The 56,238-nt window shown below is 68.3% G+C and carries 52 protein-coding genes (2 of these 52 running past the window's edge); 21 read left to right on the top strand and 31 right to left on the bottom strand.

What is annotated here, in order from left to right; all coding sequences use genetic code 11:
* Window positions 1-551 carry the beginning of an acetate--CoA ligase family protein gene (locus BXA00_RS22870; protein WP_231952136.1) on the bottom strand. 1,525 nt of this gene lie to the left of the window's left edge, so the window shows 551 of its 2,076 coding nt (coding positions 1-551); its start codon is at window positions 549-551; its stop codon lies off the left edge, out of view.
* 40 nt (window positions 552-591) lie between these two features.
* Window positions 592-1,947 (bottom strand): MmgE/PrpD family protein, encoded by a 1,356-nt coding sequence (locus tag BXA00_RS22865; RefSeq protein ID WP_076520678.1) that lies wholly within the window; start codon window positions 1,945-1,947, stop codon window positions 592-594.
* 229 nt (window positions 1,948-2,176) lie between these two features.
* On the opposite strand from BXA00_RS22865, the gene BXA00_RS22860 reads away from it, so the two are divergent.
* The 7 genes from BXA00_RS22860 to BXA00_RS22830 all read left to right on the top strand — a co-directional run bounded on the left by BXA00_RS22860 (window position 2,177) and on the right by BXA00_RS22830 (window position 8,893).
* Window positions 2,177-3,070 (top strand): NAD(P)-dependent oxidoreductase, encoded by an 894-nt coding sequence (locus BXA00_RS22860; protein WP_076520677.1) that lies wholly within the window; start codon window positions 2,177-2,179, stop codon window positions 3,068-3,070.
* A 49-nt stretch (window positions 3,071-3,119) separates the two neighbouring features.
* Window positions 3,120-4,097, top strand: a complete 978-nt coding sequence (locus BXA00_RS22855; RefSeq protein ID WP_076520676.1) for a tripartite tricarboxylate transporter substrate binding protein — start codon at window positions 3,120-3,122, stop codon at window positions 4,095-4,097.
* Window positions 4,098-5,528 carry an NAD-dependent succinate-semialdehyde dehydrogenase gene (locus BXA00_RS22850; protein ID WP_076520675.1) on the top strand — a complete coding sequence of 477 codons (1,431 nt, stop codon included), beginning with the start codon at window positions 4,098-4,100 and terminating at the stop codon, window positions 5,526-5,528.
* 66 nt (window positions 5,529-5,594) lie between these two features.
* The gene (locus BXA00_RS22845) at window positions 5,595-6,815 is read left to right on the top strand and encodes an ABC transporter substrate-binding protein (RefSeq protein WP_076520674.1); all 1,221 of its coding nucleotides are present in this window, start codon (window positions 5,595-5,597) and stop codon (window positions 6,813-6,815) included.
* Complete coding sequence (locus tag BXA00_RS22840; RefSeq protein ID WP_076520673.1) at window positions 6,812-7,627, top strand: N-acyl homoserine lactonase family protein; 816 nt, start codon at window positions 6,812-6,814, stop codon at window positions 7,625-7,627. Before BXA00_RS22845 ends, BXA00_RS22840 begins: the two co-directional genes overlap by 4 nt.
* A gap of 13 nt (window positions 7,628-7,640) precedes the next feature.
* Window positions 7,641-8,027 carry a hypothetical protein gene (locus BXA00_RS22835; RefSeq protein WP_076520672.1) on the top strand — a complete coding sequence of 129 codons (387 nt, stop codon included), beginning with the start codon at window positions 7,641-7,643 and terminating at the stop codon, window positions 8,025-8,027.
* On the top strand, window positions 8,024-8,893 hold the full coding sequence (locus tag BXA00_RS22830; RefSeq protein ID WP_076520671.1) for an alpha/beta fold hydrolase: 870 nt from the start codon (window positions 8,024-8,026) through the stop codon (window positions 8,891-8,893). Before BXA00_RS22835 ends, BXA00_RS22830 begins: the two co-directional genes overlap by 4 nt.
* A gap of 81 nt (window positions 8,894-8,974) precedes the next feature.
* Here the strand turns inward: BXA00_RS22830 and BXA00_RS22825 are convergent, their stop codons facing one another.
* Window positions 8,975-9,877: a LysR family transcriptional regulator gene (locus BXA00_RS22825; protein WP_076520670.1), complete on the bottom strand. Its 903-nt coding sequence runs from the start codon at window positions 9,875-9,877 to the stop codon at window positions 8,975-8,977.
* A 66-nt stretch (window positions 9,878-9,943) separates the two neighbouring features.
* Entirely contained in the window at window positions 9,944-10,846 is a 903-nt protein-coding gene (locus tag BXA00_RS22820) for a LysR family transcriptional regulator (protein ID WP_076520669.1), read from the bottom strand.
* 156 nt (window positions 10,847-11,002) lie between these two features.
* Here BXA00_RS22820 and BXA00_RS22815 point away from each other — a divergent pair, with 156 nt between their 5' ends.
* The gene (locus tag BXA00_RS22815) at window positions 11,003-11,989 is read left to right on the top strand and encodes a tripartite tricarboxylate transporter substrate binding protein (protein ID WP_076520668.1); all 987 of its coding nucleotides are present in this window, start codon (window positions 11,003-11,005) and stop codon (window positions 11,987-11,989) included.
* Window positions 11,990-12,069: 80 nt separating this feature from the next.
* Complete coding sequence (locus tag BXA00_RS22810) at window positions 12,070-12,402, top strand: cupin domain-containing protein (RefSeq protein WP_076520667.1); 333 nt, start codon at window positions 12,070-12,072, stop codon at window positions 12,400-12,402.
* A gap of 49 nt (window positions 12,403-12,451) precedes the next feature.
* On the opposite strand, the gene BXA00_RS22805 is transcribed toward BXA00_RS22810, so the two are convergent.
* The 4 genes from BXA00_RS22805 to BXA00_RS22790 form a co-directional block, all read right to left on the bottom strand.
* The gene (locus BXA00_RS22805; RefSeq protein ID WP_076520666.1) at window positions 12,452-13,018 is read right to left on the bottom strand and encodes a type 1 glutamine amidotransferase domain-containing protein; all 567 of its coding nucleotides are present in this window, start codon (window positions 13,016-13,018) and stop codon (window positions 12,452-12,454) included.
* A gap of 145 nt (window positions 13,019-13,163) precedes the next feature.
* Window positions 13,164-14,489 (bottom strand): sorbosone dehydrogenase family protein, encoded by a 1,326-nt coding sequence (locus tag BXA00_RS22800; protein ID WP_083714318.1) that lies wholly within the window; start codon window positions 14,487-14,489, stop codon window positions 13,164-13,166.
* Window positions 14,486-14,914, bottom strand: a complete 429-nt coding sequence (locus BXA00_RS22795; protein ID WP_083714317.1) for a DUF2231 domain-containing protein — start codon at window positions 14,912-14,914, stop codon at window positions 14,486-14,488. The genes BXA00_RS22800 and BXA00_RS22795 overlap by 4 nt, the downstream gene beginning before the upstream one ends.
* Before the next feature lie 99 nt (window positions 14,915-15,013).
* Entirely contained in the window at window positions 15,014-16,504 is a 1,491-nt protein-coding gene (locus tag BXA00_RS22790) for an efflux transporter outer membrane subunit (RefSeq protein WP_076520665.1), read from the bottom strand.
* 112 nt (window positions 16,505-16,616) lie between these two features.
* Here BXA00_RS22790 and BXA00_RS22785 point away from each other — a divergent pair, with 112 nt between their 5' ends.
* The 7 genes from BXA00_RS22785 to BXA00_RS22755 all read left to right on the top strand — a co-directional run bounded on the left by BXA00_RS22785 (window position 16,617) and on the right by BXA00_RS22755 (window position 26,475).
* Window positions 16,617-17,234, top strand: a complete 618-nt coding sequence (locus tag BXA00_RS22785) for a TetR/AcrR family transcriptional regulator (RefSeq protein ID WP_076520664.1) — start codon at window positions 16,617-16,619, stop codon at window positions 17,232-17,234.
* Window positions 17,235-17,361: 127 nt separating this feature from the next.
* A complete protein-coding gene (locus BXA00_RS22780; protein ID WP_076520663.1) occupies window positions 17,362-18,468 on the top strand; it encodes an efflux RND transporter periplasmic adaptor subunit in 1,107 nt (368 codons plus the stop codon).
* On the top strand, window positions 18,465-21,560 hold the full coding sequence (locus BXA00_RS22775; RefSeq protein WP_076520662.1) for an efflux RND transporter permease subunit: 3,096 nt from the start codon (window positions 18,465-18,467) through the stop codon (window positions 21,558-21,560). The genes BXA00_RS22780 and BXA00_RS22775 overlap by 4 nt, the downstream gene beginning before the upstream one ends.
* Window positions 21,561-21,635: 75 nt before the next feature.
* On the top strand, window positions 21,636-22,175 hold the full coding sequence (locus BXA00_RS22770) for a PaaI family thioesterase (RefSeq protein ID WP_076520661.1): 540 nt from the start codon (window positions 21,636-21,638) through the stop codon (window positions 22,173-22,175).
* Between the two features lie 114 nt (window positions 22,176-22,289).
* Window positions 22,290-22,694 (top strand): DUF2946 family protein, encoded by a 405-nt coding sequence (locus BXA00_RS22765; protein ID WP_156902851.1) that lies wholly within the window; start codon window positions 22,290-22,292, stop codon window positions 22,692-22,694.
* A 188-nt stretch (window positions 22,695-22,882) separates the two neighbouring features.
* Complete coding sequence (locus BXA00_RS22760; protein WP_076520659.1) at window positions 22,883-24,994, top strand: TonB-dependent siderophore receptor; 2,112 nt, start codon at window positions 22,883-22,885, stop codon at window positions 24,992-24,994.
* Window positions 24,995-25,008: 14 nt separating this feature from the next.
* Window positions 25,009-26,475, top strand: a complete 1,467-nt coding sequence (locus BXA00_RS22755; protein ID WP_076520658.1) for a PepSY domain-containing protein — start codon at window positions 25,009-25,011, stop codon at window positions 26,473-26,475.
* A gap of 55 nt (window positions 26,476-26,530) precedes the next feature.
* Here the strand turns inward: BXA00_RS22755 and BXA00_RS22750 are convergent, their stop codons facing one another.
* The 3 genes from BXA00_RS22750 to BXA00_RS22740 are packed head-to-tail and all read right to left on the bottom strand — an operon-like array spanning window position 26,531 to window position 28,050.
* Window positions 26,531-26,728 (bottom strand): hypothetical protein, encoded by a 198-nt coding sequence (locus BXA00_RS22750; protein WP_076520657.1) that lies wholly within the window; start codon window positions 26,726-26,728, stop codon window positions 26,531-26,533.
* A gap of 51 nt (window positions 26,729-26,779) precedes the next feature.
* Entirely contained in the window at window positions 26,780-27,628 is an 849-nt protein-coding gene (locus BXA00_RS22745) for a c-type cytochrome (RefSeq protein ID WP_076520656.1), read from the bottom strand.
* Entirely contained in the window at window positions 27,625-28,050 is a 426-nt protein-coding gene (locus BXA00_RS22740) for a cytochrome c family protein (RefSeq protein ID WP_083714315.1), read from the bottom strand. The genes BXA00_RS22745 and BXA00_RS22740 overlap by 4 nt, the downstream gene beginning before the upstream one ends.
* 141 nt (window positions 28,051-28,191) lie before the next feature.
* Here BXA00_RS22740 and BXA00_RS22735 point away from each other — a divergent pair, with 141 nt between their 5' ends.
* Genes BXA00_RS22735 through BXA00_RS22725 form a run of 3 tightly spaced genes read left to right on the top strand, consistent with a single transcriptional unit; the run spans window position 28,192 to window position 32,030 of the window.
* Window positions 28,192-29,154: a c-type cytochrome gene (locus BXA00_RS22735; protein ID WP_076520655.1), complete on the top strand. Its 963-nt coding sequence runs from the start codon at window positions 28,192-28,194 to the stop codon at window positions 29,152-29,154.
* Window positions 29,151-31,685 (top strand): cbb3-type cytochrome c oxidase subunit I, encoded by a 2,535-nt coding sequence (locus BXA00_RS22730; RefSeq protein WP_076520654.1) that lies wholly within the window; start codon window positions 29,151-29,153, stop codon window positions 31,683-31,685. The genes BXA00_RS22735 and BXA00_RS22730 overlap by 4 nt, the downstream gene beginning before the upstream one ends.
* 3 nt (window positions 31,686-31,688) lie before the next feature.
* On the top strand, window positions 31,689-32,030 hold the full coding sequence (locus BXA00_RS22725; RefSeq protein WP_076520653.1) for a hypothetical protein: 342 nt from the start codon (window positions 31,689-31,691) through the stop codon (window positions 32,028-32,030).
* Window positions 32,031-32,116: 86 nt separating this feature from the next.
* Here the strand turns inward: BXA00_RS22725 and BXA00_RS22720 are convergent, their stop codons facing one another.
* From BXA00_RS22720 to araD, 4 genes are all read right to left on the bottom strand, one after another.
* Window positions 32,117-32,809, bottom strand: a complete 693-nt coding sequence (locus BXA00_RS22720; protein ID WP_076522078.1) for an HAD-IA family hydrolase — start codon at window positions 32,807-32,809, stop codon at window positions 32,117-32,119.
* 231 nt (window positions 32,810-33,040) lie between these two features.
* Window positions 33,041-34,030, bottom strand: a complete 990-nt coding sequence (locus BXA00_RS22715; RefSeq protein ID WP_076520652.1) for a tripartite tricarboxylate transporter substrate binding protein — start codon at window positions 34,028-34,030, stop codon at window positions 33,041-33,043.
* Window positions 34,031-34,091: 61 nt separating this feature from the next.
* Window positions 34,092-34,802: a ribonuclease activity regulator RraA gene (locus BXA00_RS22710; RefSeq protein WP_076520651.1), complete on the bottom strand. Its 711-nt coding sequence runs from the start codon at window positions 34,800-34,802 to the stop codon at window positions 34,092-34,094.
* A 53-nt stretch (window positions 34,803-34,855) separates the two neighbouring features.
* Window positions 34,856-36,586: an L-arabinonate dehydratase gene (araD, locus tag BXA00_RS22705; protein ID WP_076520650.1), complete on the bottom strand. Its 1,731-nt coding sequence runs from the start codon at window positions 36,584-36,586 to the stop codon at window positions 34,856-34,858.
* A 137-nt stretch (window positions 36,587-36,723) separates the two neighbouring features.
* On the opposite strand from araD, the gene BXA00_RS22700 reads away from it, so the two are divergent.
* Window positions 36,724-37,413: a GntR family transcriptional regulator gene (locus BXA00_RS22700; protein ID WP_076520649.1), complete on the top strand. Its 690-nt coding sequence runs from the start codon at window positions 36,724-36,726 to the stop codon at window positions 37,411-37,413.
* 5 nt (window positions 37,414-37,418) lie between these two features.
* Here the strand turns inward: BXA00_RS22700 and BXA00_RS22695 are convergent, their stop codons facing one another.
* A complete protein-coding gene (locus BXA00_RS22695; protein ID WP_076520648.1) occupies window positions 37,419-38,837 on the bottom strand; it encodes a hypothetical protein in 1,419 nt (472 codons plus the stop codon).
* 149 nt (window positions 38,838-38,986) lie between these two features.
* On the opposite strand from BXA00_RS22695, the gene BXA00_RS22690 reads away from it, so the two are divergent.
* On the top strand, window positions 38,987-39,445 hold the full coding sequence (locus BXA00_RS22690; protein ID WP_092578263.1) for a surface-adhesin E family protein: 459 nt from the start codon (window positions 38,987-38,989) through the stop codon (window positions 39,443-39,445).
* A gap of 41 nt (window positions 39,446-39,486) precedes the next feature.
* Here the strand turns inward: BXA00_RS22690 and BXA00_RS22685 are convergent, their stop codons facing one another.
* From BXA00_RS22685 to BXA00_RS22615, 15 genes are all read right to left on the bottom strand, one after another.
* A complete protein-coding gene (locus BXA00_RS22685; RefSeq protein WP_076520647.1) occupies window positions 39,487-40,782 on the bottom strand; it encodes an O-acetylhomoserine aminocarboxypropyltransferase/cysteine synthase family protein in 1,296 nt (431 codons plus the stop codon).
* Window positions 40,783-40,952: 170 nt separating this feature from the next.
* The gene (locus tag BXA00_RS22680; RefSeq protein WP_076520646.1) at window positions 40,953-41,423 is read right to left on the bottom strand and encodes an SCP2 domain-containing protein; all 471 of its coding nucleotides are present in this window, start codon (window positions 41,421-41,423) and stop codon (window positions 40,953-40,955) included.
* Complete coding sequence (locus BXA00_RS22675) at window positions 41,420-42,313, bottom strand: U32 family peptidase (RefSeq protein ID WP_076522077.1); 894 nt, start codon at window positions 42,311-42,313, stop codon at window positions 41,420-41,422. Before BXA00_RS22675 ends, BXA00_RS22680 begins: the two co-directional genes overlap by 4 nt.
* Window positions 42,310-43,326, bottom strand: coding sequence for a peptidase U32 family protein (locus BXA00_RS22670; RefSeq protein ID WP_076520645.1), 1,017 nt, complete (start codon window positions 43,324-43,326; stop codon window positions 42,310-42,312). The genes BXA00_RS22675 and BXA00_RS22670 overlap by 4 nt, the downstream gene beginning before the upstream one ends.
* A 102-nt stretch (window positions 43,327-43,428) precedes the next feature.
* On the bottom strand, window positions 43,429-44,091 hold the full coding sequence (locus tag BXA00_RS22665) for a response regulator transcription factor (protein WP_076520644.1): 663 nt from the start codon (window positions 44,089-44,091) through the stop codon (window positions 43,429-43,431).
* A gap of 14 nt (window positions 44,092-44,105) precedes the next feature.
* Window positions 44,106-46,043, bottom strand: a complete 1,938-nt coding sequence (locus BXA00_RS22660) for a type IV pili methyl-accepting chemotaxis transducer N-terminal domain-containing protein (protein ID WP_076520643.1) — start codon at window positions 46,041-46,043, stop codon at window positions 44,106-44,108.
* Between the two features lie 152 nt (window positions 46,044-46,195).
* Window positions 46,196-46,693, bottom strand: a complete 498-nt coding sequence (mobB, locus tag BXA00_RS22655; protein ID WP_076520642.1) for a molybdopterin-guanine dinucleotide biosynthesis protein B — start codon at window positions 46,691-46,693, stop codon at window positions 46,196-46,198.
* Window positions 46,690-47,355 (bottom strand): carbonic anhydrase, encoded by a 666-nt coding sequence (locus BXA00_RS22650; protein ID WP_076520641.1) that lies wholly within the window; start codon window positions 47,353-47,355, stop codon window positions 46,690-46,692. The genes mobB and BXA00_RS22650 overlap by 4 nt, the downstream gene beginning before the upstream one ends.
* A 1-nt stretch (window position 47,356) precedes the next feature.
* Complete coding sequence (gene moaA / locus BXA00_RS22645; protein ID WP_076520640.1) at window positions 47,357-48,355, bottom strand: GTP 3',8-cyclase MoaA; 999 nt, start codon at window positions 48,353-48,355, stop codon at window positions 47,357-47,359.
* Window positions 48,352-49,113 (bottom strand): peptidylprolyl isomerase, encoded by a 762-nt coding sequence (locus tag BXA00_RS22640; protein ID WP_076520639.1) that lies wholly within the window; start codon window positions 49,111-49,113, stop codon window positions 48,352-48,354. The genes moaA and BXA00_RS22640 overlap by 4 nt, the downstream gene beginning before the upstream one ends.
* Before the next feature lie 22 nt (window positions 49,114-49,135).
* Entirely contained in the window at window positions 49,136-49,819 is a 684-nt protein-coding gene (narI, locus tag BXA00_RS22635; RefSeq protein ID WP_076520638.1) for a respiratory nitrate reductase subunit gamma, read from the bottom strand.
* Window positions 49,820-49,837: 18 nt separating this feature from the next.
* Window positions 49,838-50,485, bottom strand: coding sequence for a nitrate reductase molybdenum cofactor assembly chaperone (narJ, locus tag BXA00_RS22630; RefSeq protein ID WP_076520637.1), 648 nt, complete (start codon window positions 50,483-50,485; stop codon window positions 49,838-49,840).
* Between the two features lie 15 nt (window positions 50,486-50,500).
* Window positions 50,501-52,066 carry a nitrate reductase subunit beta gene (gene narH / locus BXA00_RS22625; RefSeq protein ID WP_076520636.1) on the bottom strand — a complete coding sequence of 522 codons (1,566 nt, stop codon included), beginning with the start codon at window positions 52,064-52,066 and terminating at the stop codon, window positions 50,501-50,503.
* Window positions 52,063-55,806 carry a nitrate reductase subunit alpha gene (locus BXA00_RS22620; protein ID WP_076520635.1) on the bottom strand — a complete coding sequence of 1,248 codons (3,744 nt, stop codon included), beginning with the start codon at window positions 55,804-55,806 and terminating at the stop codon, window positions 52,063-52,065. Before BXA00_RS22620 ends, narH begins: the two co-directional genes overlap by 4 nt.
* A 180-nt stretch (window positions 55,807-55,986) precedes the next feature.
* On the bottom strand, window positions 55,987-56,238 hold the end of the coding sequence (locus tag BXA00_RS22615; RefSeq protein WP_076520634.1) for a NarK family nitrate/nitrite MFS transporter. Its footprint extends 1,134 nt past the window's final position; 252 of the gene's 1,386 nt are visible here — the last part of the coding sequence; the start codon falls outside the window, past its right edge — the gene reads right to left on this strand; its stop codon occupies window positions 55,987-55,989.

Here is a 56,238-nt window from a genome sequence, read left to right as displayed (position 1 = left end):
AAGCCGCGCGCGGCGGCGCGGGACAGCAGCGACCCCATCATGGAGCCACTTTGCGACACGAGGCTGATGCCGCCGGCCAGCAGGGTATCGGCCTCGAAGGCGGCGTTCACGGACAGGATGCCGCCGCCGTGCAGGTCGGCCAGGCCGATGCTGTTCGGCCCGAGCAGGCGCAGGCCCAGCGCGCGCGCCTGCCGCACCAGCTCGGCCTGCCGGGCCTGCCCTTGCGGTCCGGACTCGCCGAAGCCGTCGGAATAGACCGTCACCACGCGCGCGCCGGCCCGCGCGCAGTCGGGCAGCAAGGCGGCCACGCCGTCGCCGGGAATCATGATGAAGACGTGATCCACCGGCCCGGGCAGCTCGGCCAGCGACGGATAGGCGCGCTCGCCCAGGATCTCGGCGCGGCCCGCGTTGACGGGATAGATGGACCCGGCATAGCCGTGCTTGCGCATGAAGCGCAGCGGGCGCGCGGTGTTCTTGCGCGCGTCGCCCGAGGCGCCCACCAGGGCGACCGCACGGGGAGACAGCAGCGCGTCGGCGAAAGACGTGGACATGGAATTGGCAGTCGTCATAAGAACCATGAGAAGTGGGCGTTCAGAGCTTGGGCATGTCTGCCGCCAGGCGCAGGGCGCGCACCGGCATGGCTTCCAGGCGCCAGACGGCGTCGCGCAGCGCCTGCATGCGCGCGCCGCCCAGTACGGGGCCCGCCAACTCGGCGAATTTGTCGTTCAGGTCCGCGTCGGACAGCGGCGCTTCGGGGTCGCCCTTGCGGTACGGCGCGTGGTGTTCCAGCACGTCGCCGCCGTGCGTCGTGACGGACAGGCGCGCGGCGCGCATCGCCGGAAAGCCCGCCGACAGGTCCGGCGCCGCGCGCAGATCCAGGCATTGCATCAGCCCGCGCACGCGCGGATCGTGCAGCCGCGCCGCCCCAAAGGCGTCCAGCCGCACCGACCCATGCACCAGCGCATGCGCCACCACATACGGCAGGCTGAACTTCGCCTCGAACGCGGTGGCGGGCTGGAAGTTGCCCGTCACGTCCAGCGCGGTCTGGTAGGTCTCCACCCGCAACGCGGCGATATCGTCCGGCTGCAGGCCGCGTTCGCGCAAGGCCAGCGCCGCGTCGATGGCGGCGAAGGTATGGCCGCAGCAGCCGTGGTTCTTCTGGGTGATCGACAGGATGTTGTAGCGTTCGCCCAGGCCGGCCACGGCCAGCCGCCAGTCGGGGTCGCGCGCCAGCGCGGCGCCAAATCCCGCCTCGCCCTCCAGGATGTCCGCCACGCCGGTGATGCCGTGCGCGGCGCCCTGCCCGGCCCGCACGCCGACCTCGGCGGCATGGCCCGCATGCAGCGCCTTGCTCATGGCGTCCGACCGGAAAGCCTGTTGCAGACCGCTGGCCAGCGTACCGGCGGTGGCCAGCGCGTGCAGCATGACCTGCGCATCGCCCGGCGCGCACAGGGCCGCGGCGGCGGCAGCGCCGCCAAAACAGCCCACGGTGCCCGTCGTATGGAAATAGCGGTAGTGCGCGGGCTGCACCGCCGCGCCGATGCGCGTCGAAATCTCGTAGCCCACCACGATCGCCTGCAGCAGCGCCAGACCGCTGGCGTCGTGCTCTTCCGCCAGCGCAAGCGCCGCGGCGATGGTCGGGCAACCCGGGTGATAGACCGCGTCGCGGAAGATGTCGTCGAACTCCACCGCGTGCGACACGCTGCCGTTGATCCAGGCCGCCGTCGCGGCAAAAGCGGTGGTCGCGCAGCCGGGCAGGCTGGACGCGCCCGACCCCAGTTCGGCGCCATGCGCGCCCAGCAGTTGCTGGCACGGCGCGGTGCGGGTGCCGGGATACAGCGCCGACAGCCAATCCAGGAACGCGCGCTTGGCGTAATGGATGACCTCCTCGGGCAATCGGCCTACGGCGTCTTTCGCGCCATAAGCGGCGATGGTGTCCAGCAGCATTTGTCTCTCCGTGGTGAGTGCGGCGCAGCTTGCGCGCCGTTCGCTTCTGCCGATCACTCTAGGCGGCCGCGCCGCGCGAGGATTGATAAAAAGGAAAACGAGCCTTCTTGATCGGAAGGGGCCGGAATTGGTGAACGTTGCTTTGCCAATTTTTCATACCGCCGCGCCGGCGGCGTCCGTAAGCTGCATGGCAAGACGAGAAAAACAACGCATGACCAAGGAGGAAGTAATGAGCGAGACCAAGACCCCGCTGGGCTTCATCGGCCTGGGCGTGATGGGCGAACCCATGTGCGCCAATCTGGTCCGTCGATCCGGGCACCCGGTGTACGTGACCGATATCAGTCCCGACCCGGTGGCCCGCATCGGCGAATTGGGCGCGCATGCCTGCGCGTCGGTGGTGGAGGTGGCGCAAAGCGCCGAGATCGTGTTCCTGTCGCTGCCCAGCATCGTGCAGGTGGAGCAGGTCTGCACCGGGCCGGGCGGCCTGGTCGAAGCCGCGGGCCGGGTGCGCATCGTGGTGGACATGAGCACCAGCGACGTCACGCGCACCCGCCAGTTGGCCGAAGTGCTGCGCGGCCACGGCATCGTGCTGATCGACGCACCCGTGGCGCGCATGCGCGAGGCCGCCCGGCTGGGCACACTGATGATCACGGTGGGCGCCACCCGGGAAGACTACGACACGGTCCTGCCCTATCTGTCCTGCATGGGCTCCGACGTGCTGCTGTGCGGGGGCATTGGCAACGGCCAGGTGGTCAAGATCATGAACAACATGGTGGTCTTCATGACGGTGCACGCCCTGGCCGAAGCCGTCACGATCGGGCGCAGCGCCGGGGTGGACGGCACCCTGCTGCTGGACGCGCTGAGCAAGGGCTCGGCCGACAGTTTCGTGCTGCGCAATCCGGGCCAGAAGGCGCTGGCCCCGTCCCACTTCCCGGAAAAGACCTTTCCGACCGAATACGCGATCAAGGACATCCTGCTGGCCCTCGAACTGGCCAGCCAGGGCGACGTGGACGCCCGGGCGGCCAGGCTGACGCACGACCTGCTGGAGCGCACGCGCGCCGCCGGTTACGTCAAGGAGTACTACCCGGTGATGGTCAAGCTGATCGAGCGCGGCTACGCGTAAGCCGTCCATCCGGCGCCGCGCGCCGCCCCATTCCCTGTCCGAGATATTCATGACACCCCTGCTACGTCGATGGGCCCTGCCCCTGCTCGCCGCCACGATCGGCATGAACGCCGCCGCCGCGGACTATCCCACCCGCCCGATCACGCTGGTGATCGGCTTTACCGCCGGCGGCCCGACGGACGCCGTCGGCCGCTACCTCGCCCGCCAGCTCGAGACCGAGCTCGGCCAGACCGTCGTGGTCGAAAATCGCGCCGGCGCCAACGGCGTGGTCGCCGTGCAGGCGGTCAGGCGCGCGCCCGCCGACGGCTACACCCTGATGCTGGGCAGCAGCGGCACGCTGTCGATCGAACCCGTCTACAAGCAAAAGGTCGACTACCAGGTGCTCAAGGACTTCCAGCCCATCGCCCTGGTCGCCAGCTATCCCTACCTGCTGGTCGTGCCGACCGGCTCGCCCTTCGATTCCGTGCAGGCACTGATCGCCGGCGCGCGCGAAAAGCCCGGTGCGCTGACCTTCGCGTCGGCCGGCAGCGGCGCGGTGAACCACCTGGCGGGCGAATGGTTCAAGAGCGCCACCCAGGTCGACATCACCCATGTGCCCTACAAAGGCGATTCGGCGGCCATCGCCGACCTGGTGGCCGGGCGCGTGGACATGGCCTTCCTGAGCGCCATCGCCGCCATGCCGCAGGTGCAGGCCGGCAAGCTGCGGGCGCTGGGCATCGCCGCCGCGCAGCCGTCTTCGGTGGCGCCCGGCGTGCCGACGGTGGCGCAGGCCGCCGGAATTCCCGGCTTCACGGCCGAACCCTGGAACGGCGTGCTGGCGCCGGCCGGCGTGCCGCCCGCCGTCAAGCAGCGCCTGAACGCCGCCATCAACAAGGTCATGGGCACCGACGAAGCGCGCGACGCGCTGCTCAAGCTGGGCCAGTACCCGATGCGCGGCACCCCCGACGACTTCGCCCGCCACATCGGCTCGCAGACCGAACGCTGGGCGCAGGTCATGCAGACCAGCCACATCGCAAAGGCAGACTAGATGGACTATCCCGAACTGACCCTGCTCATCGGCGGCCGCGCGGTCGCGGCCGGCGCCCGCCCCGGCCTGGAGGTGATCGACCCCGCCACGCAGGCGGTGCTGGGCCGATTGCCGATGGCCTCGGCCGATGACGTCGACGAGGCCCTGGAGGCCGCGCGCCGCAGCTTTCCAGGCTGGCGCGACACGGCGCCACTGGACCGGGCCGCGATCCTGCGCCGCGCCGCCGCGCTGATGCACGAGCGCACGCCGCAACTGGCGTGGCTGATCACCCGCGAACTGGGCAAGCCCCTGGCCGAATCCGAAAAGGAAGTGGCCACCGCCGCCGAGATGTTCGAATGGGGCGCCGAGGAAGCGCGGCGCACCTATGGCCGGCTGATCCCCGGCCGCGTGGGCGGCATCCGCCAGATGGCGATCCCGGAACCCATCGGCCCGGTCGCGGCGTTCTCGGGCTGGAACGCGCCGGCGATCACGCCGTCGCGCAAGATCGCCGGGGCCCTGGCCGCGGGCTGCTCGGTCGTCATCAAGCCCTCCGAGGAAACACCGGCCATCGCGCTGGAAATCGGCCGCGCGCTGGCGGACGCGGGGCTGCCCGCGGGCGTGCTGAACATGGTGTTCGGCGATCCGGCCGAGATCTCCCGGCGTCTCATCGCCTCGCCAGTCATCCGCATGGTGACCTTTACCGGCTCCACGTCCATCGGCCGTGAACTGGCGATGATGGCGGCGGGCGGCCTGAAGCGGGCGACGCTGGAACTGGGCGGGCATGCGCCCGTGCTGGTGTTCGGCGACGCCGATCCCGTCGGCGCGGCCGATACCGTGCTGGCGGCCAAGCTGCGCAATTCCGGCCAGATCTGCACGTCGCCCACCCGCATGTACGTGCATGAGAGCGTGTACGAACCCTTCGTGGAGCGCCTGGCCGAACGGGCGCGCGGCTGGCGCGTGGGCAACGGCCTGGAAGCCGGCGTGCAGATGGGCCCCCTCGCCAATCCCCGGCGGCTTGCGGCAATGGAAACCATGGTGGCCGATGCGCTGAAACACGGCGCGCAACTGGCGGCCGGCGGAGAGCGGCTGGATCTTCCCGGGTGGTTCTGGGCCCCGACCGTGCTGCGCGACGCGGGCCCCGAATGCCTGGCCGCCAACACCGAACCCTTCGGCCCGCTGGCGCTGGTGCAGCCGTTTGCCGAGCTGGATGAGGCCCTGGCACAGGCCAACCGGCTGCCTTTCGGGCTTGCCTCGTATGTCTTCACGCGCGATGCCGCCACCGCGCGCATCGCGTCCGAGCGCATCGACAGCGGTGTGGTCTGCATCAACCATTGCCAGGCCTCGCTGCCCGAGACGCCGTTCGGCGGATTCAAGGACAGCGGGCTGGGCAAGGAAGGCGGCGTCGAGGGCCTGCAGGAATTCATGCAGGTCAAGTACGTGAGCCAGATGTAGCGCGCAGCCATCACCCGAGCGGCGCGGCGACCGACCGCGCCGCCGCACCATCCAAAGGAGAACACCATGCATAAGAAAATCACCGGAATCACCGCCGCGATCGCGGTTGCCGCCCTGGCCGGCGCCGCGCAGGCCCAGCCGTCCGAAGGCATATCCGATGGCGTCGTGCGCATCGGCGTGCTGACGGACATGTCCGGCGCGTATTCCGGCAACGTCGGCCCCGGCTCCGTCCTGGCCACGCAGCTGGCCATCGAGGAATTTGGCGGCAAGGTGCTGGGCAAGCCCATCGAAATGCTGTCCGCCGACCACCTGAACAAGACGGACGTGGCCGCCAGCCGCGCGCGCGAATGGATGGACCGCGACCAGGTCGACGTCGTGACCGAACTGGGCAACAGCGCCGTCGCGCTGGCCGTGATGAACATCGCCCGCGAAAAAGGCCGCATGACCATGGTGACCGGCGCCGGCGCCACCCGCATCACCGGCGAAGACTGCTCGCCCAACAACGTGCAGTGGGTCTATGACACGTACGCGCTCGCCAAGGTGGGCACGTTGCCGCTGGTGGAGGCCGGCGCGAAGAAATGGTTCTTCGTCACCGCCGACTATGCCTTTGGCCACTCGCTGGAAAACGACGGCATGCGTTTTGTGAAGGAAGGCGGCGGCACGGTGGCCGGGTCGGCGCGCTATCCGTTCCCGGGCAACGATTTCGCGTCGTTCCTGCTGTCGGCGCAGTCCAGCAAGGCCGATGCCGTCGCCTTCGCCAGCGCGGGCGCGGATCTGCAGAACGAGATCAAGCAGGCGCGCGAGTTCGGCCTGGCGGGCAAGCAAAAGCTGGTCGCCATGCTGATGAGCATTACCGACGTGCATGGCGTGGGCCTGGACGCCGGCCAGGGCATGACCTTTGCCGAGACCTTCTACTGGGACATGGACGACGAGACGCGCGCCTTCGCGCAGCGCTTTCACAAGGCGTCCGGCAAGATGCCCACCGCGCTGCAGGCGGGCCAGTATTCCGCTGTGCTGAACTACCTGCGGGCGGTCGAGAAGTCGGGGTCGGACAATGTGGACGTCGTGATGAAAACGCTGCGGGCCCAGCCCATCCACGATGCGTTCGCCCGCAACGCCCGCCTGCGCGAGGACGGCAAGCTCATCCACGACACCTACGTGGTGGAGGTCAAGTCGCCCAAGGAATCCAAGGCGCCCTGGGACTACTACAAGATCGTGCGCACGGTGCCGGGCGACCAGGCGTTCATGCCCTTGTCCGAAAGCCAGTGCAAGCTGGTCAAACCATGATCCCAACGCCGCAAGCGGCCGGCGACGCGCCGGCCTACGAGGTCTATGCGATCCGCTACGCCAGCGTCACGCGGCGCGCGGCCGACAACTTCCTGTCACGCGCCGACGTCCATGACGGGCCGATGCCGATGGACTTCTTTTGCTGGCTGCTGCGCGGTCCGCAAGGCAACGTAATGGTCGACACGGGCTTTAGCGCCTGCTCGGCGCGCGCCCGCAACCGCGCCTTCACGTTGCAGCCCGAGGCGGCGCTTGGCCGGCTGGGGCTGGCGCCCGCGGACATCGGCGATCTCATCCTGACCCACCTGCACTACGACCACGCCGGCAACGTCGAAGCCTATCCGAACGCGCGCGTGCATCTGCAGGACGCCGAGATGCAATACGCCACCGGCCGCTACATGTGCTTTGAATCGATGCGGCATTTCTTCTCGGTGGACGACGTGCAGGCGGTGGTGCGCCAGGTGTACGCGGGGCGCGTGTGCTTTCACGATGGCGATGCCCGGCTGGCGCCCGGGCTGGAGATCTACCGCATCGGCGGGCACACGCAGGGCCTGCAGGTCGTGCGCGTGCACACGGCGCGCGGCTGGGTCGTGCTGGCGTCCGACGCCCTGCACTACTACCGCAACTTCCAGGACAACAATCCCTTTCCCGCCATCTTCCACTTGGGCGATATGCTCGAGGGCTATGCGCGCATCCGGACCCTGGCGGATTCCGAGGCGCACATCGTGCCAGGCCACGACCCCGCCGTCACCCAGCGCTATCCGCGCGCCGTCGACGGCGACGGCATCTACCGCCTGGACGTTCCGCCCCTGTGACAAGGACAACGCAATGCAAGAAGACGACTTCATTCTTCACCGACTGGCGGACGCCGTGAACCGGCAGGAGCGGCTGGTGTGGCGAGGCCGGCACCTGAACACGGTGTTCCTGCTGGAGTGCGGCGACACCGCCTATCTCATCGCCGTGCAGGCCGGCCGCATCGAATCGGTGCGCCGCGGCCCCTTCGTCATGCCGCGTTGGCAATTCGCGCTGCGCGCGGCCGCGGCCGACTGGGCGCAGTTCTGGAGCCCCAAGCCCGCGCCCGGTTTCCATGACCTGATGGCGCTGGTGAAATTCCGCCGCCTGCGCGCCGAAGGCGACCTCCATCCCCTGATGTCCCACCTGCTTTACTTCAAGGACGTGCTGGCCTGCCCGCGCGCCAAAGGAGCGTCCCTGTGAACGCCAGCCCCGCCCGCTTCGAGCCCATCGTCGGCCGCTATCTGCACCTGCCGCTGGGTGGACGCCCGCAGCGCATTTACGTCGAAGAAGCCGGCAGCGGCACGCCGCTGCTGTGCCTGCACACGGCCGGCGCGGACTCGCGCCAGTACCGCGCGGTGATGAACGACCCGGCCATCCTGGAATCCTTCCGCGTCATCGCCTTCGACCTGCCGTGGCACGGCAAATCCTCACCGCCCGAAGGCTGGCAGGAAGAAACCTACCGGCTGACCTCGCAGGACTACGCCGAGGCGATCATCGCCGTGGCCGACGCGCTGGCGCTGGACCGTCCGCTGGTGATGGGCTGCTCCATCGGCGGCCGCATCGTGCTGCATCTGGCGCTTGAACACGCCGACCGCTTCGGCGGCGCCATCGGCCTGCAGTCCGGCGCGCACGTCGACCCGTACTACGACCTGGAATGGCTGAACCGGCCGGACGTGCACGGCGGCGAAGTCTGCGCCGGCATCGTATCGGGCCTGGTCGGCCCGGGCAGCCCCGAGAAGCATCGCTGGGAGACCTTGTGGCACTACATGCAGAGCGGTCCGGGGGTGTTCAAGGGGGACCTGCACTTCTATACCGCGGACGGCGACATCCGCGACCGCGTGGCCGGCATCGACACGCAGCGCTGCCCGCTGTGGCTGCTGACCGGCGAATACGACTATTCCTGCACGCCCGAGGACACGGAATTCCTGGCGGGCCGCATCGCCGGATCGCAATGGCAGATCATGGAAGGCATGGGCCACTTTCCCATGAGCGAGGACCCGGACCGGTTCCTCGGCTATCTGCGGCCGGTGCTGGCGCAGGCGGCGCGCAGGCGGCAGGGCGCATAGCGCGCGGCCGCGCGGACGCGGGTACGTCCGGTCTCCCGGGGCCGTGGCGCGGGCTGACTGCTGCGCCACCACCGCGCCGGGTCACTCCCCTTGCAACTGCGGCGCCGTCAGCGCCTTGAGCAGGTCGTCCACCGGCCGCGCAAGCTGGCTCGTATCGCGCACGCACACATAGAACTGGCGCTCGGCCCAGTCATCGCGCAGCCGCAGCAGCGCCAGCCCCATCGAAGACAGGTAGTGCCGCGCGATGCCTTCGGGCACCACGCCGATGCCCAGGCCCTCGCGGATCATGCGGCAGCGCGTCTCGAAATTGGACACCTGCAGCTTCACGTTCGGCGGCCGCGACAGCGACTGCCCCGCGTAGGCCAGGAACTGGTCGAGCGAATGGCGCGGAAAATAGCCGAGCAGGTCGTAGTCCAGCGCCTCTTCCAGGTACAACTCGGAACGGCCCGCCAGCGCATGGCCCACCGGCACCACCAGTCCCACGCGATCGCGCCGGAAGGGAAACGAGGCGACGCCAGGCACCGGGTGATCCGCGTGATAGATGCCGATGTCCACCGAGGCCTCGGCGACCATGCGCGGAATGTCGTAGCTGTGGCCTTCGAGCAGATCCACGCTGACGTCGCTGCGGCCGGCCAGAAAGCGCCCCATCACGCCGGGCAGGAATTGCAGGATGGTGGACGGGTTAGAAGCCAGGCGGATCTTCGCCTGGCCGTCCAGGGTATAGCCGTTGATGGCCTGCTCGGTGAGCTGCACGCTGCGCAGGATGGCCTTGGCCCGCTGGTACAGCAAAGCGCCCGCCGGCGTGGGCTCGACGCCGCGCCCGTGGCGGTGCAGCAGCGTGCGGCCCAGATGCCGCTCCAGTTCGGCCACGCGCTTGCTGGCCGCGGACGTCACCAGGTTTTCCCGCTCGGCCGCTTTGGACAGGCTCTTTTCCTCGACGGCCGCGACGAAGATTTCCAGCGCTGGGATGTCTAGCTTTTTCATGGAGGCAATATACCGTGGCGGACCGGCGCCTGGCCGCGCTGGCGCAGCATGGCCGCTGCGCTGGCGTCAGCGCGATCCGGATCCCTGCCTTGTCGCAAGGTCGCCCGCCAGTTCCAGCGCCTGCGCCAGAAACGCGGAGGCGTCGTCCTTGCGGTAGCTGACGATCACCGGCGACACGAAGGCGTCGGCGTCGATGCGCACGTGGGCGACGTCCTGGCGCTGCAGGCGCTGCACGGAGGCCGGCACCACGGTGACGCCCAGCCCCGCCGCGACCAGTCCGATGGCGGTCTGCAATTCGTTGGCTTCCTGCACCACCTGCACGGCGTGCCCGGCGGCGCGGAACAGGCCCAGCACGTGGTCCGCGTAGTTCGGGCGCGGCCGGGCCGGATAGAGCACGAAGGGTTCGCGCGCCAGCCGGTCCACCGAGACGCTGGCCTGTCCCGCAAGCGGGTGATGCAGCGGCACCGCGGCCATCAGCGGTTCGGTCATGAGCACGCGGCGTTCGATGGCCGGGTCGTCCAGCAGGATGCGGCCGATGCCCAGGTCGATGCGGCCGGCCTTCAGGGCTTCAAGCTGCGGCAAAGTGTTCATTTCCATCAGGCCGACCTCGACCCGTTCATCGGCGCTGCGCAGCAGCCGGATCAGCTCGGGCACGAACCCATAGAGCGTGGACGGCACGAAGCCGATGCCGAACCAGCGGCGCTCGGTCTGGCCCAGGCGGCGCGTGCCTTCCAGCACTTCTTCCAGGCGGGCGGTCAGCAGCCGCGATTGTTCGAGCAGGAAGCGGCCCGCCTCGGTCAGCCGCAGCGCGCGGGTCGTGCGCTCGAAGAGCTGCACGCCCAGCTCCTCTTCAAGCTGGCGGATCTGGCGGCTGAGAGGCGGCTGGGCGATGTGCAGGCGCGAGGCCGCCAGCGTGAAGCTGCCCGCCTCGGCCACCGCCTGGAAGTAACGCAGATGCCGGAGTTCCATCTTGATTCAGACCCTGAAGGTATCAATCGAAACCCATATAGTCTTGGACACCCTGGAAAAAGGCAAGCGATACTGCCGCTAAGCGTTCAGGCCCTGACATTCAAAGTATGAATGGAACAGGCGCCGCAGATAATTCGAGAAACACGGAGACAAACCATGCGCATGCGCCATGTATTCAAACCCTTTGCCCGCGCGTTGCTGGCCGCCACGCTGCTGGCCGGCGCCACCGCCGCGCACGCCGACGCGTATCCTGACCGGCCGGTGAAGTGGATCGTGCCCTTTCCGCCCGGCGGCGCCATGGACAGCATCGCACGCACCCTGAGCGAGTCCATGGGCAAGCAGCTCAACACGTCCTTCATCGTCGAAAACCGCGCCGGCGCGGGCGGCAATATCGGCGCGGCGGCCGTGGCGCGCGCCAAGCCCGACGGCTACACGATCCTGATCGTCGCCAACGGCATGGCGGTCAATCCCGCGCTTTACCAGAGCCTGAACTACGACCCCATCAAGGATTTCGCGCCGATCTCGCTGCTGGCCGTCGTGCCCAACGTGCTCGTGACCAATCCGGAGCGCACCGGCGCGACCAGCGTGCAGGACGTGATCGCCAAGGCCAAGGCCCAGCCCAAGCACTACACGTACGCGTCAGCCGGCGTGGGCACCTCGATCCACCTGGCCGGCGAGATGTTCGTGTCGATGACCGGCGTGGACATGCTGCACGTGCCCTACAAGGGCAGCGGCCCCGCCGTGGCCGACCTGCTGGGCGGTCAGGTCGACTACATGTTCGACAGCATCACGTCCGCCAAGCCGCACATCGACAGCGGAAAGCTGCGCGCGCTGGGCATCACCACCGCCAAGCGCTCGCCCGCGCTGCCCAACGTGCCGACGCTGCAGGAGGCCGGCGTGCCGGGCTACGAACTGATGCCCTGGTTCGCGGCCTTCGCCCCGGCCGGCACGCCGCCGGACGTGGTGGCCAAGCTGAACGACGCCATGCGCACCGCGCTGGCCGAGCCCAAGGTGAAAGCGACGCTGGATTCGATCGGCGCCGAGTCCATCGGCGGCACGCCCGAGGCACTGCGCGACCACCTGGCCAAGGAAACCGCGCAATGGAAGGATCTGGTCAAGGAACGCGGTATCAAGATCAACTGATCCGGCCGCCAACCGGGCGCGAGCCCGGCGCGCGGATGGGGTATCGTTGGTTCATCCCATCCCAGCGAAGGACAGCCATCATGGCCTTGAAACACGCGGATCCCGGGCAGGTCATCGATCTCTCTCCCTACGGCGCGGCGCTTGCGCAGAAGCAGTCGATCGCGCTCTTCAAATCCGACGACCTGGAAGTCATGCGGCTGGTGCTGCTGGCCGGCAAGAGCATGCCCTCGCACGACGTGGCGGGGGAAATCACCCTCCAGTGCCTGGAAGGCAGCGTGGAAGTGGCCGCCGGCGGCGCCACGCACGTCCTGGATGCGGGCTGTCTGATGTATCTGCCCGGCCGGGCGCCGCATTCGCTCTTCGCGCTGGAAGACGCGTCGGTGCTGGTGACCGTCGCGCTCAAGCGGAATTAGTCAGGGAGTTAGGGCGGAGCGCCGCCCTGCCCTGGCGCCGCCAACCGGCCTATTGCCGCGCCGGCTTGCCAGCGGTGTTGCGCAGCACCTGGACGAAGGCGTCGTTGAACGCCGGAATATCGTCGGGCTTGCGGCTGGACACCAGCGTTCCATCGACCACCGCTTCTTCATCGACCCACTGCGCGCCCGCGTTGCGCAGGTCATCCTGCAGCGACGGCCAGCTGGTCATCTTGCGCCCCTTCACCACGCCCGACGAAATCAGCAGCCACGCGCCGTGGCAGATCACCGCCACGGGCTTGCCGGCGTCGACACATGCGCGCACCAGTTCCTGGGCCTTGGGCTGCATCCGGATTTCGTCGGCATTGATCACCCCGCCCGGCAGCAATAGCGCATCGAAGACTTCCGGCTCCGACGCGGCCTGCAGGAACGTCAAATCCACGGGAAAGCGGTCGCCCGGCTTGTCATGATGCATGCCCAGGATCGGGTCCGTGCGGGCGGACACCAGCACGGTGCGCGCCCCTTCCTCGTGCAGCCGGTCGCGCGGGCCGGTCAGTTCGACCTGCTCGAAGCCGTCGACGGCCAGAATTGCGATGTTCATGTCTTGCAGTGTTGCCATGTTTACTCCTGTTGTGCGGCCCTGACGTGTGCCGCCCTAATGTGTGCGGCCCTGACGTGTGCGGCCCTCGCATTTGCGCCGCGCCGACCATCCCGGCCACGGGGCGCGCAGCGCCAAGGCAGCAAGCGCCATGCCGGGGCGCGATTCAGGGTCGCGCCGCGGCGACGGGCTTGGGCGGCGGCGCGGACTGCGCCGGCGTGACGCGCCAGATCGTGTTGGACAGATCGTCGGCCACGATGAGCGCGCCTTTCGGATCGACCGTCACGCCCACCGGGCGGCCGCGCGTGGTGCCGTCGCTGTCGCGAAAGCCCGCCACGAAGTCCACGGGCGGTCCGGACGGTCGGCCGTCGGTGAAGGGCACGAACACCACCTTGTAGCCGACCGGATCGCTGCGATTCCAGCTGCCGTGCTCGCCGACGAAGACGCCGTTGGCGTACCGGTCCCCCATCGCGGCGTTCGAAAAATCCACGCCCAGCGCCGCGACGTGCGAGCCCAGGCTGTAGTCGGGCGCGATGGCCGAGGCGACCTTCTCGGGGTCTTGCGGCCGGACGCGATCGTCCACGTTCTTGCCCCAGTAGCTGTAAGGCCAGCCGTAGAACGCGCCTTCCTTGACCGACGTGAGGTAGTCGGGCACGAGGTCCGGACCGAGCTCGTCGCGCTCGTTGACTACCGCCCACAATTGGCCGGTGTCGGGCTGGATGGTGAGCGCGGTGGGATTGCGCAGGCCCGTGGCGTACGCCTTGTATTCGCCCGTGGCGGCGTTGACGCGCCAGATGCGGGCGCGATCGACTTCCGCCGTCATGCCGCGTTCGGTGATGTTGCTGTTGGATCCGATGCCGACGTACAGATACTGCCCGTCGGCGCTGGCAGTCAGGGCCTTGGTCCAGTGGTGGTTGATCTGCGCGGGCAACGGGGTAACCGTTACCGGCGGGCCGCTGGCCTTGGTCTGTCCGGGCTGGTAGTCGAACCGCACCAGCGCGTCCTGGTTGGCGACGTAGAGATGGGTCCCGACCAGCGCCAGCCCGTACGGCGCATTGAGATTCTCGGCGAACGTGGAGGCCTCGTAGGTGCCGTCGCCTTCGGCATCGCGCAGCAGCGTCAGGCGGTTGCCGCCCCTGACCGGGCTGGTGCCGCGGGCCTTGATGATGCCCGCGATCACATCCTTGGGCTTGAGGTCCGGAGCGCTGCCGCCTCGGCCTTCGGCAACCAGGATGTCGCCGTTGGGCAGCACCAGCGTCTGGCGCGGGATTTTCAGATCGGTGGCGATGGCCGAAATCCTGTACCCCTCGGGCACGGTCGGCACCTTGTCGCCCCACTGGGCGGGCTTGGCGATCACCATGTCGGGCAGCAGGCCCCGTTCGGGCGGGGGCAATTCGGGCGTCGGGCCGACCTGCGCGGTCCCGGACTGGCCGCTGCATACCCCGGCCGCCGCCAGCAGCGGGATCCCGGCAAGCAAGCGAAGCTTCTTCATAGCGGTCCCCTGATGTGCGGCGTGCGAAATCCCAGGCAGACGGCCACGAACGCCAGCAATGTCGCCGCCACGGACAGGATCAGGCCGGCGGGCATGCTTGCCCAGGCGTCGCGGGCGTGCATGAGCGCGTTGAGGACGCCAACCAGCCATGCGGCCAGCAGCACCAGCGCATACGGCACGATGCCCCGCGCGCGCTGCGTCGGCCTGAAGACATCGATCAGGGCGAACAACAGGGCGACGGCGCCGAACACCAGGCCGCCGACCAGCAGCCAGGACGCGAAATTATTCCACTGGATGTGAAAAGTCTGCGCATACGCCGCATCCGCCAGCGCGGCGCCGAGATACAGGGGAAACATCCCCGCCAGGAAGACCGCGGGCATGGGCCGCACGGTCAGGGCATATCGGTTTTCGATGAGTTGAGTCACTGGGATCGCCTCGTGGAATGCGGGCCCAAGCACGCGCCCGTGACGGGCCGCGCAGCAAGCCGCATTCCTGTCGCGCCAGGGCGACCGGCATCGCAGGCCTCAGCGCCGCGCGACCTGCGCAGGCGCGGCGGGCTGGGCCGACTGGGCCGCCTGGGCGGGCACAGCGGGCTGCCACCCGCCGCCCAGCGCCTTGTACGCCGCCACGGCCGCGCGCGCCGACTCGCCCTGGGCCAGGGCGCGGTCGTCCGACGCCTGCAGCAGGGACGCATCCGCATACAGCACGTCGATCAGGCTGGCGGCGCCGCGCTCATAGGCGGCAAACGACGATGCGCGGGCGCGCGTCAGGGAATCTTCGCCCCGCGTCAGCGCCGCTGTCTGTTCCGCGCGCCGGAGCAGCGCGGAGAACGCGTTTTCGACGTCCTCCGTCGCATGCAGCACCGCCAGCCGGTACGCGGCCAGGGCCTGCGCCTCTTGCCCCTTGGCCAGGTCGATCTGCGCGTTGATGCGGCCGAAGTCAAAGAGACGCCAGCGCAGCCCGAGCACGCCCGCCGACTGGCTGGCGCCGCTGGAAAACAGATTGCCGCTGGATATGGTGGTCGCGCTGCCCAGCAGGCCGCTCAACGAGAACTTGGGGTAGTACTCGGCGATGGCGACGCCGATTCTTGCGTTGGCCGCGGCCAGCCGGCGTTCGGCCGCGATCAGGTCCGGGCGGCGCTGCAGCAGATCGGCGGGCGATCCCATGTCCGCAATGCGCGGCGTCGCGGGGATGGGCGCGGAAACTTCCAGCTCCGAACGATGGGTGCCGGGGGGCTCGCCGAGCATCACGTCCAGGGCGTTCATGGCCGCATCCAGGCCCGCCTGCAAGACCGGGACCGTGGCCTGGACCTGCGCCAGCGCGCCGTCGGCCTGCTGCACCTGGTATCTGGCCGCCAGCCCTCTTTCGTGGAGCAGCCCCACCTTTGCGACGAGATCCTGCTGCGTCCTGACCTGCCGCCGGGCGATCTCCAGACGCGCCTGCAGGCTGCGGATGACGATGTAGGTATCCGCGGTTTGCGCGGCGACGGCAAGCTGCGTCGCCATCGCCGCCGCGTCCGCGGCCTGGAGGTCCGCAATGGCAGCCTCGCGGCCGCGCCGCAGGCCGCCGAAGAGGTCCACTTCCCAGCTCGCCTCCAGGTTCGCCTCGTAGTCGTTCCCCCACCGGTCATATCCCGGCGTGGCGTTGAGCACTTGTCCCAACGGCGTCTCGACCGACTGATACGCACGCGCGGCCTGCCCGCGGACCTGGGCTGACGGCAGCAAGGCCGCGTTGGCCGCGCCCAGCCCGGCCCGGGCCTGCGCGACGCGCGCCGTGGCCTGCGCCAGATCCAGGTTCTGCGCGATCGCCTTCGACACGAAACGCGCCAGCATCGGATCGTCGAACTGGCGCCACCAGGCCGTCAGGTCCTGGCTGGCCGCCGCCCCGGCCTGCGCGGCCGGGGTCTGCGTGTAATGGCTGGGCAGCGGGGCTTCCGGCTTGCGGTAGTCAGGCCCTACCGCGCACCCGGTCGTCACACTGGCGCATAGCAAAACAAGAAAACGACGGGCGAACATGGGAATCCTTCAAGAGGGGCTGAAATGGAGTGGCAGCAATGGATTGATGGGTGACTATAATACCGTTTGGTCACTTGTTGTCAACACAATGTCTGCGGGTTAAGCTGCCGGGATGAGCAAAGCCACATCCCCCGACCCCCATGCGCGCGGCCCGTCCGATCACGAGGTCCGAGACCAGATCGTCGACGCCGCGACCGAATACTTTGGCCTTTACGGCTACGACAAGACCACCGTGTCCGATCTGGCCAAGGCGATCGGCTTTTCCAAGGCCTATATCTACAAGTTCTTCGATTCCAAGCAGGCCATCGGCGAGGTGATCTGCGCGAACCGGCTGAACACGATCATGGTGGCCCTGGACGCCGCCGTGGCGGACGCGCACTCGGCCCCGGAAAGGCTGCGCCGCATCTTCAAGGCCCTTGTGGAGGCCGGCAGCCAGCTCTTCTTCCAGGACAGCAAGCTGTACGACATCGCGCGGACCTCGGCCAGCGAGTCGTGGCCGTCCGCGCGGGCCTATGAGGCGCACGTCAAGGACCTCATCCTCAAGATCGTGCGCGAAGGCCGCGAGGCCGGCGACTTCGAGCGCAAGACGCCGCTCGACGAAACCGTGGACGCCATCTACCTGGTCTTGCGGCCCTACCTGAATCCCCTGCTCCTGCAACACAACCTGGAAAACGCCGAGCAGGCGACGATCCAGTTGTCGGGCCTGATTCTGCGCAGCCTGGCGCCATGAGCGAATGTGGCAATCCGGTGCGCGCATCGGGTTTGCCACAAAAATTTGACGCAAAATATCATTGTGACCATTGACTGTTTTAGTCACACGCTTAGAATGGGAGCCTTCTTTGTGAGGATGGTTTCCCATGCTTCGGCGTCAGCTTGCTCCGTTTGCCCTCTGCCTGTTGCCTTTCGCCCTCGCGGCATGCGGCGATAGCCCCCCTCGGGATCCCCGAGTCGATCCCCCGCTCGTGCGCGTCGGCGTGGCGCAAGACGCCTCCGCCTCGGCGCGGTCCTTCTCCGGCGTGGTGGCGGCACGCGTCCAGAGCGATCTGGGATTCCGCGTGTCGGGCAAGGTGTTGGAACGGTTGGTCGACACCGGGCAGACCGTGACGCGAGGCCAGCCGCTCATGCGGCTGGACCCGGAAGACCTGGGGCTGCAGGCCCGGGCGCAGCGCGAGGCCGTCGCGGCGGCTCGCGCGCGAGCCAAGCAGACCGCCGATGACGAAGCGCGCTATCGCGGCCTGGTGGCGGAAGGCGCGGTGTCGGCTTCAGCCTATGCGCAGATCAAGGCGGCCGCCGATACCGCGCGCGCCGACCTGCAGGCCGCCGAAGCCCAGGCCAACGTCGCGAAGAATGCATCGAGCTATGCCGTGCTGTTGGCCGACGCCGATGGCGTGGTCGTGGAGACGCTGGCCGAACCGGGACAGGTGGTCAGCGCCGGGCAAACCGTGGCGCGGCTGGCGCGGGCGGGCCAGCGCGAAGCCATCGTGCACTTGCCCGAAACGCTGCGGCCCGCTGTGGGGTCGTCGGCCCGCGCGCGGTTGTACGGCGATCATCAGACGCCCGCGCCCGCCACGCTGCGGCAGCTTTCCGATGCCGCCGACCGCGTCACGCGCACGTTCGAGGCCAGGTATGTGCTGTCGGGCGAGTTGGCGCGCGCGCCACTGGGCGCCACCATCACGATCGACATTCCCGAATCGTCCGATGGCGGCCCGTCGGTACAGGTGCCGATCGGCGCCTTGTTCGATGCCGGCGCCGGCCCCGGCGTCTGGGTCGTCGATGGCAGCCCGGCCCACGTGGCGCGGCGGTCCGTGCAGGTGATCAGTCTGAGCGACGACGCGGCGCGCGTCGGCGGCGACCTCAAGCCGGGCGAGCGCATCGTGTCCCTGGGCGCGCATCTGCTGCATGAAGGCCAGCCCGTGCGCGTCGGCGACCAGAATGCGGTCGCCGCGGCGGGAGCGCAGCAATGAGCGAAGGCCGCTTCAACCTGTCCGCGCTCGCCGTGCGCGAGCGTTCGATCACGCTGTTCCTGATCTTCCTCATCTCTGTCGCCGGCATACTCGCGTTCTTCCAGCTGGGCCGGGCCGAAGACCCGCCCTTCACCATCAAGCAGATGACCGTCGTCACGGCTTGGCCCGGCGCGACGGCGCAGGAAATGCAGGATCAGGTGGCCGATCCGCTGGAAAAGCGGCTGCAGGAACTGCGGTGGTACGACCGGACCGAAACCTATACGCGGCCGGGCCTGGCGTTCACCATGGTCACCCTGCAAGACAGCGCGCCGCCAGGGCAAGTGCAGGAAGAGTTCTACCAGGCGCGCAAGAAGCTCTCGGACGAAGCCAAGCAGTTGCCTCCTGGCGTCATCGGGCCGCTGGTCAATGACGAATACGCGGACGTGACATTCGCCCTGTATGCGCTCAAGGCCAAGGGCGAGCCCCAGCGCCTGCTGGTGCGCGACGCGGAGGCGCTGCGCCAGCAACTGCTGCACGTGCCGGGCGTCAAGAAGGTCAACATCATCGGCGAGCAGCCCGAGCGCATCTTCGTGTCCTTCTCGCATGACCGCCTGGCCACGCTCGGCGTCGATCCGCAGGACATCTTTGCCGCGCTCAATGGCCAGAACCTGCTCACGCCCGCCGGGTCCATCGACACCGACGGGCCGCGGGTGTTTCTGCGGGTTGACGGCGCGTTCGACAACCTCGACAAGATCCGCCAGACGCCCATCGTGGCGCGGGGCCGCACGCTGAAACTGTCGGACGTGGCCACCGTGGAACGGGGTTATGAAGATCCGGCGACCTTTATGGTGCGCAACAACGGCGAGCCGGCGTTGCTGCTGGGCGTCGTCATGCGCGATGAATGGAACGGGCTGGATCTGGGCCGCGCGCTCGAAAAGGAAGTCGCCAGCATCAACCAGGCGCTGCCCCTGGGCATGAGCCTGACCAAGGTCACCGACCAGGCCGTCAACATCAGCGCCGCCGTCGACGAGTTCATGGTCAAGTTCTTCGTCGCATTGCTGGTCGTGATGCTGGTGTGCTTTATCAGCATGGGGTGGCGCGTGGGCGTGGTGGTCGCGGCCGCGGTGCCGCTGACCCTGGCGGCGGTCTTCGTGGTCATGGCGGCCTCCGGCAAGAACTTCGACCGCATCACCCTGGGCTCGCTGATCCTGGCGCTGGGCCTGCTGGTGGACGACGCCATCATTGCCATTGAAATGATGGTGGTCAAGATGGAGGAAGGCTACAGCCGCGTCGCCGCGTCAGCGTATGCATGGAGCCACACGGCGGCGCCCATGCTGTCGGGCACGCTGGTCACGGCGGTGGGATTCATGCCGAACGGCTTCGCGCGCTCCACGGCGGGCGAATACACCAGCAATATGTTCTGGATCGTGGGCATCGCCCTGATCGCATCCTGGGTGGTGGCGGTGGTGTTCACCCCCTACCTGGGCGTGAAGATGCTGCCGGACATCAAGAAGATCGAAGGCGGACACCACGCCATCTACAACACGCGCCACTACAACCGCTTCCGGCGCCTGCTGCGTCATGTCATCGGCCGAAAGTGGCTGGTGGCGGGCACCGTCATCGGCGCGTTCGCGCTTGCGGTCGTCGGCATGGGCGTGGTCAACAAGCAGTTCTTTCCCACGTCGGACCGGCCCGAAGTGCTGGTTGAAGTCCAGATGCCGTATGGCACGTCGATCGAACAGACCAGCCAGGCCGCCGCCCAGGTCGAAACCTGGCTTGCCGGCCAGCCGGAGGCCCGGATCGTCACGGCCTACGTCGGCCAGGGCGCGCCGCGCTTCTTCCTGGCCATGTCGCCGGAACTGCCCGACCCCTCGTTCGCCAAGATCGTGGTCCTGACGGGCAATGACAAGGAGCGCGAAGCCCTCAAGTTCCGGCTGCGCCAGGCCATCGCCGACGGCCTGGCGCCGCAGGCGCAGGTCCGCGTCACCCAGATCGTGTTCGGACCGCCTTCGCCGTTTCCCGTGGCCTACCGCGTGATGGGACCCGATCCCGACACGCTGCGCACGATCGCCGCGCGCGTGCAGTCCATCATGCAGGCCGACCCGATGATGCGTACCGTCAACACGGATTGGGGTCCGCGCGTCCCGGCCCTGCATTTCACGCTGGACCAGGACCGGCTCCAGGCAGTGGGCCTGACGTCCAGTTCGGTGGCGCAGCAATTGCAGTTCCTGCTCAGCGGCGCGCCCCTCACCAACGTGCGGGAGGACATCCGCTCGGTGGAAGTGGTGGGCCGGGCCGCCGGCGACGTGCGCCTGGATCCGGCCAGGATCGCCGGATTGACGCTGGCGGGCGCGGGCGGCCAGCGCGTGCCGCTGTCGCAGGTCGGCACGGTCGAGGTGCGCATGGAAGACCCGATCCTGCGGCGCCGGGACCGTACGCCGACGATCACGGTGCGCGGCGACATCGCCGAAGGGCTGCAGCCGCCGGATGTATCCACGGCCGTCCTGAAGCAGTTGCAGCCGGTCATCGATGCCCTGCCCGCGGGCTATCGCATCGAACAGGCCGGCTCCATCGAGGAGGCCGGCAAGGCAAGCACCGCCATGTTGCCGCTCTTTCCCATCATGATCGCCGCCACCCTGCTCATCATCATCCTGCAGGTGCGCTCGATTGCGGCCATGGTGATGGTGTTCGCCACCAGTCCCCTTGGCCTGATCGGCGTCGTGCCGACATTGCTGCTCTTTCAGCAACCGTTCGGCATCAATGCGCTGGTCGGCCTGATCGCGCTGTCCGGCATCCTGATGCGCAACACGCTGATACTGATCGGCCAGATCCACCAGAACGAGCACGACGGCCTGGCTCCGTTCGACGCGGTCGTGGAGGCGACGGTCCAGCGGGCGCGGCCGGTCATCCTGACGGCGATGGCCGCGATTCTGGCTTTCATCCCATTGACGCATTCCGTGTTTTGGGGAACGCTGGCCTACACGCTGATCGGCGGCACGTTCGCCGGCACGATCCTGACGCTGGTCTTCCTGCCGGCGATGTACGCCATCTGGTTCAAGATCCGCCCGGCCTCCGAGCAGGGCGCCGCCAGACCCGAGGCCGTTCCCGGCTGATCCAGGGTCTATCCATCAAGCCCGCAGCGCGGCGGTCCGTCGCCGCGCCGCGGGCTTCACGTTCAAGGGGTTCGCATGTACAGCAATCGACAGGCCTGCTGGTTGACGCAATACGAGGCAGCGCGCGAGCGGCTCCTTGCCGGCGGGGGCAAGCCCGCCATCGCCAGCGCGGAACAGATCGGCGGCATGACGGGGCTGCAGATCCTGCACGCCATGATGGCGGGCGAGCTGCCCTACCCGCCGATGAACGACACCATGAACATGACGCTGGTGGAGGCGGATTCGGGCTGGGTCGTGTTCATGGGGATCCCCGAGCCGCGCCACTGCAACCCGTTCGGCACGGTCCATGGCGGCTGGTTCTCCACGCTGCTCGATTCGGCGCTGGGGTGTTCGATCCAGAGCGCGCTGCCGGAAGGCCGCACTTACACGACCGTCGAACTGAGCGTCAACATCGTGCGGCCGGCAACGCCGTCCAGCGGCCCGCTGCGCGCCGCGGCCACGCTGATACACAGCGGCAGGCAGATCGCCACGGCGCAGGCACGGGTGGAGGACGAAAACGGCAAGCTGTACGCCCACGCCACCACGACGTGCATGGTGTTCGACCGGCGCGCGTAGCAAGACGGCATCGATGGCGGCCCCTGCAGGCCGCCGCCGGCGCCCCTGCGACAGATCGCCGCACGTGTTGCGATTCGTAGAGAATGCGTCAGATTCTGTAATAGAATCCGGCCCATGCGTACCGACCGGGACTCTGCGATCAAGCCCCGCGGCCTGCCCTGGCGTTTGCTCGTCTGTCTGGCAATGGCCGCGTTCGTGCTGCGCGCTGTCATCCCGGACGGCTTCATGGCGGGGCGCTCGACGACCTCGCTGATGCTGACGCTGTGCGACGCGGGCGGCGCGCTCAATGTGACGTTCGATCTGCCTGCGCAGCCCGATTCCAAGCATGCCGCAAGCGATGCCTGCGTGTTCGGCGCCCTCGCCGCGCATGCGATATTGCCCGAGACCGGTCTGGCGCCCGTGCTGTCGGCCCAGGCCGCCTACGCAGCGCCTGCATCCGCCGTCCATCGCGCCGCGCCGCCGCTTCCCGCGCTGGGCCCGCCCCTCGGGCCACGCGCCCCGCCTTCCCTGTCTTCCTGATTTGCCGCGCCTGCGCGCTTTGCGCCGCGCACGGCAGCGAAGGGAGGGATACGTCCGGATCATTCATCGATACGGCGCCAGCACATCGGCGCCGCCCGCGTGATGTCCCCCTCTTCGCGTCCGCATTGCCCGCCGGCATTCACGCCGGCGGCAGATCCAGTCAAAGACACTGAAGAAGAGGGGTCATTTTGGCCATCGTTCGTACGCACGCGTGCCTGGGCACGTCCCTAGTCCTGGCCGCATTCAATGCCGCCGCGCAAACCGCTCCCGCAACACTCGCCCCCATCACCGTGATGGGCGGCGCCGAAACGGCGCTGACCACCGAAGCATCCACCGGCTCCGACCTGGGGCTCACGCCCATGCAGACGCCCGCCAGCGTCGACATCATTTCGCGGGACCAGATCACGGCGCGCGGCGACGCCAGCGTGATCGAAGCCATCACCCGCGCCCCCGGCTTCTCGGCCATGCCCCATCCGGGCAACGGCAACAGCGCCCTGTCGGTGCGCGGCTTCACGGACAGCACCTCGGTCATGCGGCTGTACGACGGGCTGCGCCAATATGGCGGCGTCGGCCTGACGTTTCCGTTCGACACGTGGTCGGTGGAGCGCATCGAGGTCCTGCGCGGACCGGCGTCGGTAATCTATGGCGACGGCGCCATCGGCGGCGTCGTCAACGTGATCCCCAAGCGGCCGACGCGCGGCCCCATCCAGAACGAAATCCAGGCCACGATAGGCACGCAGGACACGGCCCGGCTCGGACTGGGCAGCGGCGGCGCGCTCAGCGATACGCTGTCGTACCGCCTGGACGTGAGCGGCAATTACACGGACGGCTGGGTGGACAACGGTCAATCGGGCGACGCCACGTTCTCGGGCGCGCTGCGCTGGGACGCGACGCCGGATCTGAACATGACGCTGAGCTACGCGTATGGCTATCAGCGCCCGATGCGGTATTTCGGCACGCCGATGATCAACGGCGAGCAGGACGAGGCGCTGCGCAAGCAGAACTACAACGTCGACGATAGCTTCATGCGGTTCCGGGATCAGTGGACGCAACTGGACACGGTCTGGACGCCGAACGACGCCACCACGGTGCGCACCCGCCTCTACCACGTGCAGAGCGACCGCGACTGGCGCAATGCCGAGCGCTACGTCTACAACCCCGCAACCCGCCTGATCGACCGGTCCGACAACACCCAGATCACGCATGACCAGACGCAGACCGGCCTGACCACCAGCGCCGTGTTCAAGGGCAGGCTGGCCGGCCTGGACAACACGGTGTCGGTGGGCTTTGACGTGAACCACGCCACCTTCAAGCACACCAACAACACCTACACCGGCAGCTCCGGCCCCGTGGACCCCTATGACCCGGATCACGGCAAATACCAGAGCGACGTCCCGTTCATCCCGCGCTACCAGAACAAGGCGGACCAGTTCGCCCTCTTTATGGAGGATCGCCTGGCGTTGACCAGCAAGTGGTCCATCATCGGCGGCTTGCGGTACGACCATGCGAAGGTCACGCGCGATGACCTGATCACCGATCAACGCGCGCTGTCCCAGACCTATTCGGACGTCGGCTGGCGCATCGGCACGGTGTACGACATTACGCCGGATCTTGCCGTGTACGCGCAATACGCCGAGGCCGCCGATCCGGTCAGCGGCCTGCTGATGATCAGCCCGGCCAATGCCGAGTTCGACATGTCGCGGGGCAAGCAGATCGAGGTCGGCCTCAAGCAGAATTTCCTGGACAACCGGGGCGAATGGACGCTCGCGGCCTATCAGATCCGCAAGACCAATCTGCTGTCGCGCGACGCTGACGACCCCAGCCTGCGCGTGCAGGTGGGCGAGCAATCGTCGCGGGGCCTGGAAGCGTCGCTGTCGCTGGCGTTCGCGCCCGGCTGGACGATCGAGGCCAATGCCACCATGCTGCGGGCCAAGTACGACGACTTCTCCGAATCGGTCGGCGGCGCCGCCGTGTCGCGCGCGGGCAATGTCCCGCCCAATGTCCCGCAGCGCCTGGCCAACCTGTGGCTGACCTGGAATTTCCAGCCGGGCTGGACCGCCATGGGCGGCCTGCGCTACGTGGGCAAGCGGTACGCCGACAGCGCCAATACGCTGGAACTGCCGTCCTACACGACGACCGATCTGGCGCTGCGCTGGGACGTGAACAAGGACACCGCCATCACGGCCCGGGGCTTTAACGTCTTCGACCGCGCCTACTACACGACCGCCTACTACACCAACACGCAGTGGCTGTACGGGCCCAGCCGCCGCTTCGAGCTGACCCTGAACCATCGCTTCTGAAGGCGGGCCGGACCATGGACCTCAAGGCACGGGCCCGCAGGCTGACCTACCTGGTCCATCGCTGGCTGGGCGTGGCTGGCTGCGTGTTGATGCTTGCGTGGTTTCTGAGCGGCATCGTCATGCTGTACGTCGGCTACCCGAAGCTGACGCCTGCCGAACGCTACGCCCGCCTTCCCGTCCTGGCCGCGGACGCCTACCCGGCGCCGGACGCAGCGGGCCCCCGCGTCCTGACGTCGGTGCGCGGCGAGCCCACCCATGTGGTGTCGACGCCGGACGGGCCGCGCGCCTGGTCCGCGCGCACGGGCCAGCCCCACGGCGCGGTGACGGCGCAGATGGCCGTCGCCGAGGCCGGGCGCTTCTGGCCTGGCGGCGAACCGCGCTATGAGGGCCTGGTCGAGGAAGACCGCTGGACCCATTCGCGCGGGCTGGACCGCCATCGCCCGCTGCACAAGGTCCGCATGGACGGGGAGCCGGCCGGCGTCCTGTACGTGTCCTCGGCCACCGGCCAGGTCGTGCTGGACGCGCCGCTGGCGCAGCAGCGCTGGAACTACGCCGGCGCATGGCTGCACTGGCTGTACATGGCGCGGGACCGCTCCGTCGATCCGGTCTGGAGCTGGATGGTGATCGTCCTGTCCGGCCTCTGCACGGTGCTGGCGGCCAGCGGCGCGGTCGTCGGGGTGTGGCGCTGGCGCTTTCGCGGGCGCTACAAATCGGGCGCGCGCACGCCCTACCGCGAGGCCTGGATGCGCTGGCACCATATCGCCGGCCTGCTCTTCAGCGCCTTCGTGTGCACGTGGATCTTCAGCGGGCTGATGTCGATGAATCCCGGCGGAATTTTCTCCGGGTCCGGTCCCGGCCCCGATCGCACCGCCATGGCGGGCCCGGAACACGACGCCTCCCTCGCCGACCCGCAGCCAGTGCTGCAGGCACTGCGCCGCGCGGGCTTTCTGGCCGTTGAGCTGGAATGGCGCTGGCTGGCGGGTGAACCGTACGTGGTGGCGCGCGACGCCAGCGCCGACAGCCGCATCGTCAGGCAAGGCGCGGCCGGGCTTGCGGTGCAATCGTCCTGGCAACCGGAGCCCGTGCGCAACGCGGCCCGCGCGCTGTTTCCGGACGCGCCGGTCCACGCGCAAGTGCTGGACCGCTACGACGCCTATTACTACGCCCGCCACGCCGAAGCGATGAATGGCGGCGCGCCGCGCGGACTGCCCGCGCTACGGCTGGACTTCGATACGGCGGCGGGGGATCGCGTCTATGTGGATCTGCGCACCGGCGAACCGGTCCTCAGCCTGTCGCGCGCGCAGCGGGTCGGGCGCTGGCTCTTTTACTTCCTGCACAGCTGGGACCTCCCCGCCCTGCTGGACGCTGGCATGGGCCGGGACCTGGCGATCATCCTCCTGAGCCTGGGCGGCCTGGCCATTTCCGCTACCGGGATCGTGCTGGGCGCGCGCCGGCTGGGCTGGGCGCGCGACCGCCGGTAGCCTCCGGCGGCCCGGCGGCCCGCCGGCCCGCCGGCCGACACCCATCGCGCCCGGCTCAATCAGAATGCGGCTGCGGCGGCGTGTCGATGGACGCATCGACCTCCGAGATCGACTCGCCCGGATAGGCGACGCGCGCCGCAGCAGCCGCGTCCTCGCGGGTGGGATAGGCGCCCGGGTCCTCCTGGACGCCCAGCAGCGCAATGCCCCGAAAGCCCCACTTGCCATCGGCGCGCTGGAAGACTTCGACGATCATGTCATCTCCTCATTTCATAAGGGCCAGGCGGTCGCGGCATCGCCGCCTGCGTCATGGCCCATCGGGTAAGGTCCGCAGGAACGCCGCGATGTCTCTCGCATCCTGCTCGTTGATGCCCAGGTCCGGCATGGCCGTGCCGGGCTTGACCGTCCCTGGACTGCGCAGCCAGCGCTCCATGTTGCCGGGCGTGTTGGGCAGCACGCCCGCGATGTAGGACTGGTCGCCCATCCGGTCCAGCGCCGGGCCGACGTGGTTCCACGCGCCGGGGACGCCCGGGATGGCGTGACACGTGACACACAGGTATTGCTGCAGCGCCTGCCGCCCCGCCATGGCGTCGCCGGCGCCCACGGCCGGCGCCGTCTTTTCGAGCGGCGTCGCGGGCCGCTGGCCATCGTCACCGCGCCGGTAGTCCTCGGCGGACAATGCCGGCAGCACGCGCAGGAATGCCACCACGTCCCAGATTTCATCGTCGGTCAGACGATACTGCCAAGCCGGCATGCCGGTCATCTTGATGCCTTGCCGCGTGATCCAGAAGATCTCGCCCGCCGTACGCAGGCGGGCGGTGGCCACGAGCGCGGCAGGCGCGGGATTCAGGCCCAGCGCGTAGGGTTGCGGCGCCACGCCGGGGCCGCCGTGGCATTGCACGCAATGGGCGCGATAAAGACGCGATCCATTCTGGATGCGTGCCTCCTGATCCAGGTCAGGCGCCTGGATGCCGGCCGCGCGCGTCTTCACGGCCCTGGCGAGCGCGATGTCGAGCAGGTGATGGACGGGCGCGGTGTGCGGCGACGTGGCGGTGACGTCGTACCAGCCGAAATACACGACCGCGCCGCCCAGCAGGCCGGCGCTGGCGGCGCCCGCGGCCAGCGTCAGCGCGGCGGTCCGGATCCAGCGGGTCATGGCGTCCTCGCGTGGCGGTCGGCCCGCTGCATCAGGTAGGCCGCGATGTCCTCGGCCTCGGCCCGTTGCAAGCCCATGTCGGGCATGGCGGTGCGCGGATTGACGGCGGGCGGGTCCATCAGCCAGCGCACCAGGTTGTCGGGCGTGTTGGGCAACAACCCCGCCACATACGCCTGGCGCGCCAGGTTGCCCAGCGGCGGCCCGACGCGCGACGCCGGGCCGCGCACGCCGGGAACCGTGTGGCACGCAGTGCAGCCGCGTTCGGCGATGAGGCGCGCGCCCCGCTCGGGACTGGCTTGCTCGCCCAGTCCTTGCGCCGCGTCCACGGGAAAGAGCGGCGGCTCGCCGTCCCGGCACGCGCCCAGGACGGACAAGGCAGCCAGGACCAGCAGCAGGCGATTGGGTCGGGCAATCCGGCGCAAGACGGTCTCCTGAAGCGTGACATCGCAGCAACTCCCGTTCCCGCCCCGGCGGTCTGACGGGCACGAAAGGTGCTGACGACGCCGGACGCGGGGCCGGCGACGCCCTTTTGCCAGTGCGCCGGATCATCCATAAAGAACAACATGGCGAAAATCCCTTTCATCGTGCTCGCCGCCGCGATGCCGACCGCCGCCCCGGCGCAGCCTAGCGGCGAGGCGGCCGCGCTGATCGCCGAGATCGGCTGGGTGCTGTACGTGGGCGCGGCCGCCATCTTCGTGGCCGTGGCGGTCCTGCTGGCGCTGGCGATGTTCGGCCCGGCGTCCCTGCGCCGTCGCCTGTCCCGGCCCGCGCTTATCGTGGGCGCGGGGATCGCCTTTCCCGTGGCCGTCCTGACCGCGCTGCTGCTCTATGTGCTGAGCCCGACCTCGGCGGCAACGCGCGCGGCCGCGCCGCTCGCCGCGCGCATCGAGGTCACGGGCGAACTGTGGTGGTGGCGCGTTCGCTATCTGGACGCCTCGGGAGCGCTGCTCTTCGAGACCGCCAACGAAATCCGCATTCCCACCGGACAGCCAGTGGAATTCCTGCTCAAGTCCGACAATGTGATCCACAGTTTCTGGATTCCCGAACTGGGCGGCAAGCTCGACATGATTCCCGGCCGCGTGAATCGGATGCGCGCCCTGGCGCGCACGCCCGGCACGTTCCGCGGCCATTGCGCCGAGTACTGCGGGGCCCAGCACGCGCAGATGCGATTGGACGTGCAGGCCCTGGCCCCGGCGCAATTCGAGGCATGGATGCGCGCCCAGCGCGAGCCGGCGCGCGCGGCGGCCACGCCGCTGCGCCAGGGCGAGCAACTGTTCATGCAGGCCTGCGCGAGCTGCCATGCGGTGCGCGGCACCTCGGCGGCGGGCACGCTGGGACCGGACCTGACACATCTGGGCAGCCGCCCGTCGCTGGCGGCCGGCGTGTTGCCCAACAACGTGGGCGCGCTGGGCGGATGGATCGCCGGCAGCCAGCACATCAAACCGGGCAATGGCATGCCGTCCTTCGATCAATGGCCCGGCGAGGACCTGCGCGCCGTGGCCCGCTACCTGGAAAGCCTGAAGTGACCGTCCAGACACCCGCGCCCCCGCTTCCCAACCCGCTGCCCCGCCCCGAGGGCGAACGCGAACAGCTCGAGCGCGCCTGGAAGCGTCCGACCGGGTGGCGGGCGCTCACGGTGGTCAACAACACGTCCATCGGCCTGCTGTACATCGGCACCGCGCTGCTCTTTTTCATCCTGGCCGGCGTGCTGGGGCTGATGATGCGTACCCAGCTCGCCGCCCCGGACAGCCACCTCATCGGCCATGCGCTCTACAACCAGCTCTTCACGATGCACGGCACCGTGATGATGTTCCTGTTTGCCGTGCCGGCCGTGGAGGCGGTGGCGGTGCTGCTCTTGCCCAATATGCTGGGCGCGCGCGACCTGCCTTTTCCGCGGCTGTCGGCCTATGCCTACTGGGCCTACGCGATCGGCGGGCTGGTGTTCTTCTGCAGCATCTTCGTGGGACTGGCGCCCGATGGCGGCTGGTTCATGTATCCGCCGCTCACCGGCGCCCGGTATTCCCCGGCGGTCAACGCGGACCTCTGGCTGCTGGGGATCGGCTTCATCGAGATCTCGGCGATCGCGGGCGCGATCGAGCTGGCCGTGGGCATCCTGCGCACGCGCGCGCCCGGCATGAGCCTGGACAAGATCCCGGTGTTCGCGTGGGTGATGCTGGTGTTCTGCGGCATGGTGATCATCGCCTTCCCGGCGGTGATCGTGGCCACCACGCTGCTCGAACTGGAACGCGCCTTCGACATGCCCTTCTTCATTGCCGAGCGCGGCGGCGATCCGCTCCTGTGGCAGCACCTGTTCTGGTTCTTCGGCCATCCCGAGGTCTACATCATTTTCCTGCCGGCCGCGGGGATGGTGTCGATGATCATTCCCGCGATGACGGGCACGCCCCTGGTCGGCTACCGCCTCGTCGTGCTGGCGGTGGTGTCGACGGGCTTTTTGAGCTTTGGACTGTGGGTGCACCACATGTTCGCCACGGGCATTCCGCAGTTGTCGCTCAGCTTCGCGTCGGCCGCGAGCATGGCCGTAGCGGTGCCGACCGCCATCCAGATATTCGCCTGGATCGCGACCATCGCCGCGGCCGTCCGGCTGCGGCCGCTCAGGACACCGATGCTTTTCATCATGGGCTTTTTCTTCGTGTTCGTCATCGGCGGCCTGACCGGCGTCATGGTGGCAGTGATCCCGTTCGACCTGCAGGCGCACGACACGTACTTCGTCGTCGCCCACCTGCACTATGTGCTCTTTGGCGGCATGGTGTTTCCGCTCTTCGCGGCGTTCTACTACTGGACGCCCTTCATCGCCGCGCGGCCGCTGTCCGAGCGGCTCGGACGCTGGGCGTTCTGGCTGATGTTCGTGGGCTTTAACGTCGCCTTCTTTCCGATGCACTTCACAGGGCTGGCCGGCATGCCGCGCCGGGTCTACACCTACGCCGAAAGCCAGGGCCTGGGCCCGCTCAACCTGCTGTCCACCGTGGGTGCGTACCTGATCGCCGCCGGCGTGCTGGTTTTCCTGGTGGATCTGGCGCGCAACTTCCGGCCCTCGATGGAGGGGAACGCCGGCAACGTCTGGCGGGCCGGGACGCTGGAATGGCTGCCCAGCGGCAGCTACGGCCTGCGCAGCGTGCCCGCGGTCACGAGCCGCGAGCCGCTGTGGGACCAGCCGGGGCTGGCGCGGCAGGTGGACGATGGCCAGCATTACCTGCCCAACTCACCGGCCGGCCTGCGCTCGACCCTGGTGACCAGCGCCCTGGAGGCCCGTCCTGACTATGTGCTGCCGCTGCCCGGACCGGCGTGGTCTCCGCTGCTGGCCGCCGTGGGCACCGCGGGCTTTTTCCTGTTGCTGACCTTCAAGCTGGTGCCGCTGGCGGCGGCATTCGGCGCCCTGGCCATTGCCTCGCTGTGGCGCTGGCTGTGGGACGCTGATACCGGACCGGATCATCCGCCCGCCGATATCGGCGGCGGCCTGCGGCTGCCCATGATGTGTTCCGGCAGCGCATCGCACGCGTCCTGGGCGATGGTGCTGCTGCTGATCGTGTGCGCGAGCATCTTCGGCTCCATGATGTTCGGCTACATGTTCCTGTGGACCACCAATCCGCAGGCCTGGCCCGAGGCGGCCGCGCTGCCGTCGCCGCTCTTTCCGCTGCTGTCGGCCGGCCTGCTGCTGGCCGGGACTGCCTTGACGATGTCCGCCGGCCGGTCGCTGGCGCAGGCGCGGCCATCCCGGATGCGATGGCAGCTGGGCGCCGCCGCCCTGCTGTTGGCCGCCGCCGCGGGCCTGGACCTGCATACGCATTGGCAGGCCGGCCTGCGGCCGCAGGGCTCGGCCTACACGGCGGCGACCTATGCGGTCGCGAGCCTGCAGGCGCTGTTTGCGGGGCTGTCGGCCGTGATGGCCGTCTTCACCGTGGCGCGCTCGCTGGCGGGCAGGCTGAGGCCCACGCGCCGCGCGCCGCTCGACGCCACCCGGATGATGTGCCTGTATACCGTGGCGCAGGGCCTGACCGCGCTGGCTCTGCTCCACGCCTTTCCCCGGCTGGCGGGATAGGCCATGAAGACACGCTTTTCGGTTGAACTGTTGTACCTGATCGCCGGTCCGGCGATCTGGATGCTGCACTTTCTTTTCATCTACATCGTGAACGCCCTGGCCTGCGCCCGCGGAACGCTGGCGCAGGCGTGGCTCGGACTGCCCGCGTCGTCATGGATCATCGTCGCGGGCAGCGCGGCGGCCTTGGCGGCGATGGCGCTGGCGGCATGGCGGCAGCAGCGCCGGGTGCGCGCAGCCGGTGCCCCCGCGTTCCATGCCTGGCTCACCGCCGCGCTGTGCGGCCTGTCCGCCGTGGCGGTCGTATGGGAAACGCTGCCGGTGTTCTTGATGCGGGCTTGCGGGTGAAATTGCCCCGCAAGGCCACCGCCAGCCTTGCGTGGCCCCGGTTTGCTGGCCGCAACGATCAGATGCGTCTGCCCGGCGCCGGAAATTCAAGGAGAGCCGAGCAGGCCGGCGCAAGCCGCAGGCAGGTCGTCAAAGTGATGCAGCAGCACGTCTGGCGCCAGCGCCGCGGCGGGGATGTCGCTGTATCCGAAGTCCACCAGGATCAAAGGGGTTCCCGCGCTGCGGGCGGCGCCTGCGTCCGTGTCGGCGTCGCCCACCATGACGGTGCGCGCGAGGTCGCCGCCCACGGCCTGCACCGCCTCGATCAGATGGGCGGGATTGGGCTTGGCCGCGGACACGGCGTCGATGCCGGCCACGCCGTCGAAAAGGCCCGCCATGCCAAGCTTGGTCAGCAGGCTGCGCGACAGGTCCGTGGGTTTGTTGGTGCAGACGACCAAGGCGGCGCCCGCGGTCCGAAGGGTTTTGAGCGCATCGATGACGCCGGGGAACGGTCGCGTTTCGTCCGCGATATGGTCGCTGTAATAGGCAATGAAGCCGCCGAACAGCGCAGCCGTGCGCGCGGCGGGCTCCGGTTCGCCGGCGCTTTCCAGGCCAAGCTGCAACAGCCAGCGCGCACCCCGGCTGACGTAGGGCCGGCCCCGTTCATAGGCCAAGGGCTGATAGCCGTGCGCAATCAGCACGGCGTTGACCGCTCCGATGCGATCGGGGGCCGATTCGACCAACGTCCCGTCCAGATCGAACGCGATGGTGGCCCCTGCGAGGGCGGCGAGATCGTTCACGATAGGCGACTCCACTGCGGTGACTCCACTGCGAGCCTGACTGCCGGGCGGGACGCCGGGCCAGGTCCCGATAAGCCTTAGCTTACCGCCGCGCGGCCTCGCCCACACGACCCGCGTGCAGACGCCGTCAGTCACCATGCAGCGCAATGCCGCCCCGGGCGCCGGATGATCCAGGCGCCGAGGGCCGCTGCGTGAACCACAACGCGCCCCCGGACTTCGCCCGATACTGCCCTACTCCACCGACGCGCCCGACTTCTTCACGACCTCGGCCCACCGCGGGATTTCCGTGGCCATCAGGTCGCGCAGTTGGTCCGGCGTGCTGCCGACCAGCTCCATGCCCATGGTCTTGCCCAGCTTTTCCTGGACGTCGGGTTCTTTCAGGATCAGGGCAATCTCGGCGGCCAGCTTGTCCAGGATGGGCTTGGGCGTGCCCTTGGGCGCGTAGACCGCCTGCCATGACGCCATCTGGAAGCCAGGCACGCCGGCCTCCTGCATGGTCGGCACGTCGGGCGCGAGCGCGATGCGGTCCTTGGTGGTCACGGCCAGCAGCTTGAGCTTGCCGGTCTGCAGCAGCGGCAAGGCCGCCGTCATCTGGTCGAACATGAACGTCACCGCGCCCGACGACACATCCACCATGGCCGGCGGCGTTCCCTTGTAGGGCACGTGGGTGAGCGGCACGCCGATCATGCCGGAAAACAGTTCGCCGGCCAGGTGCGTGGAGGTGCCCGCGCCGGAGGACGCGAAGGTGCGCTTGGATGGGTCGCGCTTGAGCAGCGCAATCAGGTCGGCCACCGAGTTCACGCCCAGGTTGGGATCGACCAGCAGCACGTTGGGCAGGAAGGCGATCAGGGACACCGGTTCGAAGTCCTTGACCGGGTCGTACTTCAGGTTCTTGTACAGGCTGGCGTTGATGGCGTGCGTGCTGATCGTGCCGCCGAAGAGCGTGTAGCCGTCGGGTGCGGCCTTGGCCACGTAGGTGGCGCCGATGCCGCCGGCGGCGCCGGGCTTGTTCTCGACGATGACGTTCTGGTGCAGGCGGTCGGCCAGCTTCTGGGCCAGCACCCGGCCCACCACGTCGGTCGAGCCGCCCACGGTGAACGGCACCACATAGGAAATCGGCTTTTGCGTCGGCCAATCGGCGGCACTGGCGGGCATGGCCAGGGTGCCGAGGACGGCGCCGGCCAGCAGCGCGGCCAGGGCGCCGCGTCGTTGCATGTTCATGGTTGTCTCCTGCCTATCTTTATCGGTATGGGTGGGTTGCCGGCTGCGCCGGCGGCAAGGCTCAACGGCCCTGTTCTTTGCGCCAGGCGGCGAACTTGTCCTTGGTGCCGGGATCGGTCGGGGGGTACAGCCCCAGGATGGACGCACCCGCCTGAACCTGGCTGGTGACGAAGTCCTCGAAGACGGTCATTTCGACGGCTTCGATCGAGAGTTCGTCGGCCAGGTGGGCCGGAATCACCACCACGCCCTCGCGGTCGCCCACGACGATGTCACCGGGCCACACGGCCACGTCGCCGCAGCCGATGGGCACGTTGATGTCCAGCGCCTGGTGCAGCGTCAGGTTGGTGGGCGCGGACGGACGCTGGTGGTAGGCGGGAAAGCCCATCTCGGCGATCTCGGGCGAATCGCGAAAGCCCCCGTCCGTGACCACGCCGGCCACCCCGCGCTTCATCAGGCGCGTGACCAGGATAGAGCCGGCGGACGCGGCGCGCGCGTCCTTGCGGCTGTCCATGACGAAGACCGCCCCTTCGGGGCAGGTCTCGACGGCGGCGCGCTGCGGATGCGCGCGGTCTTCGAACACCTTGATGGTGTTCAGGTCTTCGCGCGCGGGGATGTAGCGCAGCGTGAAGGCCGGGCCGACCATGTTGGGCAGATTGGCGTTGAGCGGCCGCACATCCTGGATGAACTGGTTGCGCAGGCCGCGCTTGAACAGGGCCGTGCACAGCGTGGCGGTGCTGACGCCGGACAGCCGGGCGCGGGTTTCGGGATTCATGGGGGACACGATGGCTCCGGGTAGGTAGACGGAAATACGGAAAAAGTCCGGGTTCAGAAAATGGCGGGCTCGGGCACGGGCGCGCCGAATTCCGTTTCCAGGAAGTCGAAGTCGCAGCCGTCGTTGGCCTGCAGGATGTGCCGGGAATACATCCAGCCGTAGCCGCGCTCGTAGCGCCGCGGAGGCGGTGTCCAGGCGGCGCGGCGCGCGGCCAGTTCCTCGTCGCTGACGTTCAGGTTGATGGTGCGCGCGGGCACGTCCACGGTGATCGTGTCGCCCGTCTTGACCAGCGCCAGCGGGCCGCCCACGTAGCTTTCGGGCGCGACGTGCAGGATGCAGGCGCCGTAGCTGGTGCCGCTCATGCGCGCATCCGACAGGCGCAGCATGTCGCGCACGCCCTGTTTGACCAGCTTGGTCGGGATGGGCAGCATGCCCCATTCCGGCATGCCGGGGCCGCCTTGCGGGCCGGCGTTGCGCAGGATCATGATGTGGTCGGCGGTGACGTCCAGGTTTTCGTCCTCGACGGCGGCTTTCATGCTGGGGTAGTCGTCAAAGACCAGCGCCGGGCCGGTATGGCGCAGGTACTGCGGGGCGCAGGCGCTGGGCTTGATGACGCAACCGTCGGGCGCGATATTGCCGCGCAGCACGGCCAGCGCGCCCTCGTCGTAGATTGCTTCGTCCAGCTTGCGGATCACGTCGTCGTTGTAGACCTCGGCGCCGGCGATGTTCTCGCCCAGCGTCTTGCCCGTGACCGTCATGGCGGACAGGTCCAGGTGGCCGTGCAGGCGCGACATCAGCGCGGGCAGGCCGCCCGCGTAGTAGAAGTCTTCCATCAGGTAGGTGTCGCCGCTGGGCCGGATGTTGGCGATGACGGGCACCTTGCGGCTGGCGGCGTCGAAGTCGTCCAGGCCCACCGCGCAGCCCGCGCGGCGCGACATGGCGACCAGGTGGATGATGGCGTTGGTGGAACAGCCCATCGCCATGGCGACATTGATGGCGTTCTTGAACGACGCGGGGCTCAGGATGCGCTGCGGCGTCAGGTCGTCCCAGACCATGTCCACCACGCGGCGGCCGCATTCTGCAGACATGCGCATGTGGTTGACGTCGGCGGCGGGAATCGACGAGGCGCCCGGCAGCGTCATGCCGATGGACTCGGCGATGGCCGTCATGGTGCTGGCGGTGCCCATGGTCATGCAGGTGCCGTAGCTGCGGGCGATGCCGCCCTCCACCTCGGTCCATTGTTCCTGCGTGATCTTGCCGGCGCGGCGTTCGTCCCAGAGTTTCCAGGCGTCCGATCCGGACCCCAGCACCTTGCCCTTCCAGTTGCCGCGCAGCATGGGGCCGGCGGGCACGTAGACACACGGCAGGCCCGCGCTGATCGCCCCCATGATGAGGCCCGGCGTGGTCTTGTCGCAGCCGCCCATCAGCACCGCGCCGTCCACCGGATGGCTGCGCAAGAGCTCTTCCGTTTCCATGGCCAGAAAGTTGCGATACAGCATGGTGGTCGGCTTGACGAAAGATTCCGACACCGAGATCGCGGGCAGTTCCACCGGGAAGCCGCCGGCCTGGAACACGCCGCGTTTCACGTCCTCGACGCGCTGCTTGAAATGGCTGTGACAGGGGTTCAGGTCGGACCAGGTATTGATGATGGCGATGACCGGGCGCCCGGCCCAATCGTCGGGGCCATAGCCCATTTGCATCATGCGGGAACGGTGGCCGAAGGAGCGCAGGTCGTCCTTGGCCATCCAGGCGGCGCTGCGCAGGCTTTCGTAGGGTCGTTTCATCGGGATAGGAGGGAAAGGCGTTGTGACGGTCAGGGCATTTAAACACTAATACATTAGTGCGTCAGCTAGGTGGAAACCCGCTACACTGCCGTTTTCGTCACCGCCCTTCCCTACGCGGAATCTCGATACCGTATCCGATGCAAAGCCAGAAGCTCAGACTGGACCGCTCCCGCCACGCGGCGCCCCAGGTTTTCGAACACCTGCGGCGCCAGATCATTTCATTGGAGCTCGCGCCCGGCGCGCCGCTGTCCCGCGTCACGCTCGCCGACAGCTATGGCCTGAGCCAGACGCCCATCCGCGACGCGCTGATGCGGCTGGCCGAGGAGGCCCTGGTCGATATCTATCCCCAACACACCACCGTCGTCAGCCGCATCGACATCGCCGCCGCCCGCCAGGCGCACTTCCTGCGCCGCTCGCTCGAACTGGAAATCGTGCACCTGCTGGCGCAGCGGACCGACCCGCTCCTGCTCCAGCGCCTGCAGTCCAGCATCGACCTGCAGCGCGCCAGCCACGCCAGCGGCCAATACCAGCAGTTCATCAATGCCGATCAGGCGTTTCACCGCGACATGCACGAGGCCGCCGGCGTCGCCAGCCTGTGGGACATGGCGCAGCGTTACAGCGGCCACCTGGACCGGCTGCGCCGCCTGCATCTGCCCGAAGCCGGCAAGGCCGAACGCATCCTGGACGATCACCAGCGGCTGGTGGACGCCATTGCAGCGCAAGACCCCGCGCGGGCGCAGCAGGTGCTGCGCGAGCACTTGTCCGGCACGCTCAGCCAGGTCAACGAAATCTGTAAACGCTATCCGGAATACGTGGTGGCGGGATAGCGGTCTCAGTCCAGCGGATAGCGCTGGATCACGGTCTTGCCGCCGCGCTCGGCCAGCGTCAGCAGGGCGTCGCCCGTCTGGTCCAGGCCCAGCAGCCCGCGCTCCTGTTCGTAAGACAGCTGGAACGGCCGCCAGGACCTGCCTTTGTCGCGGCTGTAGAAGTAGGTCTTGGTGTATTCGTTGTCGGGGAACAGGTGATCGGCATAGGTCTTGATGACCCACGCATTGCGGCCGAACCACGCCTGCCCGATCCAGGACCGGGCCCCGCGCACGTCGGGCGAGGTCGATCGCTTCACCCAGGACAACCCGGCCTTGTCCAACTGGTAGATGGCCCCGCCTTCCGTCTCGAACACCGGCTCGTCGCGTGTCAGGAGCGCCTGCGCCGCCTGCTCGGGCACCCGGGGCACGTCCGGCGTGATGCGGAACGCGGGCGAGGCGTCTTCCTGGAACTGCACCTCGAAACGCCGCGTTTCGATCAACTCGGGCGCCTCCTGGCCCTCGGGCCTCACGCGCGTGCGCCAGCTCCAGCCCACCGCGCGACGATCGTCCAGCGGGTACAGCGACCAGCCATAGCCGAGCTGGCCTTCGCCGTAGGTTTCGCGGTCCCGCTCCGCCGACGCCGCAAACTTGCGCTCGAAGGCGGCCGAATCGGGCCAGACCTGTTCCTTGAGCCGCGTCGCCGACCAGCGCCGCGCGCCGTCGCAACTGTAGAGCAGCCGCACGCCGGTCTCGTGGTGTTCCAGCGCGATGGCCAGGCGGTCCGTCAGGAAGGTGGTGTGCTGTTGAGGGACGCCCAGCGTCACCTCGGGATCGTAGGTCCAGGTCGTGCCCAGATCGTCCGAGCGCAGCGCGTCCCACGCGGCGGGCTGGTCGCCTTCGCCCGGGCTGCGCAGGGTGCCGGCGACGAGAAACAGCGGCTGGCCGCCCGGCGCGCCGATGAGCGTGACGCCGGTATCGCCGCTGATGGAACCCAGCAGGTCGAATACGCCGGTGCCCCGGCCCCCATAGATGAGATTGCGCGCGTCGGTGGTGGACCGGCCGGTCTGCAGCATGGCCAGGGCCAGGTCGCCGGTCCCGTGCGCCAGGGTGGTGATGGCGCCGGCCTGCGCCAGCCGCACGCGCTGCTGCTGCAGGCGTTCTTTCAGGGACGGAACCTGGGTGTCCAGGACGGGGGCCTGCGCCAGCCCGTCGATGTCCCGGGCGGTGACCAGGAGCTGGCCGGTGAGGAGCTGGCGTTCTCCGTAGCGGTGGATGGCCACCCGGGAATACGAGGCCAGCGCCGGTCCGTTGAGTTCGCCCACGATCTCGCTGCGCGGCAGGGGCTCGCCCATCGGGATGATCTGGTAGATCCCCCAGGCCAGCACTCCGGCTGCGGCGATCGCTAGGCCTGCGGCCAGCAGTCTGATGGTCTTGGGTCCCGGCATTCTGGGCATATACGCCAGCCCCCCGCCGCCAGCCATTTATCGAACGGACGGAACTATAGCGCGTTGCGTCCGGTTCTCTATACTGGCGTAACGCATGCTCACGTCTTGCCGGACGCGCGCCCCTGCCCCGACGCCACGGAAACCGTCCCATGACCGCAAGGCCTCCCGCCGCCCTCCTCGCCCTGGCCCTGTTTGTCGCCGCTCACGGCAGCCCCGGCGCGCACGCCGCCGCCAACGATCCCAACTGGGTCCCGGTGGACCCGCAGGCGATGCCGGGGGTGTTCTACGACACCCACTCGATCCGGGCCGTGTCCGACAACCCGACCGTGATGGCCGTGACCGTGGCCTGGTTCTACGCCCAGCCGCGGATCTCCGAGGCCAACGGCCAGCCTTACGGCTCGGTCACCCAGCCGGTCACGCTGAATTGCGCCGCCAACACCTACACGGTCACCCAGGTCCTGCACCACGCCGGCAATGACGCCACCGGCGCGATCGTGGAATCGATACCGGTGGCGGGCATCCGCAACGCGCCGGTCACGCGCGATCCGGTCCAGCGGCGCCTGCGCGACCTTATCTGCACGGAAAATGGCAAAAGCGCCCGCAAATAGCGGGCGAGTAGCGGGCGCCTTGCCGGCCGCCGGCGCGGCGATCACACCTGTTCCAGCGCCTGCTCCAGGTCGGCGATCAGGTCGTCGATATGCTCGATGCCGATGGACAGACGCACGGTTTCCTCGCGCACGCCGGCCTTTTGCAGTTCTTCGGGGTTGAGCTGGCGGTGCGTGGTGGATGCCGGATGCGTCGCCAGGGACTTGGAATCGCCAATGTTGACCAGGCGCGTGAAGAGCTGCAGCGCATCCTGGAAGCGCGCGCCCGCCTCGCGGCCGCCCTTCACCCCGAAGGTGAACAGGCCGGGGACCTTGCCGCCCAGGTACTTGCGGGCGAGCGCGTGGTCCGGATGGTCCGGCAGCCCCGCGTAGTTCACCCATTCCACCTTCGGATGCTCCTTCAGGTACCCGGCGATCTTGACCGCGTTTTCGACAATGCGGTCCACGCGCAGGGCGAGGGTCTCGATGCCCTGCAGGATCTGGAAGGAATTGAACGGCGAAATGGCCGCGCCGGTATTGCGCAGCGGCACCACGCGGGCGCGGCCGATGTAGGCGGCCGGGCCGAAGGCTTCGGTGTAGACCACGCCGTGATAGCTGACGTCGGGCTCGTTCAGCCGCTTGAACCGCGCCTTGTGCTCGGCCCACGGGAACTTGCCCGAGTCGATGATGGCGCCCCCCAGGCTGGTGCCGTGGCCGCCCAGGTACTTGGTCAGGGACTGCACCACGATGTCGGCGCCGTGTTCGATGGGGCGCAGCAGGTACGGCGAGGGCACGGTGTTGTCGACGATGAGCGGCAGGCCGTGACGATGCGCCAGGTCGGCCAGCGCGGCGATGTCGGTGATGTTGCCCAGCGGATTGCCGACCGATTCCGCGAAGATGGCCTTGGTGCGGTCGTCGATCTGCGCCTCGAACGCGGCCAGGTCCGAGGGGTCGGCAAAGCGCGTGGTGATGCCGTACTGCGGCAGCGTGTGGGCGAACAGGTTGTAGGTGCCGCCGTACAGCGTGCTGGACGAAATGATGTTGTCGCCGGCCTCGGCGATGGTCATGACGGCGTAGGTGACGGCCGACTGGCCCGACGCCAGCGCCAGCGCGGCGATCCCGCCTTCCAGGGCCGCCACGCGCTGCTCCAGCACGTCGGTGGTGGGATTCATGATGCGGGTGTAGATGTTGCCCGCGACCTTCAGGTCGAAGAGGTCCGCGCCGTGCTGCGTGTCGTCGAACGCATAGGCCACCGTCTGGTAGATCGGCACCGCCACCGCGCGCGTGGTCGGATCGGGGCGGTAGCCGCCGTGGACGGCCACGGTTTCCAGGCGCCAGTTGGGCTTCTTCGCTTCAGTCATGAGTCTCTCCGGGTAATGCGTTTTTCAAGGGTTCAGATCAGGCGGCAAACGCGCGCGCGGCGCGCGAGATGCCTTCGATGTCTGCCTGGTTGTCGTTGGGCCCGTTGGACGGGCGCACGTAACCATACCCCACGATGCGCGCGGCGGCACTAGCCGGCGATCCCGGACCATTACCCGCCAACCCCGCCCCCCACCCCGCCGCCCACCCCGCCGCTCATGCGCTGCAACCACGCGGGCCGGGGCGCCGCGTCCAGCCAGTTCTTCACGATCAGGCCCAGCTCCGTATCGCCCGCGATGCGCAGGCGGCGCTGGAAGAACAAGGTGTCGGCGTCGGTCTGCGCGCGCATCAGCGCCAAAAAGTCGGCCAGCTTGGCGCCCAGTTCCAGGTCGGCGGCCGCCTCGGCCGCGCCGCGGCTCCAGAGCGGCCGGAAAGCCCCGTCGCGCACGATGAAGCGGCTGCGCATGCCCAGGTCTTCGACCGTGATGGCAAAGCTGCGCCCGTCCAGTTCGGCGGGAGGCTCCAGCCACTTGAGGCGGCGCGCCAGTTCCAGCCCGGCGGCGAAATGCAACGAGACGAAGGGCCCCGGCACGCGCCGGCCCAGCCGGGCCAGCAGCGGCGGCAGATTCAGCGCGGCGCTCATACGGCAACCTCCTGCAGCGCGATCCCGGCCTGCCCGTAGTAATAGCCGTTGCAGCGGCCGATGCCGGCCGGCGGCGAGACCGCGTCGGGCTTGCCGCCTCGGCGCGTCGCGTCCAGCGCGGCAATCGCTTCGAGCGTCCCGGCCGATTGGGGGCTGACGCGCAGCACCTCGATGCCCATCCCTGCCAGTTCCGGGGCTTCGGCCAGCAGGTCCAGGCAGGCGGCCGACTGGACCTGGATGCCGTTGATGCCCAGGAATTCGCGGGATTCGCGCGTGCGCATGTCCAGGCCGTCGGGATGCTCGATGCAGCGAAACCCGCAGTCGTCCTTCTTGAGCCGGAAGTGACGCGCCGTGAAGCAGCGCGCCGAAAACGCCAGCGCCATCCTGCCCCAGACCATGACTTCGGCCTGCATGCCGGCCGGCCGCTCCTGCAGCAGGCGGGCCAGCGTGGGGCCGTCCATTTCGAGCGGCGCGACAAAGCGCACCGCGCCGCGGTTGGCCAGCCAGGCCAGCGTGCCGCCGTGATAGGCGTTCAGGTGCGGCCCCGCCACGAAACCGCGCCCGCTCAGATGGCGCACCGCGCCCAGTTCGCCGGCTTCCACCATGAAGTCCGGCTGCTCGCACAGCTTCTTGAGGGCGCTGGCCTCGGCCCCGGTTTCGATCAGGGTGCGGCCCGACAGCACGACGGTCTTGCCCTCGGCGCGCAGGTCCCGGGCAAGGCCCAGCCAATCGTCGGCACGCAGTTCGTGGCGCCGGCTGCAGACGGTTTCGCCCACGTACACGATGTCGGCGGGGCTGTCGGCCACGGCGGCGTAGAAGTCCATGGTGCGCTGGCGCGGCCAGTAGTAGAGCAAGGGACCGACTGAAATCTGGAATGGGAGCAGGTTCATTTCCATGGCCTTTCGAATGCGCCTTGGGTGACTTGGGAGCCCTCGGCATGGCGCGCCAGCATGGCGTTCCATTCGGGGCGCGGCGAGTAGCGCGCGGCGTTCGCGTGCACGCTGTCCAGCGCGGCGCGCAAGGTGGACACCACCTGCGTGACGTAGGCCGGGCTGCGCTGGCGTCCTTCGATCTTGATGGCGGACACGCCCATCTCGGCCAGGCGCGGCAACAGGCCGATGGCGTTCAGGCTGGTGGGCTCTTCCAGCGCGTGGTCGGACTGCCCGTCCACGTCGAACCGCCCCTTGCACAGCGTGGGATAGGCGGCGGGTTCGCCGGGTTCGTAGCGGTCGATGAGAATGCCCGACAGGCGCGCATCCATGCGGCCGTCCTCTTCCACCCAGCGCACCGCGTGCGCGGGCGAACAGACGCCCTTGTTGTTGGGGGAATCGCCGGTGGCGTACGAGGACAGCAGGCAGCGGCCTTCGGCCATGACGCACAGGCTGCCGAAGCCGAAGACCTCGACCTCGACGCTGACGTGGGCGCAGATGCGTGCCACCTCCGCCAGCGTCAGCACGCGCGGCAGCACCACGCGGCGGATGCCGAACTGTTCCTTCATCAGTTCGATGGCGTCGGCGTGGGTGGCCGAGCCCTGCACGGACAGATGCAGGCGCAGGTCGGGATAGCGGTCGCTGGCGTAGGCGAGCAGGCCCGGATCGGCCATGATGACGGCGTCGGCGCCCAGGTCGTGCGCGGCATCCACCGCGGCCCGCCATTCGGCCATGCGGCCCGCCTGCACGAAGGTGTTGATGGCGAACAGTACCTGCCGGTTGCGGCGATGCGCCAGTTCGACGCCTGCGCGGATGTCTGCTTCGGTGAAATTGAGCCCGGCGAAATTGCGGGCATTGGTGGCGTTCTTGAGCCCGAGATAGACGGTGTCGGCGCCCGCTTCTATCGCTGCCTTCAGCGCGGCCAGGCTGCCCGCCGGAGCCACGAGCTCCATGGGAGTGGTTCGAGTTTGCATGACGGCCAGTCTATGGGCCGCCCGTGCGCCGGGCCTTGTCGAAAATCAAACGGCGCGGCGCCTTCGGGTGTCGGACACCGAAGTGCTCGCAATCGCGCGCGCCTATTCCTCCGTATACAGGCCGCGCTCCACCGCATACACGGCCACCTGCACGCGGCTGGTCAGGTTGAGCTTTTTCAGCACGTTCTGCACATGGATCTTGACGGTGCTTTCGCTGACGTCCAGTTCGCGCGCGATGACCTTGTTGCTGGCGCCGCGCGCCAGCCATTGCACGATCTGCGTCTCGCGCGCGGTGAGGCGGTGGCGTTCGGCAGACCCGGGCGGAGGCGGCGTCTGGCTGGCCTGGCCGCGGAACTGCTCGACCAGCTTGGCCGTCATGCTGTCGGCGATCACGGCTTCGCCGTTGGCGGCGCGGCGGATCGCGGACACCAGCGCGTCGGCGTCGATGTTCTTGACGAGGTAGCCGCGGGCGCCGTCGCGCAGCGCCTGGCCGAGTTCGTCGGCCTCTTCGGAGACCGTCAGGATGATGACCGCGCACCCGGGCAGGTCCTGCGTCAGGAGCTGCAGCGTTTCCAGCCCCGACAGTCCTGGCAGGTTCAGGTCCAGCAGCACCACGTCGGGCTTGAGCTCCTGGGCGCGCTTCAGGCCCTCCACCCCGTCCCCCGCCTCGGCCACGACTTCGAAGTCGGGCTGGCGCTGCAACAGCAGGCGGACCCCGGAACGGAACAGGGTGTGGTCGTCGATGAGCAGGATGCGGATGGTCATGATGGACAGGAAGGTCAGGCAGCCTGGCGTTCAGCGCCAGGCAGGGTGAGCGCCACGCGCGTGCCGGCGCCGGGCTGCGATTCGAGTTTTATCACGGCGCGCATGCGCGCGGCGCGCTCGCGCATGATGTGCATGCCCACGTGGGATTCGCCGCGTTCGGCGACGTCGGCCGGGTCGTAGCCCTGCCCGTCGTCGGCGATCTGCAGGGTGAAATCGCGGCCGTTCTCGACAGCAATGCGCACGCGGCTGGCTTCGGAATGCTTGCGCACGTTGGACAGGGCCTCCTGCAGGATGAACAGCACCTGGAGCTGCTGCTCGGGCTGCAGCGGCGCGCCCTCGCCCTGGCTGAAGGTGAGCTCGGTCTCGATGGCGGTCTGGCGCCGGAAGCGGGCGACGGTGTCCTCGATGGCCGCCTGCAGGTCGCCCTGCGACAGCTTGCTGCGGAAATTGGTCAGCAGCTCGCGCACGTCCTGGTAGCTTTCGTCCACGCCGGTGCGCAGAAGCGGCAGGATCTCGCTGACCTCTTCGTCGTCGCCGCGCTTGATGGCGGCGTCCAGCATCTGCAGTTGCAGGTTCAGGAAATTCAGCCCCTGGGCCAGGCTGTCGTGCAGGCCCTGCGCCACCAGCCCGCGCTCTTGCACGACGGCAAGCTGGCGGGCCTGCGCGCTCAGGCGCCGGTTGTCCAGCGCTACGCCAAGGTGCTGGCCCAGCGTTTCCAGCAATTGCGATTCCGACGCCATCAGGCGGCGCTGCTGGCGGAAATGCAGCGAATACGACCCCAACACCTCGTCGCGGGTCACGATGCGGAACACGGCCACGCTGGAGAAGCCCTCGCGCTGGCAGTTCAGGTCCAGCTCCTGCGGCGACTGGCGGAAGTCCTGAATGACGATGACCCCCGCCTGGCGCGTCGCCACGCCGCAGTAGCAGTCGTCCACCTTCATGCAGTGCTCGGCCTGCACCAGTTCGTCGGACAGGCCGACCGACACCACCAGGTTGAGCTTTTCATTGTTGGGGTCCAGCGCGCGGATGCTGCCGGCGTCCGCGTCGAATTGCAGCATGACGCGGCGCAGGAAGCCGTCGCACATGGCTTCGATCTCATTGGGCTGGTTCAGGAACGCCGCCATGTCGTACAGCGCGCCGATGTCGCGGTTCTGCGCGGCCAGCTGCGCGGTCTTCTGCTCCACCCGCTGCTCCAGGCTGGTGTACAGGTCCTGCAGTTCGTCGGCCATGCGGTTGTAGCCGCGCGCCAGCACGCCGAACTCGTCCTGGCTTTCCACCGGCAGCCGGGTGCTGAACTCGCGGTCGGCCATGCGCTGCAGGCCGTCGCGCAAACGCAGCACGGGAGAGATGATCCACAGGTAAAGCAGGTAGATCATCGCCAGCGTCCCGGCGCTGGCGATCGCGGCCAGCACGCCCTGCGACAGGCGCAGCGACGTGGTCTTGCCGGCGTTGTCCTGTTCGATCATGCGCACCAGCGTGTCGGCCCGGGCCACGAACTCGGGCAGCGTCTCCAGGTACGCCGAGGCGTCCGGCTGGGCGATGGCCCGCAGCGCCGCCGGCTTCATGATGTCGCGCCAGTAGGCCGCCACGTCCTGCCACTGGGCGCGGATGGCGGGGTCGTTGGGGATGAAGAGCGGGCGCGCGGGGTTGCCGCGCGCCAGGCGCGCGATGGTCTCGTCCAGCACGGCGATCTGTTCGGCGGTGCGCACGTCGCGGCCAGCTTGCGGGCGCATCAGTTCCACCGCCACGCGGTTCGCGCGCATGCGCAGGCTGCCGGTGTCGTTGATGGCCGCGCCCGCGCCTTCCAGCTGCCACGACAGCCATAGCGTCCAGCTCACCATGGCAAGCACCACCACCAGCGCCAGCAGCGAACTGGCCACGATGCGCGTGGAAAGGCGGTGCCGGGGCGACGGAAGCGCGTCGGAACGGGCGGCGGTATCGGCGGGCGTCATGGTGGTCGGTGCGAAGAGCGCAATTCGGGCATCAGTGTAGTCGCTTCCCGCAGGCATTCAGACACGGTTGCCGAGCAGGCAGACGGTGTCTGACACCCGCGGGAGACGGCCCGCAAGCCTGGCAGAGCGCCTCATGGGTGTCAGACACCTTGTTACTCCAGTCCAAGGGCGCGGCAGAGAAAGTCCGCGACCCGGGCAGGTTCGTTCAGCGGCAGGCAGGGCAAGGCGATGCCTTGCGGCGCGTCGGTCACGACCGCGAGAAATCCGGGGTCCTCGGTGTGCAGCGGCGGCTTGCCCAGCGCGGGCCGGTAGACCTCGATGCGCGGAATGGCCGCCTGCTTGAAGCCTTCGACCAGCACCAGGTCGGCGGGCGACAGGCGCGCCAGTTGCGCGTCCAGCGTGGGTTCGGGCGCGTCGCGCAGCTCATGCACGATGGCGTAGCGGTACGGCGAGGCGATCATGACCTCTTGCGCGCCCGCCGTGCGAAAGCGCGCGCTGTCCTTGCCGGGCGGCTCCATCTGGAAATCGTGATGGCTGTGCTTGATGACGTTCACGCGCAGGCCGCGCGCGCCCAGCAACGGCAGCATGGCTTCGATCAGGGTGGTCTTGCCGCTGCCGGAGCGGCCGGCGATGCCGAATACAGGGGTCATGGGAGGGCAGGTTCCGTCAGCAGAGGGCAAACGATGGGCAGAAACGTGTCCGCACGCGGGGAGTATGCCAGCAAAGCGCCGGCCACCAGGTCGAAATACCAGCCGTGCAGCGTCAGGCTGCCGCCCTCCACGGCCCGCCGGACAAAGGGCAGGTCTTCGAGGTTGCGCAGCGAGATCAGGATGGACGCCTGCTCGCAGGCGCGGCGGCGCTCTGCCTGGGAGGCGTGCGGCATCTGCCGCAGCACCTGTTCCCGCGCCGGTTCGGCGATGTCCATCCAGCGTCCGAGATAGTCGGTTTCACCGCCGCGGCGGATACCCCGCTCCATCAGCGCGCGGATGCCGCCGCACTGCGCATGCCCCAGCACGATGATGCGGCTGACCTGCAGCTGCTCGACCGCGAACTGGATGGCCGCCAGCACGCCCTGCAGGCCGCGGTCCTTGCTGGAGGGCGGCACCAGATTGGCCACGTTGCGCACGGTGAAGATGTCGCCCGGGTCGCACCCCAGCAGCATGGCCGGGTCAACCCGGGAATCGCAGCAGCCGATCAGGAGCGTGCTGGGATGCTGGCCGTCGCGCAGATTGCGGTACAGCGATGGCGCGTCTTCGTAATACTGCTGCTGGAAGCGCTGGAACCCGCCGACCAGCCGTTCGAGGTCTTGCATGTCAGCCTCCCGTCTGCGCCATGAAACGCACGATGCGTTCGGGACGGGCGTTGAATTCGTGGCGCTCCGGCTTGGCGGCGATGCCCGCCACGATGGCCTGGATGAGGTCGCCGTCGCTGGCACCCGCGCGCAGCAGGCGTCCCAGCGGGACCTGGTCTTCCTGGCCCAGGCAAAGGTACAGGGTGCCGTCCACGCCCAGCCGGACGCGGTTGCAGGTGGCGCAGAAATGGCGCGACATCGGCGTGATGACGCCCAGCACCGGCGCGCCCTGCCCGCCCGTCCAGTACCGCGCCGGGCCGTTGCGCGATTGCGCCAGCGACGGCAGCAGGCCGGCGTCCGCCGCCAGCCGCGCGCCCATCGCATTCAGGTCGGTGTGCGCGTGGCCCCGCCCGCACTCGCCCATCGGCATGGGTTCGATGAGGCGCAGCACGAAGCCCTGTTCCATCGCGTACGCCAGCAGGCGCCGCACGTCGGATTCGGGTGTGGCGGCGTGCACCACGCTGTTGAGCTTGATCGGGGAAAAACCGGCCTGCCGCGCCGCCGCCAGGCCGGCCAGCACGGACGCCAGGCAGTCGCGCCCGGTGATCTGCGCGAAGGCCGCGGCGTCCAGCGTGTCCAGGCTGATGTTCAGGCGGTCCACCCCCGCCGCGCGCAGCGACTGCGCATGGCGGGCCAGTTGCGTGGCGTTGGTGGACACGGACAGGTCGCGCAGGCCGGGCATGGCGGCGATGGTGGCCGCCAGCCCGGCCACGCCCTTGCGCAGCAGCGGCTCGCCGCCGGTCAGCCGGACCTTGGCGACGCCCAGGCCGACGAACAGCCCGACCAGCCGGGCCATTTCGTCGTGGGACAACCAGTTGGCCGGCGTTTCGAAGCCCTTGAAATCCTTGGGCAGGCAGTAGCTGCAGCGCAGGTCGCAGCGGTCGGTGACGGACACGCGCAGATAGTCGATGCGGCGGCCGAAGCCGTCCGTCAGGGTGGCAGGCGCAGGCTCGTCCATCATGCGGCGCTCCCGGCGAAGACCCGCTCGGGTTCGCCGTCGTCCAGGTCGATGCCCGAGATCTTGGCCCGCCCCACCAGCAGCTTGGTGTACTGCCGCCAGGCGGTATCGCGGCTCATGGCGGTAAGCGCCGCGGCGATCTGCCGGGCGACCTGCTCGAAAGGAAGCAGCCGCCCTTCGACACGCCGCGTGACGCGCACGATGTGCAGGCCATGCCGTGTCTGCAGCAATTGCGGCAGCAGCCCGCCCGAGGGCAGCGCGAACACCGCGCGTTCGAACTCCGGCACGGTGTCGCCGCGCCCGAGCTGTCCCAGATTGCCGCCCACGGCCGCGGACGGGCAATTGGACTGCGCGCGCGCGACCTCGGCAAAGCGTGACGGGTCCGCCAGCAGGTCGGCCAGCACCACGTTGGCATGCGCTTTCAGCATGTCCAGGTTCACGTCGGGCGTGACCTGGAACAGGATGTGGTCCGCCTCGACCAGTTCGCCCACCATGAAACGCTCGGGGTGCATCTGGTAGAAGCGGCGGCAGGCCGCCTCGTCGGCCTCGGGCGCGGGCGCCTGGCTGGCGAGCAAGGCGCCGATGGCGCTTTCCTCGTCCGAGAGGTCCAGACCCTGGCGGCCGGCCTCGTCCAGCAGCACGCGCCGCAGCACCAGGGCCGTGACGGCCTCGCGCATGGGATTGCCGGCTTCGGCGTGCAGGGGCAGTTCACGTTCCAGATCCGCGTCGTTCAGTTCGACGCCATTGACGATGACAGGCATGGTCGGCTCCTTGGACGAGGGATCAGCGCGGACGCACCAGTTGCCAGGCACGGCCCAGATAGCCGACCGACGCAAAGCCGCTCCACACGTGCACCAGCCGGGTGAACGGGAAGATCACGAAGAGCGTCAGGCCCATGAAGAGGTGCGCCTTGAACAGCAGCGGCACGCCGGCGATGTAGCTGGCGGCGTCGCCCTGGAAGGTGACGATGTGCTGCGCCCAGGTCATCAGGTGCACCATCATCTCGCCGTCCATGTGGCCGGCCGACAGCACGATGGTGGACAGCCCCAGCAGCAGCGTGACCAGGATCCACAGCAGCAGGAGCTTGTCGCCCGGACGGGTGGCGCGGGCGATGCGCGGGTCCGTCAGGCGGCGGTGGATCAGGATCAAGAGGCCGATCAGGCACAGCCCGCCCATTACGCCGCCGGCCACCATCGCGACCATCTGCTTCAGGGAATGCGACACGCCCAGCGTGTCCCACACGATGACCGGCGTCAGCAGCCCGACCAGGTGTCCGAAGAACAGGCCCAGGATGCCAATGTGGAACAGGATGTTGCCCAGGCGCAGCTGGCCCCGGTGCAGGAGCTGCGAGCTGTCGGACTTCCAGGTGTACTGCTCGCGCTCGAAGCGCGCCAGGCTGCCCAGCAGGAAGACCGTCAGCGCGATGTAGGGATAGATGCCGAAGAGAAACTGATTCAGGGAATTCATGATGCGTCGTCCTGAGCGTTAATGGGTCGCGGGCGAACGGGGATAGAAGCGCACGGTCTGCGCGCCGTCGCCCGAAAACGGCCGCAGCAGCGGCTCCACGCCGTCCGCGCCGGCGCCGAAGATCTCCATCGCCTCGTCCATGTCGCGCACCGGCGCCTCGGTCTGCACGCGCGGGATCACGCGGGACTGGGCCCGCAGCACCGCGAAGATGCAGGCGTAGGGGCTGTCGCCCTTGGCCAGGCGGGCGCCGATGGCCGCGAGCACGTGGATGGCTTCGTCCAGCAGTTCCTGCGCCTTGTCGGGGTCGATGACCCCCAGGAATTCCAGGAACAGCGGCACATGGTCCGGCAGTTCGGACACCATCGGCTCAAAGCCATGCTCGCGGTAGGTGTCCAGCAGGTCGACCATGGCCTGGCCGCGGTCGCGGCTTTCGCCGTGCACGTGTTCGAACAGGTGCAGCGAATGCGAGCGGTTGCGGTCGAAGGTGGCGACGTAGTTTTCCTGCAGCGGAATCAGGTCGTTGGCGGCCAGGTAGCCCACCAGCGGCTGCAGGGTTTCCTCGGCGTCCGGATAGGCCGCGATGGCCGCTTCCAGTTCGCCCAGGTGGTCCAGCAGTTCGGGCTCGGGGTAGCACAGCATGGCGGAAAGCAGACGGTACAGGCTCATGGTTTTCTCCTTTCCTCAGGCCGACACGGCCTTCTTGCGGGACTTGGGCATCTCGATGAAGATTTCGCTGCCCTGCGGCTTGCGGCCGAACAGGCTGCCTTCCGACACGCCGCCCGAGCAACCGTTGCCGAACGTGAAGCCGCAACTGCCCTTTTCGTTGAAGCTGTCCTCGACCACTTCCTTGTGGCTGCTGGGCACGACGAAGCGGTCCTCGTAGTTGGCGATGGCCATGATGCGGTACATGTCCTGCACGGTTTCCTCGGACAGGCCGACCTGGTCCAGCAGGTCGGTGTCGCGTTCGCCGTGGACGGTCTCGGACCGCTTGTAGGCGCGCATGGCCAGCATGCGTTCCAGGGCCTGCAGCACCGGCGCTTCCTTGCCGGCGGTCAGCAGGTTGGCCAGGTAGCGCACGGGGATGCGCAAGGACGACACGTCGGGGATCATGCCGCTTTTGCCGACGGTGCGTTGCGGCATCTTGCCGGCCTCGGCAGCCGTCTGGATGGGCGACAGCGGCGGGATGTACCAGACCATGGGCAGCGTGCGGTACTCCGGATGCAGCGGGAAGGCGACCTTCCACTGCACGGCCATCTTGTAGACCGGCGAGTTGCGGGCGGCTTCCAGCCACGATTCCGGGATGCCCTGCTCGCGCGCGGCGGCGATCACCTCGGGCGAGTGCGGGTCCAGGAAGAGGCCGAGCTGTTCTTCGTACAGGTCCTGCTCGCTGGCGGTGGACGCGGCGTTTTCGATCTGGTCGGCGTCGTACAGCAGCACGCCCAGGTAGCGGATGCGGCCCACGCAGGTTTCCGAGCACACGGTCGGCTGGCCCGCCTCGATGCGCGGATAGCAGAACGTGCACTTCTCGGCCTTGCCGCTGCTCCAGTTGTAGTAGATCTTCTTGTACGGGCAGCCCGAGATGCACATGCGCCAGCCGCGGCATTTGTCCTGGTCGACCAAAACGATGCCGTCGTCTTCGCGCTTATAGATGGAACCGGACGGGCAGCTCGCGACACAGGCCGGGTTCAGGCAGTGCTCGCACAGGCGCGGCAGGTACATCATGAAGGTGTTCTCGAAGGTCGAGTACATCTCCTTCTGCACGCCTTCAAACAGCGCATCGCGGCTGCGCGCGCTGAATTCGCCGCCCAGGTCGTCTTCCCAGTTCGGGCCCCACTGGATCTTGTCCATCTTCTTGCCCGTCAGCACCGACACCGGGCGCGCGGTGGGCGGCGTCTGCGACAGCGGCGCGTTCTGCAGATGCTCGTAGTCGTAGGTGAACGGCTCGTAGTAGTCGTCGATGGCGGGCAGGTTCGGATTGGCGAAGAGGTTCGCCAGGATGCGCAGCTTGCCGCCCTGGCGCGGTTCCAGCTTGCCGGCGGCGGTGCGGGTCCAGCCGCCCTTCCACTTTTTCTGGTTCTCCCATTCCTTCGGATAGCCGATGCCGGGCTTGGTTTCCACGTTGTTGAACCAGGCGTATTCGACACCGTCGCGGCTGGTCCAGACGTTCTTGCAGGTGACCGAGCAAGTGTGGCAGCCGATGCACTTGTCCAGGTTCAGCACCATGCCGATTTGGGCGCGTATCCTCATGATTGCTTCTCTTCTTGTTGCAGTTCTTCGACGAGCGGGCCTTCCAGCCAGTCCACCTTGTTCATCTTGCGCACGACCACGAACTCGTCGCGGTTGGCGCCCACGGTGCCGTAGTAGTTGAAGCCGTAGGCCTGCTGGGCGTAGCCGCCGATCATGTGCGTGGGCTTGAGCACGGTGCGCGTGACCGAGTTGTGGATCCCGCCGCGCTTGCCGCTGGTTTCGGCGCCGGGCACGTTCACGATCTTTTCCTGCGCGTGGTACATCAGGCACATGCCGACCGGCACGCGCTGGCTCACGACCACGCGGGCGGTCAGCGTGCCGTTCACGTTGAACACTTCCACCCAGTCATTGTCGACCAGCCCGGCCTGCTTGGCCTCGGCTTCGGACACCCAGACGTGGGGGCCGCCGCGGGACAGCGTCAGCATGCGCAGGTTGTCCGAGTACGTGCTGTGGATGCCCCACTTCTGGTGCGGCGTGATCCAGTTCAGGACCAGTTCCTTTTCGCCGTTCGGGTACTTGCCCAGCATGGGCGCGACCGTCTTGGTGTCGATGGCCGGCTTGTATACGCACGAGCCCTCGCCAAAGTCCAGCATCCAGCGGTGATCCTGGTAGAACTGCTGGCGGCCCGTCAGGGTGCGCCATGGGATCAGTTCATGCACGTTGGTATAGCCGGCGTTGTAGCTGACCTCTTCGCTTTCCAGGCCGGACCAGGTGGGCGCCGAGATGATCTTGCGCGGCTGCGCCTGGATGTCGCGAAAGCGGATCTTGTCGTGCTCGCGGCCGACGGCCAGGTGCGTGTGGTCGCGTCCGGTGATCTTGCCCAGCGCCTCCCAGGCCTTGACCGACACATGGCCGTTGGTCTCGGGCGCGAAGGTCAGGATCATTTCGGCCGCGTCGATGGCGGTGTCAAGGCGCGGACGGCCCTGGCTGACGCCGGCTTCGGTGACGCTGTCATTGATGCCGGCCAGTTCGTGGACTTCGTGCTGGGTGTTCCAGTTGATGCCCTTGCCGCCATTGCCCAGCTTGTCCAGCAACGGTCCCACCGACGTGAACTTGCGGTAGATGTCGTTGTAGTCGCGTTCGACCACCGTCATCGACGGCGCGGTCTTGCCGGGAATGAGGTCGCATTCGCCCAGCTTCCAGTCCTTGGGCTCGAAGGCCTGGCCCAGTTCTCCCGGGGTGTCGTGCATCAGCGGGGTCAGTACCAGGTCGCGGCGCTTGCCCAGGTACGGGCCGCCGATCTCGCTGAACTTCTTGGCCAGCAGCTTGTAGATCTCCCAGTCGGTCTTGCTTTCCCAGAGCGGCTGCACGGCTTCGCTCAAGGGGTGGATGAAGGGGTGCATGTCGGACGTGTTGAGGTCGTCCTTTTCGTACCAGGTGGCCGTGGGCAATACGATGTCGCCGTACAGGCAGGTGGTGCTCATGCGGAAGTCCAGCACCGTCAGCAGGTCCAGCTTGCCTTCGGCGGCGTCTTCCTCGTAGGTGACTTCGGTCGGCTTGATGGCCGCGGCTTCGTCGCCAAACACGGCGTTCTGCGTGCCCAGCAGGTACTTCAGGAAGTACTCGTGGCCCTTGCCGCTGGAGCCCAGGATGTTGGAGCGCCACACGAACATGTTGCGCGGGAAGTTGGCCGGATCGTCGGGGTTTTCGCAGGACATGCGCAGTTCGCCCGACTTCATCATGTCGACGGCGTGGGCGACCGGGTCCTTGCCCAGGCTGTCGGCCTGCGCCACCACGTCCAGCGGATTGGTGCGCAGTTGCGGGGCCGACGGCAGCCAGCCCATGCGCTCGGCGCGGGCGTTCAGGTCGATCATGCTGAGGTCGCCGTACTTGGCGCGGTCGGCGGTGGGGCCGAGCACTTCCTGCACGTTCAGCTTTTCATGGCGCCACTGGCTGGTGTGCGCATAGAAGAAGGACGTGCCGTTCATCTGCCGCGGCGGGCGGACCCAGTCCGCGGCGAACGCCAGGGGCGCCCAGCCAAATTGCGGACGCAGCTTTTCCTGGCCCACGTAGTGCGCCCAGCCGCCGCCGCTCTTGCCCACGCAGCCGCACATCATCAGCATGTTGATGATGCCGCGGTAGATCATGTCCATGTGGTACCAGTGGTTCAGGCCGGCGCCGACGATGACCATGGACTTGCCTTCGGTGTCGTGCGCGTTCTGCGCGAACTCGCGCGCCACCTGGATCACCTGCGCACGCGGCACGCTGGTGTGCTTTTCCTGCCAGGCCGGGGTGTAGGGCACGTCATCGTCGTACGAGGACGCGACGTTGCCGCCGCTCAGGCCGCGGTCCAGGCCGTAGTTGGCCATCTGCAGGTCGTACACGGTGGCGACCAGGGCCTCGGTGCCATCGGCCAGGCGAATGCGGCGGGCGGGCACGTTGCGCACCAGCAGTTCGTCGTGTTCGCTGCCGAAGTACGGGAAGCCCACGCCGACCACGTCGTCCGACTGGCCCAGCAGGGTCAGCGTCGGGACGATCTCACGCCCCGTGCCGCCGTCCCTGGATTCCAGGTTCCAGCGGCCGACCTTTTCGCCGTCGTTGACAGCGCCCTCGCCCCAGCGGAAACCGATGCTGCCGTTGGGCGCCACCAGATCGCCGGTGGTTTCGTCCAGCACCAGCGTCTTCCAGTCGGGGTTGTTCTGTTCGCCCAGCGCGTTGTCCAGCTGCGAGGCGCGCAGGAAGTGGTCCGGCGCGTAGAAGCCGTCGCGCTCCTTGAGCTGCACCAGCATCGGCATGTCGGTATAGCGGCGCACGTAGTCCGTGAAGTAGTCCGACTTGCCCGACAGGTGGAATTCCTTGAGGATCACGTGGCCCATGGCCATGGCCAGCGCGGCGTCGGTGCCCTGCTTGGGCGCCAGCCAGATGTCGCCGAACTTGACCATTTCGCCGAAGTCGCTGGACACGGCCACGGTCTTGGTGCCCTTGTAGCGGACTTCCGTGTAGAAGTGCGCGTCCGGCGTGCGGGTCTGCGGGACGTTCGAGCCCCACACCATCAGGTAGGTCGAGTTGTACCAGTCGGCCGATTCCGGCACGTCGGTCTGTTCGCCCCAGATCTGCGGGCTGGCGGGGGGAAGGTCGCAATACCAGTCGTAGAAGCTGAGGCACGCGCCGCCCAAGAGGCTCAGGTAGCGGGCGCCGGCGGCGTAGCTGACCATGGACATGGCGGGGATGGGCGAAAAGCCGATCACGCGGTCCGGGCCGTACTTCTTGATGGTGAGCGCGTTGGCCGCGGCAATGATTTCCGTGGCGGTGTCCCAGTCCGCACGCACGAAGCCACCCAGGCCGCGCACCGACTTGTAGCGCTTGGCGCGCTTGGGGTCCTGGCTGATCCATTCCCAGGCCGCGATCGGGTCCATGGTCTTGCGGGCCTCGCGCCACATCTCGATCAGGCGGCCGCGGATCATGGGGTATTTCACGCGCTGCGCCGAGTACACGTACCAGCTGTACGACGCGCCGCGGGGACAGCCGCGCGGCTCGTGGTTGGGCAGGTCGGGCCGGGTGCGCGGGTAATCCGTCTGCTGCGTTTCCCAGGTGATCAGGCCGTTCTTGACATACACCTTCCAGGAGCAGGAGCCGGTGCAGTTCACGCCGTGCGTGGAGCGCACCACCTTGTCGTGCTGCCAGCGGGCGCGGTAGGCGTTTTCCCACTTGCGGTCTTCGTTGACCGTTTCGCCATGACCGTTCGCGAAGGTGGACTTCACCCGCGACATGAACTTCAACCGGTCCAGAAAATGACTCATTGTGTTTCTCCAAGAACGCCGGGCTTCCCGGCGCGTACTGCGATCGATGCTGTTGAAACCACTTTAGGGCTGGGGCGTGCGCCGGACCATTCGCCGGTGGCACAACCAGGGGTCGGCAGAGTGACTAGACACCCGGGCGGGCCGGACTAGCCGGTCCCGGTCCCGGTCCCCATCCGGCCGTCAGCACGGCACGGGCGCGTTGCGGCGCGCGTAGTACCACCAGGTGATGACCATGCATGTGGCGTAGAAGGCGATGAAGCAGTACAGCGCGGTCTGCACGCTGCCCGTCATTTCCAGCGACGTGCCGAAGCTGCGCGGGATGAAGAAGCCCCCGTACGCCCCGATGGCGCCCGAGAAGCCCAGCACCGCCGCCGATTCCTTGGCGGCGTCCGCCGTGGCCTGCTTCTGCGCGGCCGGCCCCTTGCCCTGGGC

Source organism: Achromobacter sp. MFA1 R4 (assembly GCF_900156745.1).
Lineage (GTDB): Bacteria > Pseudomonadota > Gammaproteobacteria > Burkholderiales > Burkholderiaceae_B > Achromobacter.
The sequence above is the reverse complement of the archived record's forward strand: the minus strand, read 5'-3'. Positions and strand labels throughout refer to the sequence as shown.

Excerpts from the sequence above, each read along its gene's own strand:
- BXA00_RS22865 (WP_076520678.1), bottom strand. The coding sequence starts at position 1,947 with ATGCTGCTGGACACCATCGCCGCTTATGGCGCGAAAGACGCCGTAGGC.
- BXA00_RS22860 (WP_076520677.1), top strand. The coding sequence starts at position 2,177 with ATGAGCGAGACCAAGACCCCGCTGGGCTTCATCGGCCTGGGCGTGATG.
- BXA00_RS22855 (WP_076520676.1), top strand. The coding sequence starts at position 3,120 with ATGACACCCCTGCTACGTCGATGGGCCCTGCCCCTGCTCGCCGCCACG.
- BXA00_RS22850 (WP_076520675.1), top strand. The coding sequence starts at position 4,098 with ATGGACTATCCCGAACTGACCCTGCTCATCGGCGGCCGCGCGGTCGCG.
- BXA00_RS22845 (WP_076520674.1), top strand. The coding sequence starts at position 5,595 with ATGCATAAGAAAATCACCGGAATCACCGCCGCGATCGCGGTTGCCGCC.
- BXA00_RS22840 (WP_076520673.1), top strand. The coding sequence starts at position 6,812 with ATGATCCCAACGCCGCAAGCGGCCGGCGACGCGCCGGCCTACGAGGTC.
- BXA00_RS22835 (WP_076520672.1), top strand. The coding sequence starts at position 7,641 with ATGCAAGAAGACGACTTCATTCTTCACCGACTGGCGGACGCCGTGAAC.
- BXA00_RS22825 (WP_076520670.1), bottom strand. The coding sequence starts at position 9,877 with ATGAAAAAGCTAGACATCCCAGCGCTGGAAATCTTCGTCGCGGCCGTC.
- BXA00_RS22820 (WP_076520669.1), bottom strand. The coding sequence starts at position 10,846 with ATGGAACTCCGGCATCTGCGTTACTTCCAGGCGGTGGCCGAGGCGGGC.
- BXA00_RS22815 (WP_076520668.1), top strand. The coding sequence starts at position 11,003 with ATGCGCATGCGCCATGTATTCAAACCCTTTGCCCGCGCGTTGCTGGCC.
- BXA00_RS22810 (WP_076520667.1), top strand. The coding sequence starts at position 12,070 with ATGGCCTTGAAACACGCGGATCCCGGGCAGGTCATCGATCTCTCTCCC.
- BXA00_RS22805 (WP_076520666.1), bottom strand. The coding sequence starts at position 13,018 with ATGGCAACACTGCAAGACATGAACATCGCAATTCTGGCCGTCGACGGC.
- BXA00_RS22800 (WP_083714318.1), bottom strand. The coding sequence starts at position 14,489 with ATGAAGAAGCTTCGCTTGCTTGCCGGGATCCCGCTGCTGGCGGCGGCC.
- BXA00_RS22790 (WP_076520665.1), bottom strand. The coding sequence starts at position 16,504 with ATGTTCGCCCGTCGTTTTCTTGTTTTGCTATGCGCCAGTGTGACGACC.
- BXA00_RS22785 (WP_076520664.1), top strand. The coding sequence starts at position 16,617 with ATGAGCAAAGCCACATCCCCCGACCCCCATGCGCGCGGCCCGTCCGAT.
- BXA00_RS22780 (WP_076520663.1), top strand. The coding sequence starts at position 17,362 with ATGCTTCGGCGTCAGCTTGCTCCGTTTGCCCTCTGCCTGTTGCCTTTC.
- BXA00_RS22775 (WP_076520662.1), top strand. The coding sequence starts at position 18,465 with ATGAGCGAAGGCCGCTTCAACCTGTCCGCGCTCGCCGTGCGCGAGCGT.
- BXA00_RS22770 (WP_076520661.1), top strand. The coding sequence starts at position 21,636 with ATGTACAGCAATCGACAGGCCTGCTGGTTGACGCAATACGAGGCAGCG.
- BXA00_RS22765 (WP_156902851.1), top strand. The coding sequence starts at position 22,290 with ATGCGTACCGACCGGGACTCTGCGATCAAGCCCCGCGGCCTGCCCTGG.
- BXA00_RS22755 (WP_076520658.1), top strand. The coding sequence starts at position 25,009 with ATGGACCTCAAGGCACGGGCCCGCAGGCTGACCTACCTGGTCCATCGC.
- BXA00_RS22750 (WP_076520657.1), bottom strand. The coding sequence starts at position 26,728 with ATGATCGTCGAAGTCTTCCAGCGCGCCGATGGCAAGTGGGGCTTTCGG.
- BXA00_RS22745 (WP_076520656.1), bottom strand. The coding sequence starts at position 27,628 with ATGACCCGCTGGATCCGGACCGCCGCGCTGACGCTGGCCGCGGGCGCC.
- BXA00_RS22735 (WP_076520655.1), top strand. The coding sequence starts at position 28,192 with ATGGCGAAAATCCCTTTCATCGTGCTCGCCGCCGCGATGCCGACCGCC.
- BXA00_RS22725 (WP_076520653.1), top strand. The coding sequence starts at position 31,689 with ATGAAGACACGCTTTTCGGTTGAACTGTTGTACCTGATCGCCGGTCCG.
- BXA00_RS22715 (WP_076520652.1), bottom strand. The coding sequence starts at position 34,030 with ATGAACATGCAACGACGCGGCGCCCTGGCCGCGCTGCTGGCCGGCGCC.
- BXA00_RS22710 (WP_076520651.1), bottom strand. The coding sequence starts at position 34,802 with ATGAATCCCGAAACCCGCGCCCGGCTGTCCGGCGTCAGCACCGCCACG.
- araD (WP_076520650.1), bottom strand. The coding sequence starts at position 36,586 with ATGAAACGACCCTACGAAAGCCTGCGCAGCGCCGCCTGGATGGCCAAG.
- BXA00_RS22700 (WP_076520649.1), top strand. The coding sequence starts at position 36,724 with ATGCAAAGCCAGAAGCTCAGACTGGACCGCTCCCGCCACGCGGCGCCC.
- BXA00_RS22695 (WP_076520648.1), bottom strand. The coding sequence starts at position 38,837 with ATGCCGGGACCCAAGACCATCAGACTGCTGGCCGCAGGCCTAGCGATC.
- BXA00_RS22690 (WP_092578263.1), top strand. The coding sequence starts at position 38,987 with ATGACCGCAAGGCCTCCCGCCGCCCTCCTCGCCCTGGCCCTGTTTGTC.
- BXA00_RS22685 (WP_076520647.1), bottom strand. The coding sequence starts at position 40,782 with ATGACTGAAGCGAAGAAGCCCAACTGGCGCCTGGAAACCGTGGCCGTC.
- BXA00_RS22680 (WP_076520646.1), bottom strand. The coding sequence starts at position 41,423 with ATGAGCGCCGCGCTGAATCTGCCGCCGCTGCTGGCCCGGCTGGGCCGG.
- BXA00_RS22675 (WP_076522077.1), bottom strand. The coding sequence starts at position 42,313 with ATGAACCTGCTCCCATTCCAGATTTCAGTCGGTCCCTTGCTCTACTAC.
- BXA00_RS22670 (WP_076520645.1), bottom strand. The coding sequence starts at position 43,326 with ATGCAAACTCGAACCACTCCCATGGAGCTCGTGGCTCCGGCGGGCAGC.
- BXA00_RS22665 (WP_076520644.1), bottom strand. The coding sequence starts at position 44,091 with ATGACCATCCGCATCCTGCTCATCGACGACCACACCCTGTTCCGTTCC.
- BXA00_RS22660 (WP_076520643.1), bottom strand. The coding sequence starts at position 46,043 with ATGACGCCCGCCGATACCGCCGCCCGTTCCGACGCGCTTCCGTCGCCC.
- mobB (WP_076520642.1), bottom strand. The coding sequence starts at position 46,693 with ATGACCCCTGTATTCGGCATCGCCGGCCGCTCCGGCAGCGGCAAGACC.
- BXA00_RS22650 (WP_076520641.1), bottom strand. The coding sequence starts at position 47,355 with ATGCAAGACCTCGAACGGCTGGTCGGCGGGTTCCAGCGCTTCCAGCAG.
- moaA (WP_076520640.1), bottom strand. The coding sequence starts at position 48,355 with ATGATGGACGAGCCTGCGCCTGCCACCCTGACGGACGGCTTCGGCCGC.
- BXA00_RS22640 (WP_076520639.1), bottom strand. The coding sequence starts at position 49,113 with ATGCCTGTCATCGTCAATGGCGTCGAACTGAACGACGCGGATCTGGAA.
- narI (WP_076520638.1), bottom strand. The coding sequence starts at position 49,819 with ATGAATTCCCTGAATCAGTTTCTCTTCGGCATCTATCCCTACATCGCG.
- narJ (WP_076520637.1), bottom strand. The coding sequence starts at position 50,485 with ATGAGCCTGTACCGTCTGCTTTCCGCCATGCTGTGCTACCCCGAGCCC.
- narH (WP_076520636.1), bottom strand. The coding sequence starts at position 52,066 with ATGAGGATACGCGCCCAAATCGGCATGGTGCTGAACCTGGACAAGTGC.
- BXA00_RS22620 (WP_076520635.1), bottom strand. The coding sequence starts at position 55,806 with ATGAGTCATTTTCTGGACCGGTTGAAGTTCATGTCGCGGGTGAAGTCC.